67 protein-coding genes (1 of these 67 only partly in view) are annotated in these 54,204 nt (G+C 51.2%); 13 read left to right on the top strand and 54 right to left on the bottom strand.

Annotated features, from left to right (window positions below):
• The first annotated feature begins 19 nt into the window (after positions 1-19).
• On the top strand, positions 20-214 hold the full coding sequence (gene mciZ, locus ABE504_RS07400) for a Z-ring formation inhibitor MciZ (RefSeq protein ID WP_430086508.1): 195 nt from the start codon (positions 20-22) through the stop codon (positions 212-214).
• 69 nt (positions 215-283) lie between these two features.
• On the opposite strand, the gene ABE504_RS07405 is transcribed toward mciZ, so the two are convergent.
• On the bottom strand, positions 284-1,414 hold the full coding sequence (locus ABE504_RS07405) for a M20/M25/M40 family metallo-hydrolase (RefSeq protein WP_430086510.1): 1,131 nt from the start codon (positions 1,412-1,414) through the stop codon (positions 284-286).
• A 70-nt stretch (positions 1,415-1,484) separates the two neighbouring features.
• Here ABE504_RS07405 and prli42 point away from each other — a divergent pair, with 70 nt between their 5' ends.
• On the top strand, positions 1,485-1,589 hold the full coding sequence (gene prli42 / locus ABE504_RS07410; RefSeq protein WP_430086513.1) for a stressosome-associated protein Prli42: 105 nt from the start codon (positions 1,485-1,487) through the stop codon (positions 1,587-1,589).
• Positions 1,590-1,591: 2 nt separating this feature from the next.
• Here prli42 and ABE504_RS07415 read toward each other — a convergent pair whose 3' ends face one another.
• The 4 genes from ABE504_RS07415 to lpdA form a co-directional block, all read right to left on the bottom strand.
• Positions 1,592-2,962 carry a dihydrolipoamide acetyltransferase family protein gene (locus tag ABE504_RS07415; protein ID WP_430086516.1) on the bottom strand — a complete coding sequence of 457 codons (1,371 nt, stop codon included), beginning with the start codon at positions 2,960-2,962 and terminating at the stop codon, positions 1,592-1,594.
• A 51-nt stretch (positions 2,963-3,013) separates the two neighbouring features.
• Entirely contained in the window at positions 3,014-3,994 is a 981-nt protein-coding gene (locus ABE504_RS07420; RefSeq protein ID WP_430086519.1) for an alpha-ketoacid dehydrogenase subunit beta, read from the bottom strand.
• Positions 3,994-5,004, bottom strand: coding sequence for a thiamine pyrophosphate-dependent dehydrogenase E1 component subunit alpha (locus ABE504_RS07425; RefSeq protein ID WP_430086522.1), 1,011 nt, complete (start codon positions 5,002-5,004; stop codon positions 3,994-3,996). The genes ABE504_RS07420 and ABE504_RS07425 overlap by 1 nt, the downstream gene beginning before the upstream one ends.
• Before the next feature lie 110 nt (positions 5,005-5,114).
• The gene (gene lpdA, locus ABE504_RS07430) at positions 5,115-6,539 is read right to left on the bottom strand and encodes a dihydrolipoyl dehydrogenase (RefSeq protein ID WP_430086525.1); all 1,425 of its coding nucleotides are present in this window, start codon (positions 6,537-6,539) and stop codon (positions 5,115-5,117) included.
• Between the two features lie 182 nt (positions 6,540-6,721).
• Between lpdA and ABE504_RS07435 the strand changes: the two genes are divergently transcribed.
• Positions 6,722-6,979 (top strand): DUF2627 domain-containing protein, encoded by a 258-nt coding sequence (locus tag ABE504_RS07435; RefSeq protein WP_430086528.1) that lies wholly within the window; start codon positions 6,722-6,724, stop codon positions 6,977-6,979.
• A 28-nt stretch (positions 6,980-7,007) separates the two neighbouring features.
• Here ABE504_RS07435 and steA read toward each other — a convergent pair whose 3' ends face one another.
• Positions 7,008-8,162, bottom strand: a complete 1,155-nt coding sequence (steA, locus tag ABE504_RS07440; protein ID WP_430086531.1) for a putative cytokinetic ring protein SteA — start codon at positions 8,160-8,162, stop codon at positions 7,008-7,010.
• 129 nt (positions 8,163-8,291) lie between these two features.
• Between steA and ABE504_RS07445 the strand changes: the two genes are divergently transcribed.
• Entirely contained in the window at positions 8,292-8,474 is a 183-nt protein-coding gene (locus ABE504_RS07445) for a hypothetical protein (RefSeq protein WP_430086534.1), read from the top strand.
• A 54-nt stretch (positions 8,475-8,528) separates the two neighbouring features.
• Here ABE504_RS07445 and ABE504_RS07450 read toward each other — a convergent pair whose 3' ends face one another.
• Positions 8,529-8,705, bottom strand: coding sequence for a hypothetical protein (locus tag ABE504_RS07450; protein ID WP_164716453.1), 177 nt, complete (start codon positions 8,703-8,705; stop codon positions 8,529-8,531).
• A gap of 314 nt (positions 8,706-9,019) precedes the next feature.
• Positions 9,020-9,259, bottom strand: a complete 240-nt coding sequence (locus tag ABE504_RS07455) for a hypothetical protein (RefSeq protein WP_430086537.1) — start codon at positions 9,257-9,259, stop codon at positions 9,020-9,022.
• Between the two features lie 87 nt (positions 9,260-9,346).
• On the opposite strand from ABE504_RS07455, the gene ABE504_RS07460 reads away from it, so the two are divergent.
• A complete protein-coding gene (locus tag ABE504_RS07460) occupies positions 9,347-9,613 on the top strand; it encodes a hypothetical protein (RefSeq protein WP_430086540.1) in 267 nt (88 codons plus the stop codon).
• Between the two features lie 69 nt (positions 9,614-9,682).
• Here the strand turns inward: ABE504_RS07460 and ABE504_RS07465 are convergent, their stop codons facing one another.
• The 3 genes from ABE504_RS07465 to ABE504_RS07475 all read right to left on the bottom strand — a co-directional run bounded on the left by ABE504_RS07465 (position 9,683) and on the right by ABE504_RS07475 (position 11,557).
• Positions 9,683-9,913 carry a hypothetical protein gene (locus ABE504_RS07465; protein ID WP_430086543.1) on the bottom strand — a complete coding sequence of 77 codons (231 nt, stop codon included), beginning with the start codon at positions 9,911-9,913 and terminating at the stop codon, positions 9,683-9,685.
• Positions 9,914-9,950: 37 nt separating this feature from the next.
• Entirely contained in the window at positions 9,951-10,382 is a 432-nt protein-coding gene (locus ABE504_RS07470; RefSeq protein ID WP_430086546.1) for a hypothetical protein, read from the bottom strand.
• Positions 10,383-10,459: 77 nt separating this feature from the next.
• Positions 10,460-11,557, bottom strand: coding sequence for an MBL fold metallo-hydrolase (locus ABE504_RS07475; RefSeq protein WP_430086549.1), 1,098 nt, complete (start codon positions 11,555-11,557; stop codon positions 10,460-10,462).
• Positions 11,558-11,788: 231 nt separating this feature from the next.
• On the opposite strand from ABE504_RS07475, the gene ABE504_RS07480 reads away from it, so the two are divergent.
• Positions 11,789-11,881, top strand: coding sequence for a YjcZ family sporulation protein (locus ABE504_RS07480; protein WP_082595420.1), 93 nt, complete (start codon positions 11,789-11,791; stop codon positions 11,879-11,881).
• Positions 11,882-11,961: 80 nt separating this feature from the next.
• On the opposite strand, the gene ABE504_RS07485 is transcribed toward ABE504_RS07480, so the two are convergent.
• The 28 genes from ABE504_RS07485 to ABE504_RS07620 form a co-directional block, all read right to left on the bottom strand.
• Positions 11,962-12,459 carry a hypothetical protein gene (locus ABE504_RS07485; protein ID WP_430086552.1) on the bottom strand — a complete coding sequence of 166 codons (498 nt, stop codon included), beginning with the start codon at positions 12,457-12,459 and terminating at the stop codon, positions 11,962-11,964.
• 5 nt (positions 12,460-12,464) lie between these two features.
• On the bottom strand, positions 12,465-13,256 hold the full coding sequence (locus tag ABE504_RS07490) for a hypothetical protein (RefSeq protein WP_430086554.1): 792 nt from the start codon (positions 13,254-13,256) through the stop codon (positions 12,465-12,467).
• Positions 13,257-13,450: 194 nt separating this feature from the next.
• Positions 13,451-14,257, bottom strand: coding sequence for a sporulation transcription factor Spo0A (gene spo0A, locus ABE504_RS07495; protein WP_430086557.1), 807 nt, complete (start codon positions 14,255-14,257; stop codon positions 13,451-13,453).
• A gap of 232 nt (positions 14,258-14,489) precedes the next feature.
• Positions 14,490-15,830 carry a SpoIVB peptidase gene (gene spoIVB / locus ABE504_RS07500; RefSeq protein ID WP_430086560.1) on the bottom strand — a complete coding sequence of 447 codons (1,341 nt, stop codon included), beginning with the start codon at positions 15,828-15,830 and terminating at the stop codon, positions 14,490-14,492.
• Positions 15,831-15,948: 118 nt separating this feature from the next.
• Positions 15,949-17,676: a DNA repair protein RecN gene (recN, locus tag ABE504_RS07505; RefSeq protein WP_430086563.1), complete on the bottom strand. Its 1,728-nt coding sequence runs from the start codon at positions 17,674-17,676 to the stop codon at positions 15,949-15,951.
• 250 nt (positions 17,677-17,926) lie between these two features.
• A complete protein-coding gene (gene ahrC / locus ABE504_RS07510; RefSeq protein WP_430086566.1) occupies positions 17,927-18,376 on the bottom strand; it encodes a transcriptional regulator AhrC/ArgR in 450 nt (149 codons plus the stop codon).
• A 1-nt stretch (position 18,377) separates the two neighbouring features.
• Positions 18,378-18,830: a hypothetical protein gene (locus tag ABE504_RS07515; RefSeq protein WP_430086569.1), complete on the bottom strand. Its 453-nt coding sequence runs from the start codon at positions 18,828-18,830 to the stop codon at positions 18,378-18,380.
• A gap of 104 nt (positions 18,831-18,934) precedes the next feature.
• Positions 18,935-19,765 carry a TlyA family RNA methyltransferase gene (locus ABE504_RS07520; RefSeq protein WP_430086573.1) on the bottom strand — a complete coding sequence of 277 codons (831 nt, stop codon included), beginning with the start codon at positions 19,763-19,765 and terminating at the stop codon, positions 18,935-18,937.
• A gap of 37 nt (positions 19,766-19,802) precedes the next feature.
• Positions 19,803-21,689: a 1-deoxy-D-xylulose-5-phosphate synthase gene (gene dxs / locus ABE504_RS07525; protein WP_430086576.1), complete on the bottom strand. Its 1,887-nt coding sequence runs from the start codon at positions 21,687-21,689 to the stop codon at positions 19,803-19,805.
• A 117-nt stretch (positions 21,690-21,806) separates the two neighbouring features.
• Complete coding sequence (locus ABE504_RS07530) at positions 21,807-22,715, bottom strand: polyprenyl synthetase family protein (protein ID WP_430086579.1); 909 nt, start codon at positions 22,713-22,715, stop codon at positions 21,807-21,809.
• A gap of 2 nt (positions 22,716-22,717) precedes the next feature.
• A complete protein-coding gene (xseB, locus tag ABE504_RS07535; RefSeq protein WP_430086582.1) occupies positions 22,718-22,969 on the bottom strand; it encodes an exodeoxyribonuclease VII small subunit in 252 nt (83 codons plus the stop codon).
• Positions 22,959-24,326 (bottom strand): exodeoxyribonuclease VII large subunit, encoded by a 1,368-nt coding sequence (xseA, locus tag ABE504_RS07540; protein ID WP_430086585.1) that lies wholly within the window; start codon positions 24,324-24,326, stop codon positions 22,959-22,961. Before xseA ends, xseB begins: the two co-directional genes overlap by 11 nt.
• A 7-nt stretch (positions 24,327-24,333) precedes the next feature.
• Positions 24,334-25,200 (bottom strand): bifunctional methylenetetrahydrofolate dehydrogenase/methenyltetrahydrofolate cyclohydrolase FolD, encoded by an 867-nt coding sequence (folD, locus tag ABE504_RS07545; protein ID WP_430086587.1) that lies wholly within the window; start codon positions 25,198-25,200, stop codon positions 24,334-24,336.
• A 68-nt stretch (positions 25,201-25,268) separates the two neighbouring features.
• A complete protein-coding gene (gene nusB / locus ABE504_RS07550) occupies positions 25,269-25,730 on the bottom strand; it encodes a transcription antitermination factor NusB (protein WP_430086590.1) in 462 nt (153 codons plus the stop codon).
• 87 nt (positions 25,731-25,817) lie between these two features.
• Complete coding sequence (locus ABE504_RS07555) at positions 25,818-26,045, bottom strand: DUF2273 domain-containing protein (RefSeq protein ID WP_430086593.1); 228 nt, start codon at positions 26,043-26,045, stop codon at positions 25,818-25,820.
• Between the two features lie 15 nt (positions 26,046-26,060).
• On the bottom strand, positions 26,061-26,621 hold the full coding sequence (gene amaP, locus ABE504_RS07560; protein ID WP_430086596.1) for an alkaline shock response membrane anchor protein AmaP: 561 nt from the start codon (positions 26,619-26,621) through the stop codon (positions 26,061-26,063).
• Positions 26,622-26,702: 81 nt separating this feature from the next.
• Entirely contained in the window at positions 26,703-27,116 is a 414-nt protein-coding gene (locus ABE504_RS07565) for an Asp23/Gls24 family envelope stress response protein (protein ID WP_430086599.1), read from the bottom strand.
• Between the two features lie 105 nt (positions 27,117-27,221).
• Entirely contained in the window at positions 27,222-28,577 is a 1,356-nt protein-coding gene (gene accC / locus ABE504_RS07570) for an acetyl-CoA carboxylase biotin carboxylase subunit (protein ID WP_126141206.1), read from the bottom strand.
• An 11-nt stretch (positions 28,578-28,588) separates the two neighbouring features.
• The gene (gene accB, locus ABE504_RS07575) at positions 28,589-29,089 is read right to left on the bottom strand and encodes an acetyl-CoA carboxylase biotin carboxyl carrier protein (RefSeq protein WP_430086602.1); all 501 of its coding nucleotides are present in this window, start codon (positions 29,087-29,089) and stop codon (positions 28,589-28,591) included.
• A gap of 156 nt (positions 29,090-29,245) precedes the next feature.
• The gene (locus ABE504_RS07580) at positions 29,246-29,992 is read right to left on the bottom strand and encodes a SpoIIIAH-like family protein (protein ID WP_430086605.1); all 747 of its coding nucleotides are present in this window, start codon (positions 29,990-29,992) and stop codon (positions 29,246-29,248) included.
• 41 nt (positions 29,993-30,033) lie between these two features.
• A complete protein-coding gene (spoIIIAG, locus tag ABE504_RS07585) occupies positions 30,034-30,669 on the bottom strand; it encodes a stage III sporulation protein AG (protein WP_430086608.1) in 636 nt (211 codons plus the stop codon).
• Positions 30,670-30,673: 4 nt separating this feature from the next.
• The gene (gene spoIIIAF, locus ABE504_RS07590) at positions 30,674-31,405 is read right to left on the bottom strand and encodes a stage III sporulation protein AF (RefSeq protein WP_430086610.1); all 732 of its coding nucleotides are present in this window, start codon (positions 31,403-31,405) and stop codon (positions 30,674-30,676) included.
• Between the two features lie 13 nt (positions 31,406-31,418).
• Positions 31,419-32,618: a stage III sporulation protein AE gene (gene spoIIIAE / locus ABE504_RS07595; RefSeq protein ID WP_430086613.1), complete on the bottom strand. Its 1,200-nt coding sequence runs from the start codon at positions 32,616-32,618 to the stop codon at positions 31,419-31,421.
• Between the two features lie 24 nt (positions 32,619-32,642).
• Complete coding sequence (gene spoIIIAD, locus ABE504_RS07600) at positions 32,643-33,032, bottom strand: stage III sporulation protein AD (RefSeq protein ID WP_126141212.1); 390 nt, start codon at positions 33,030-33,032, stop codon at positions 32,643-32,645.
• A 9-nt stretch (positions 33,033-33,041) separates the two neighbouring features.
• Positions 33,042-33,245, bottom strand: a complete 204-nt coding sequence (gene spoIIIAC / locus ABE504_RS07605; protein WP_126141299.1) for a stage III sporulation protein AC — start codon at positions 33,243-33,245, stop codon at positions 33,042-33,044.
• A gap of 21 nt (positions 33,246-33,266) precedes the next feature.
• A complete protein-coding gene (gene spoIIIAB / locus ABE504_RS07610) occupies positions 33,267-33,785 on the bottom strand; it encodes a stage III sporulation protein SpoIIIAB (RefSeq protein WP_430086616.1) in 519 nt (172 codons plus the stop codon).
• 4 nt (positions 33,786-33,789) lie between these two features.
• Complete coding sequence (gene spoIIIAA, locus ABE504_RS07615) at positions 33,790-34,773, bottom strand: stage III sporulation protein AA (RefSeq protein WP_430086619.1); 984 nt, start codon at positions 34,771-34,773, stop codon at positions 33,790-33,792.
• Positions 34,774-34,846: 73 nt separating this feature from the next.
• A complete protein-coding gene (locus ABE504_RS07620) occupies positions 34,847-35,095 on the bottom strand; it encodes a YqhV family protein (RefSeq protein WP_430087423.1) in 249 nt (82 codons plus the stop codon).
• A 215-nt stretch (positions 35,096-35,310) separates the two neighbouring features.
• Between ABE504_RS07620 and ABE504_RS07625 the strand changes: the two genes are divergently transcribed.
• The 3 genes from ABE504_RS07625 (at position 35,311) to ABE504_RS07635 (ending at position 37,389) form a co-directional block, all read left to right on the top strand.
• Positions 35,311-36,114 carry a phosphosulfolactate synthase gene (locus ABE504_RS07625; protein WP_430086622.1) on the top strand — a complete coding sequence of 268 codons (804 nt, stop codon included), beginning with the start codon at positions 35,311-35,313 and terminating at the stop codon, positions 36,112-36,114.
• 3 nt (positions 36,115-36,117) lie between these two features.
• Complete coding sequence (locus ABE504_RS07630) at positions 36,118-36,837, top strand: 2-phosphosulfolactate phosphatase (RefSeq protein WP_430086624.1); 720 nt, start codon at positions 36,118-36,120, stop codon at positions 36,835-36,837.
• A gap of 87 nt (positions 36,838-36,924) precedes the next feature.
• The gene (locus tag ABE504_RS07635) at positions 36,925-37,389 is read left to right on the top strand and encodes a DUF441 domain-containing protein (RefSeq protein WP_430086627.1); all 465 of its coding nucleotides are present in this window, start codon (positions 36,925-36,927) and stop codon (positions 37,387-37,389) included.
• Here the strand turns inward: ABE504_RS07635 and ABE504_RS07640 are convergent, their stop codons facing one another.
• From ABE504_RS07640 to ABE504_RS07660, 5 genes are all read right to left on the bottom strand, one after another.
• Complete coding sequence (locus ABE504_RS07640) at positions 37,390-38,649, bottom strand: aspartate kinase (RefSeq protein WP_430086630.1); 1,260 nt, start codon at positions 38,647-38,649, stop codon at positions 37,390-37,392.
• Between the two features lie 150 nt (positions 38,650-38,799).
• Positions 38,800-39,357 carry an elongation factor P gene (efp, locus tag ABE504_RS07645; RefSeq protein ID WP_430077314.1) on the bottom strand — a complete coding sequence of 186 codons (558 nt, stop codon included), beginning with the start codon at positions 39,355-39,357 and terminating at the stop codon, positions 38,800-38,802.
• Between the two features lie 15 nt (positions 39,358-39,372).
• Positions 39,373-40,446, bottom strand: coding sequence for a M24 family metallopeptidase (locus ABE504_RS07650; protein ID WP_430086634.1), 1,074 nt, complete (start codon positions 40,444-40,446; stop codon positions 39,373-39,375).
• 41 nt (positions 40,447-40,487) lie between these two features.
• Positions 40,488-40,919, bottom strand: a complete 432-nt coding sequence (gene aroQ / locus ABE504_RS07655) for a type II 3-dehydroquinate dehydratase (protein WP_430086637.1) — start codon at positions 40,917-40,919, stop codon at positions 40,488-40,490.
• 77 nt (positions 40,920-40,996) lie between these two features.
• The gene (locus ABE504_RS07660) at positions 40,997-41,491 is read right to left on the bottom strand and encodes a YqhR family membrane protein (RefSeq protein WP_430086639.1); all 495 of its coding nucleotides are present in this window, start codon (positions 41,489-41,491) and stop codon (positions 40,997-40,999) included.
• Positions 41,492-41,690: 199 nt separating this feature from the next.
• On the opposite strand from ABE504_RS07660, the gene ABE504_RS07665 reads away from it, so the two are divergent.
• Both ABE504_RS07665 and ABE504_RS07670 read left to right on the top strand, forming a co-directional pair.
• Entirely contained in the window at positions 41,691-42,581 is an 891-nt protein-coding gene (locus ABE504_RS07665; RefSeq protein ID WP_430087425.1) for a DUF1385 domain-containing protein, read from the top strand.
• Positions 42,578-42,841, top strand: a complete 264-nt coding sequence (locus tag ABE504_RS07670; RefSeq protein ID WP_430086642.1) for a hypothetical protein — start codon at positions 42,578-42,580, stop codon at positions 42,839-42,841. Before ABE504_RS07665 ends, ABE504_RS07670 begins: the two co-directional genes overlap by 4 nt.
• Before the next feature lie 11 nt (positions 42,842-42,852).
• Here ABE504_RS07670 and ABE504_RS07675 read toward each other — a convergent pair whose 3' ends face one another.
• Positions 42,853-43,824 (bottom strand): patatin-like phospholipase family protein, encoded by a 972-nt coding sequence (locus ABE504_RS07675; protein WP_430086644.1) that lies wholly within the window; start codon positions 43,822-43,824, stop codon positions 42,853-42,855.
• Positions 43,825-43,930: 106 nt separating this feature from the next.
• Positions 43,931-44,356, bottom strand: coding sequence for a transcriptional regulator MntR (gene mntR / locus ABE504_RS07680; protein ID WP_430086647.1), 426 nt, complete (start codon positions 44,354-44,356; stop codon positions 43,931-43,933).
• Positions 44,357-44,530: 174 nt separating this feature from the next.
• On the opposite strand from mntR, the gene splB reads away from it, so the two are divergent.
• Positions 44,531-45,601, top strand: coding sequence for a spore photoproduct lyase (splB, locus tag ABE504_RS07685; protein WP_430086649.1), 1,071 nt, complete (start codon positions 44,531-44,533; stop codon positions 45,599-45,601).
• Positions 45,602-45,611: 10 nt separating this feature from the next.
• On the opposite strand, the gene ABE504_RS07690 is transcribed toward splB, so the two are convergent.
• The 8 genes from ABE504_RS07690 to ABE504_RS07725 form a co-directional block, all read right to left on the bottom strand.
• Positions 45,612-46,325: a cytochrome c biogenesis CcdA family protein gene (locus tag ABE504_RS07690; protein ID WP_430086652.1), complete on the bottom strand. Its 714-nt coding sequence runs from the start codon at positions 46,323-46,325 to the stop codon at positions 45,612-45,614.
• Position 46,326: 1 nt separating this feature from the next.
• Complete coding sequence (locus ABE504_RS07695) at positions 46,327-47,127, bottom strand: metal ABC transporter permease (protein ID WP_430086655.1); 801 nt, start codon at positions 47,125-47,127, stop codon at positions 46,327-46,329.
• 12 nt (positions 47,128-47,139) lie between these two features.
• Positions 47,140-47,919, bottom strand: a complete 780-nt coding sequence (locus tag ABE504_RS07700; protein WP_430086658.1) for a metal ABC transporter ATP-binding protein — start codon at positions 47,917-47,919, stop codon at positions 47,140-47,142.
• A 14-nt stretch (positions 47,920-47,933) separates the two neighbouring features.
• A complete protein-coding gene (locus ABE504_RS07705) occupies positions 47,934-48,851 on the bottom strand; it encodes a metal ABC transporter substrate-binding protein (protein ID WP_430086661.1) in 918 nt (305 codons plus the stop codon).
• Between the two features lie 144 nt (positions 48,852-48,995).
• Positions 48,996-49,397 carry a hypothetical protein gene (locus ABE504_RS07710; protein WP_430086664.1) on the bottom strand — a complete coding sequence of 134 codons (402 nt, stop codon included), beginning with the start codon at positions 49,395-49,397 and terminating at the stop codon, positions 48,996-48,998.
• 84 nt (positions 49,398-49,481) lie between these two features.
• Positions 49,482-51,485 carry a methionine--tRNA ligase gene (metG, locus tag ABE504_RS07715; RefSeq protein ID WP_430086667.1) on the bottom strand — a complete coding sequence of 668 codons (2,004 nt, stop codon included), beginning with the start codon at positions 51,483-51,485 and terminating at the stop codon, positions 49,482-49,484.
• A 449-nt stretch (positions 51,486-51,934) separates the two neighbouring features.
• On the bottom strand, positions 51,935-52,159 hold the full coding sequence (gene yidD, locus ABE504_RS07720) for a membrane protein insertion efficiency factor YidD (protein WP_206438400.1): 225 nt from the start codon (positions 52,157-52,159) through the stop codon (positions 51,935-51,937).
• 86 nt (positions 52,160-52,245) lie between these two features.
• Positions 52,246-53,085, bottom strand: a complete 840-nt coding sequence (locus tag ABE504_RS07725; protein WP_430086670.1) for a transposase — start codon at positions 53,083-53,085, stop codon at positions 52,246-52,248.
• A gap of 960 nt (positions 53,086-54,045) precedes the next feature.
• On the opposite strand from ABE504_RS07725, the gene ABE504_RS07730 reads away from it, so the two are divergent.
• A protein-coding gene (locus tag ABE504_RS07730) for a DsbA family oxidoreductase (protein WP_430086673.1) crosses the window boundary here: on the top strand, positions 54,046-54,204 show its 5' end (the start). 477 nt of this gene lie beyond the right edge of the window; the window shows 159 of its 636 coding nt (coding positions 1-159); its start codon is at positions 54,046-54,048; the stop codon falls past the right edge of the window.

Consider the following 54,204-nt stretch of genomic DNA (forward strand, 5'->3'; position numbering starts at 1 on the left):
CCTGAAATGAGGGGCTCGCATGAAAAGCTATGTCGGCGACGGTCAAATTCGAATTGTAGGCAAAGCATGGGAAGTCAAGCATCTCCTCCATAAAATGATGCGGCAAGCCGGCGAAGGCGCAACCGTCGCCGAGTATATCGGCGCTCTTCATCGCGGTTCTTCCGGCGGGCGATCCGGATCGGCTGGCCTGACGCTTCCGTTCCCAGGACGGTAACGGGTCACAAAATAAGCGTACAAAAACAAGCGATGCCATCAAGGCCATCGCTTGTTTTATTATGTCCATTTATACCTTTGCCGCTTCCTTCACCAGCGCCACGACAAGCTCCGCTGTTTTCACGAGGTCGGAGACCAGAATACGCTCCTTCGTCGTATGAATATCCTCGTAGCCGACAGCTAAATTCACGGTCGGGATCCCCATCCCGTTGAAAATGTTCGCGTCACTGCCGCCGCCGGAATGGAACGTCCGGGACGTAAGGCCCAGCGTCTTCATCGCGCGGGACGTCAGCTGCACAACCGGCGTTTCGTCGTTATGCATGAAGGACGCATACACGATCTCCGCGTTGAACTCGCAAGTCGTGCCCGCATCCGCCGCCGCAGCTTCACACGCTTCCTTCATGGACGCGATTTGCGCCTCAAGCTTATGCTGCACGATGCTGCGCGCTTCCGCTTCCATCCGCACGCGGTCGCAGACGACGTTCAGCGGCCCCACGCCGGAGAAACTGCCAATGTTTGCCGTCGTCTCTTTATCGATGCGGCCGAGCGACATGCGCGAAACCGCTTTGCTCGCCACTTGGATCGCGGAAATCCCGTCTTCCGGATTCACACCCGCATGAGCGGACTTCCCGTTGAAAATTATTTCAATTTCCGCACGGCCCGGCGCCGCGACGGCGATATCGCCGATCTTGCCGTTGGAATCAAGCGCAAAACCGAACTGCGCTTCCAGTAAGGCGCGCTCCATCGCACGCGCCCCCTTGAGGCCGCTCTCTTCGCCGACCGTAATGACGAACTGAATGCGGCCGTGCGGAATGTTCTGCTCTTTCAACACTTTAATGCCTTCAAACATTGCGGCGATGCCTGCTTTATCATCAGATCCGAGAATCGTCGTGCCGTCGCTGCGTATGTAGCCGTCGTTGCCGATTTGCGGCTTAATGCCTTTGCCTGGCGCCACGGTGTCCATATGGGACGTAAAGAAAATCGTCGGAATCGCAGCGTTCGCGTCCGTCGCTTCCAGGGTGCAGATCAGATTGCCTGCCCCGTGCCCGCTTCGGCCCATCGAATCGTCTTCGAACACATTCAACCCGAGTGCGCTGAATTTTTCTTTCAGCACTTTGCAGATTTCCGCCTCATATCGCGTTTCGCTGTCCACCTGAACAAGCGAAATAAACTCTTCCACTAACCGCTCTTGCTTAATCATAGCTTTCCTCCGATACTCACTTTGGGTTACAATAATAGCGTACAAGCCTTCTTGAAAAGGAGTGAAACTCTTGCTGCAAAATAAAAAGATATTCAAAGTCGTTATCTTCATTATGCTCATTGTCATGCTATTATCCAGCGTATTATTTACCGCAGGGCTGTTTCTTGATTCGTAACCCTAATAAATTTTCGTATCGGCGTTGTAGCTTTCGAGGTTTTCTTTGACGCGCTGCAAGAAGCGGCCGCAGATAACCCCGTCCAGAATCCGGTGATCCAGGGACAAGCACAAGTTCACCATGGAACGCACTGCGATCATATCGTTAATCACGACAGGCTTCTTCACAATCGATTCAAAGGTCACAATCGCCGCTTGCGGATAGTTGATGATCGGGTACGACAGAATCGAACCGAAGGAGCCTGTATTGTTGACCGTAAACGTACCGCCAACCATGTCGCTCAGCGCAAGTTTCCCCGCCCGCGTCTTCTTCGTCAGCTCATCGATTTCCCGCGCAAGGCCCGCGATATTTTTCTGATCCGCTTTCTTGATGACCGGCGTCATGACGGAATCTTCCGTACCGACGGAAAGCGAGATGTTGATGTCGCGCTTCACGATAATTTTATCGACCGCCCATACCGAGTTGATGATCGGATAGTCTTTGATCGCATTCACGACCGCCTTTAGCATAAAAGCCAGATAAGTCAAATTAATGCCCTCGCGGCGCATAAATTCGTCCTTCACTTTGTTCCGCAGCACGACCAGATTGGTTACGTCCACTTCGATCATCGTCCAAGCGTGCGGAATTTCCGTCACGCTCTGGCGCATGCGCGTGGCGATGGCGTTGCGGATCGGCGTCACGTCGATCAGATGCTCGTTGCGCGTATCGGACGCGAGATCCTCCGCTTCGATCAGCGGCGTCTGTGGGTTCGCCGACAGGTGAATGCCCGTGCTGCGCACCGGCAAATTCACCGGCTGCTCGGCGCCGATCGCGCCGGACGGGATCGCCGCAGCAGCCGGCTTCGCAACCGGCGCAGGCGTGTTGACCGGCGCCTGCGGAACCGCCGCTTTCACCGCGTTCGCTCCGCCTGTGGCGACGAACTGCTCAATATCCTTGCGGGTAATCCGCCCGCCAAGACCTGTACCGGCAACGCGCGCCAAGTCGACGCCGTTCTCCTGCGCCAGCCGCTGCACGGCCGGCGAGTAGCGGCCGCGCATGCTTTGGTCGCCTTCGAGCTCCACTGCAGACGCAGGGGCTGCAGGCTCCGCTGAAGGCGCTGCTGCGTCGCCGGCCGAGCTGCCCGGCTCCTCGATCACGCAGATCGCTTCGCCGACCGCGGCCGTTTCACCGTCGCCGACGATAATTTTCACGAGCGTGCCTTCGATGGGCGAAGGCATCTCCGTATTTACTTTTTCCGTAAATAGCTCACACAGAACGTCATATTGCTCCACATAATCGCCGGGCTTCTTCAGCCACTTGCCGATCGTAGCCGAAACGAGGCTTTCCGCCAAATGCGGAACCGTCACCTCGGTGAGGCGGCTGGTTTGGGTCATGTCAGGGTCCTCCTAATATCGAAAAATGAATCGTCTTCGCGCTCATTCGCTCTAGAACAAAGCAAGCTGACGCATCGCTTCCTTCACTTTGTCCGTGTTGAGAAGGAAGAACTTCTCCATCGGCGGGTTGCTGCCTACCGCAGGCACGTCAGGTCCGCAAAGCCGCGCAATCGGCGCATCGAGTTCAAACAGCAGCTCTTCCGCAATGATAGCGGACACTTCCGCGCCTACGCCGCCGGTTTTGTTGTCTTCATGCGTGACGAGCACTTTGCCTGTTTTACGAACAGCTTCGAGAATCGCTTCTTTGTCCAGCGGTTGAATGGTGCGCAAGTCGAGTACATGTGCGGAAATGCCCTCTTTGGCCAACTCTTCGGCCGCTTGCAGCGCAAAATTAACGATCATCCCATACGTGATCACGGTGATGTCCGTTCCCTCACGCTTCACGTCAGCTTTGCCGATCGGCACGATGTAATCCTCATCCGGCACTTCGCCAGAAACGCCGAGATAAGCTTTTTTATGCTCAAAATAAAGCACCGGATCCGCATCGCGAATCGCCGCTTTCATCAGCCCCTTCGCGTCGTACGGGTTGGAAGGCGCTACGATTTTGAGGCCCGGTGTTCCGAAGAACACTGATTCCGGACACTGCGAGTGGTACAGCGCGCCGCCGCCTGTCGCCCCATAAGGCGCACGGATGACGATCGGACAGTGCCAATCGTTATTGGAGCGATAGCGGATTTTGGCCGCTTCGCTGAGGATTTGGTTCGTTGCCGGAAAAATAAAGTCTGCAAATTGAATCTCGGCAATCGGCTTCATACCGTACATCGCCGAACCGATGGCGACGCCGACGATCGCGGATTCCGCAAGCGGCGTATCCATCACGCGCTCTTCGCCGTACAGATCGCGAAGCCCTTTCGTCGTGTTCAGCACGCCGCCTTTGCCAACGTCCTCTCCAAGCACAAATACGTTGTCGTCCTGACCCATTTCCTCCTGCATCGCGGAGCGAATGGCTTCGATATAGGTGATAACCGCCATTAGTTGTTCTCCCCTTCCGCGTATACATGAAGCAGCGTGTCTTCCGGCTTCGGATATGGCGCCTGATCGGCATACTTCGTCGCTTCATTGATGAGCAGTTTTTGCTGGGCATCAAGCTCGGCTTCCTGCTTTTCGCTCCACAAGTCGCAAGCGATCAAATACTCTTTAAACTTCTGAACGCCGTCTTTCTTACGGTTTTCTTCGACTTCTTCCTTCGTTCTATACAGCATATCGTCATCCGACGTAGAATGCGGGTTAATGCGATAGCACATCATTTCAATCAAAGTCGGGCCTTCGCCGCGCAGTGCTCTCTCCCGCGCTTCTTTGGTCACGCGGTACATTTCCAGAGCGTCGGTGCCGTCGACTTGTATGCCAGGAAAACCGTAGCCTAGCGCACGGTCCGCGATTTTGCCCGCCACCTGCTTGTGAATCGGTACGGAAATCGCGTATTGGTTATTTTCACACACGAAAATAACAGGAAGCTTATGCACGCCCGCAAAGTTGCAGCCTTCATGGAAGTCCCCTTGATTGCTGGAGCCTTCACCGAATGTAGCCAGCGTCACGAAGTCCTGCTTTTTCATTTTCGCGGCAAGCGCGATGCCTGCAGCATGCGGAACCTGCGTCGTCACGGGGGAAGAGCCGGTTACGATATGATTTTTGCGATCGCTGAAATGACCGGCCATTTGGCGACCGCCGCTATTGACGTCCTCGGCTTTGCAGAAAATGGACAGCATCAAATCGCGAAGTGACATGCCAACCGCCAGAACAAACGCATAGTCCCGGTAATACGGCAGAAAATAATCTTTATTCGGCTGCATCGCAAACGCCATGCCGACTTGTCCGGCAAACTGGCCCGCGCCGGAGACGTGAAACGGAATTTTTCCTGAGCGCTGCAGCATCATCGCACGCTCGTCATATTTGTTTGCAAGGCACATCACCGCATACATTTTCACGGCATCGTCATCCGATAAACCCAAGCTTCTATGCTTATAAAGTTGACCAATGGACATGGAGGCTGCCTCCTTCTCAATATTAGAATGTCTGGGATAAATTTATTACCTGGTCCTAGTACTTGACTCTATAAGCATATTATAAACGGAAACGATTATGATTACAATTTTTATCCGTTTATGGATATGCCGTCGACGGCCAGCATCGCTTCCCCGAGCGCTTCTGATAGCGTTGGGTGCGGATGAATCGTCTGTCCAACTTCCCAAGGCGTTGCGTTCAACAATTGAGCAAGAGCCGCTTCGGTGATGCTGTTCGTCACTTGCGGTCCGATCATATGAACGCCCAGAATATCGTTCGTCTGCTGGTCTGCCACCACTTTGACAAAACCGTCCGAGTCCCCATATACGAGAGCCTTCCCTATCCCTTTGAAGCTGAATCTGCCTATTTTTACTTGATAGCCCTTCTCTTCGGCTTGCTTCTGCGTGTACCCGACGCTTGCAATCTCAGGCCGCGTGTAGGTACACTTGGCAACGAGGTGGGCATGCAGCTCGTGCGGCGTTTCTCCAGCGATATGCTCGGCAGCAGCGATGCCCTCATGTCCGGCCATATGCGCCAGCATGAGGCCGCCGATGACATCTCCCACCGCGTAAATATGGGATTCGCTCGTTTGCATGAAGCGGTTGACGCGAATGATGCCTTTGTCAACAACGACATCGGTGTTCTCCAGCCCCAAGCCTTCCACGTTCGCGATGCGGCCCACGGAGACAAGCACTCTCTCGGCTTCCAACGCTTGCACCTCACCATTTTTCTCCACATTCAATTTGACGCCGGTCTCGCCTACTTCCACTTCATTTGCCAGCACTTTGGCTCCAGTAACAATCTCAATGCCGCGTTTCTTGAACAGCCGCTCCAGTTCCTTCGACACATCCCCGTCCTCTTGCGCCACAAGATGCTTGTCCAGCTCGACGATCGTCACTTTTACGCCAAAATCGTTCAGCATCGACGCCCACTCCACGCCGATCACACCGCCGCCGACAATAATAATCGACGCCGGCAGATTTTCCATGCGCAGCGCATCCTCGCTCGTCATAATCATCTGTCCATCCGCTTCCAGCCCTGGAAGGCTGCGCGGTCTGGAACCCGTTGCGATAATCAGATTGCTATTCAGCAGCATTTCGATTTCGCCGTCTTCCCGCTCCACGGAAACCGCTCCGCTGCGCGGGGAGAAAATCGAAGGTCCAATAATGCGGCCCTGCCCGTGATGTACCGTAATTTTATTTTTCTTCATCAAAAATTGCAGCCCTTGGTGGAGCTGATCCACGATCCGCTGCTTACGGCTCTGCACGAGGTCAAATTTCAAAGAGACGTTCTCCGCGGCAATGCCGTACTCTTCGCTTTTATTCATAGAAGCGAACATCTCTGCGCTGCGCAGCAGCGCTTTGCTCGGAATGCATCCTTGATGCAGGCAAGTGCCGCCCATTTTTTCTTTTTCCACTATCGCTACGTTCTTCCCAAGCTGCGCCGCCCGGATGGCCGCTGTATATCCGCCGATTCCGCCGCCAAGCACGACAACGTCATATTTATATTCACTCATGGTATGTAAGCCTCCTGTCCGTCTTTTTACAACTTATTCACATATGTACATCTCTATTATATTACCCTTTTTTAGTTTCGAAGTCATAGTCTTATTTGTGAACCTCTTGTTTACGAAATAGACAGTGCCGCGGTTTCAAGGTATGATAAGAACAGACTATTTCCGCGAGGTTAGGAGCAGCTATGAAAGCACCTTTTTACCGCTTTATTGCCATCATGATGCTAGTTATTCCAGGATTAACCGCGACCTATGGATTCCTTACGATGAAAGACGCCTTCTTCGCGCAGTTCGGTCCGGACAACCATATGCTTTGGGGCAAATTTATCGTTGGACTCATCCTTTTTCTGCTCGGCGTCGCTTTCATCGGGGGTTGGACGTTCTTCCGGGACCGCAAACGCAATTATGTGGCACCGCGTTTCAAAGGCAAACGCAAAAAATAGACCAGGACCTCTGTCCCGGTCTATTTTTTTACCCGCCGAACCCAATCCGCCAGACGGCGTGGGCCGCACGATTCACAATCCAGTGCAGTTGAAGCATCGCGAAGCCGATAAAAAGGCCGCTCACCAGCGCCGTCGTCAATGCTTCCTTTGTCCACCGACTGCCGCCCGGCAACGGCACGCTGCGCACATCGATCAGCCGCGCGCCGATTTGCAGCCGCACGAGCAGAGCGCTGCCCATGTCTTCACTGCCCTGCTGTACCCAATCGGCAAGATCAAGCGGCAGGCCTGCCGTGATCAGGCTTGCCGCCCGGTGATGGTACGCGAGCAGCAGCGCCGCATCGCTTGTACTCGCTGCGCACGGCAGCTTATGAACGCGTCCCGCTCGGGCAAGCTCGCCAGCTTGAGCCGTATCCCCGTGTTCGTCTATATGCACAACGATCTCAGCTCCGCTGGTCAGCAGGCCGGTCGTAAGCTGCGCAGCTGCAGCCACGATGACATCCGGCACGATGCCCTCCCGAAGCATCTGATCTGCGCCTTGGCCGATGCCGATCACAACCGGCTGATGCTCAGCGATCAATCGCTTTATGCTGCGCAGGATACGAACGCGCTCTTGCCCTTCTTCTACGAGCCCCGCTACGAGGAGGACCGGCTTGTCCGCCATCTCCGTTTGCAAAAGCAACTGCGGGAACGGCTGCACCACGGCAGCCTTCTCCAGCGAAGCGCGGGCCAACGTTCGGTCGATGAACGTTTCCCACCGTTGCGCAAGCGGCTCGTTCATTTGCTGCTGCGCCTGCAGCCAATCCGTTTGGGTAAACGCTTTGCAGGGAAGCGTCTGCTCGCCTACGAGCATCAAGTCCGGATATATGCTCAGCTCCTCTTGCGAAGCAAGCAACGTATAGTTGGCAGCATCGGTTTCCCAAATCGGGATGCCATGCTGAAGTAGCACAAGCGGACCTTGCGTAGGTCGTTCGCCGCTCATGAGCATGCCGCAGTGAACCACAGCAAGCACGTTTCTTTTTACCCATTCAAGCGCCAACGCTTCTTCCAGATCCCCGCCCTCCAGGACGACGATCGCGTTTGTCAGCGGAAGATCAGACGCTTCAAGCTTCGTTCTTTCTCTCACAGCGCCTCTCACAACCTGCACAGGTTTCATCGCAAACCAAGACAATGCAGACCAATTCATGTGGCAATACTCGACTCCCCTTCTGTTCGCTAGTCTACCTAATTTACCCAAGCACCAAATTTGTATGTATAAATTCGGGTCAGGATGGCAAGATTTGGTTTATACTTGCAGAGAGGAGTGAAAACTACGATGGAGCTAAACATGAGCGCAGAAGACGTACTCGGCCACATTGTACAGCTTCATAGCAGCGGAGAGTCACTGGCCAAAAAAAATGTAAAAAAACAACATCCCGATCTGATGAAAAACGCGCTGTATTATTACCCTAGTTGGGAACATGCGATTCAAAAAACAGGCGTCGATCTCGCCCACTAACCCGTATAATTACAGCCTTCAGCCCTGGAAGATTGGCTTCCGGGGCTTTTTTCGCTAGTCCAGCACTTCCCACTCCACGCGTACGATGCGGTCGATCCACGTCCGGACCTTGATTTCAATGGCCTGTTCGATCTCTTCCTCCGTCATCTCACCGAGTTTGTGCTCCGGAATTTCAAGCATGTCCTGCTTCGTTACTTGCCCATCTACGTCCAATTGAACCTTAATCCGCATAGGAATCCCGCCTTTTTTAATTATGAATAAACCTTTCCATTGCGCCGCGGCCTGTTCTTATCTACAATAGAATTACTATGAAAATGAAAAGAGGTCATGCACATGTCTCGTTCCCATGCCCAGAAAATGCGTCAGCGCCTGCTGCGCGAAGGCAAGACAGACCCCGGCCAGCAGCGGCTTACCTGGCACAGCATCAATCCTGTTACCAAATCAACGCCAAGCTTGGCGGAATCGAAAACCAAACAACGGAATAAACACAAGCTAAGGAATCTGATCCACGACAGCGGAGCGGATTCCTTTTCTATTTGCAGCGTCTACCGACATGCAACGCCTTGCTCCTTCATATAAGCCAGTAGCTCAGCCTTCTCAGCTTCACTAAAGCTGTATTTGCAATCGAAGCCGTTGTAATACAGCTCCCACAGCCGCGCCGCCCCTTCGGGGCCGATTTCAACCCTTGCCACGTACAGCGAATCCGGTTCGTCTTCGAACTGGAGCCCAACATGGGCAATGACCACCTCGTCCTGCTGCTCCTGCTCGCAGTAGTCCAATTTCATCTGAGGGCGCCTCCTATTGAATTAATTGTTTTTTATTTATATAATATACTAATGCTTGTCAGAGTAAAACTCTAGGAGGAAGTACATATGGCCTACGATCCGCAAGTCGTTGATGCAACAATAGTAAGTGACAATCCGAAGAATGGTCTGTTTGAAGTTGTCGTCTCCTTGAAGGACCGCAGCAAATGCCGTCTATTTTTTGAACGCGACGCCGAAACAGGCGTAGGACGCGTAACCAACCTGAACCGCTTAATGAAAGAACCGTGCCCGATTTGCCGCAAAGACTACTTGTGCAACTGCCTGGATCGTTACAAAAACACCATTGCAGATCAAGCGATGTCTCTTATTAAATAGCGCAACGTAAAAACCCCTTTCGCCGCGAAATCTCGCAGCCGAAGGGGTTCTTCTTTTGTATACGATCGTTCACTCGTAAATAGCCTTATATAAGCCTTGCAGCAAGCTGCTGTAGCTTGACTTGTCATGGGTGATTTCAGCAAATGAAACATGAATCACCTTATTACTTGTTTTGACAATAAAAAAGCTTTCATCCGTATACATAGGATCGATATACGTATAGCATTCCAATTGTGTACTTCCGGTTTGCTGCCGCAAAAATGCGGTCGCTTCCTCACTTGCTTGCGCAAATTTCGGCATGGACTTGCCCCTCCCCTATTGTCAGCCGGGATTCGTCTTATTTCAAACGCGCCCGCTTCTTCTTTAAGGCCATGTAACCGCCCAGCATCGATACGGGTACGATCGCAATAAAGCCAAGCAGTTCATACCAGAGCGGGACGGTATGATCCGAAAGCATGCTGTCAAATCCAATCCCTGCACCGATAACCCCGACAATCGCCGCATTGAAAATCTCTGCACGCCGCGCAATGCGAGCCGTCATATAGCTGCCAAACAGCGTCCAGGACAACCCCATAACGAGCAGAAGCAGCATTAGTCCCACATTATCATAAAGCTTCTGCAGTTCACTGTTGTTCAGCGTGCTGTCTGCAAAAAACAGTGAACCGATCAACCCCGACGTCAACAGCGTGCCGAAATTGTCGATGCAAAGTCCGATTAATACCCCTATGAAATGGAATTTGCGCTCTCTCTTTTGTTCACCTTCACTCATAGACTAACCTTCTCTCCTGATCCCATCGATCTCACAATCTTTCCCATCATACCACGTGAAAAGAGGCATCGCCAATTTTAGGTAGCGTCTTTCCACCACACTGGCTTTAACTCGCGCAAAGCTTGCAGCGACAACGTTTGGCCGATGCGCGGCGTCACAATTCGTATTTCTTTGCGTGCAGCCGCTGCAAACGCTCGCTCCACTGGCTCAGTCCAGCTATGCACGGATAAGGTAAAAGCCCCCCAATGGATCGGCACCAGCACATCTCCACGCACCTCCTCATGCGCCTGCACCGTCTCCTCCGGCAACATGTGAATGTCCGCCCATCTTCTGTCATATTGCCCGCATTCCATTAGCGTAAGATCAAACGGCCCGTACTTTTCGCCAATTTGCGTAAAATGAGGCCCATACCCGCTGTCGCCGCTGAAAAAGACGGCATGCGACGCGCCTTTGATCACCCACGAACACCACAGCGTCGAACCGCGGTCCGTCAAGCTCCGGCCGGAGAAATGGTTAGCCGGCGTACACACCAGTTCCAGCCCTGCGTAAGTCGTCTCTTCCCACCAGTCGTGCTCCTCAATCCGATCAACGGATACACCCCAACGCTGCAAATGCGAACCAACGCCAAGCGGGACGATGAACTTGCCAACTTTATGCTGAATGCGCTTGATCGTGCCATAATCGAGATGATCATAATGATCGTGCGATAAAATGACAGCATCCACGCGCGGCAGCTCATTGATGTCAAAAGGCAGCGCACCGCTATACCGCGGCTTCCCAAACCACGGAAACGGCGATGGGGTGCGGCCGAACATTGGATCAAGCAGCAGCGTCTTGCCTTCGATGTGAAGCAACGCCGCTGAATGACCAAACCATGTCAGCTTCAGTTCTGAAGCTCCTGCCGACTCGAGTGCTGGCCGATCCATCTCTAACGGCCGAGATGGCCTAATACTCGGGGATGCCATTTCCCGCATCACCTTCACCATTTCCCCTACATTCATGTTCATATTCGGCGGCACCGGATTTTCGAATTTTTTGCCGGTAAATTGCTGCGAGCGCGCAATCGCAGCGCTCTCCTGTCCGGCAGGTTTGCGCCCGAATGGCGGATATAGCCGCATAAAGCACATGACCGCCAAAATGACGATTAGTATTGCGATTAACCAAACTCCTATCATTTTCTGTGCCTCCATACTGCATCGTCATTCGTCCCGCTAATCCATTCCTTCTTCCCTGGATAGCATAGACTAGAAGTAATAACGTACAAAAGTCGGGCTTGGTTCCAAATATAATTTTCCTTCTGAATCGGGACACCAGCACAATCCGTCGTTTCGCCCAAACATTCCGCGAAAATGGTCATAAGCTATCATCGAAACACAAATCAAATAACACTTTGGAGGTTGATTTGAATGAGTTGTGGAACTGGCTATGGTACTTCTGCGGCAGCTGTATTGGTACTTTTCATCTTACTTGTTATCATCACTAGTGCGTTTGTTTGGTAATCTAACCCCAATACAGAGGGACTACCTGGGCTTCCAGGTAGTCCCTCTGACTCTTTATAAACCATTAGCGATAATAACTACTAAAAGGAAAGGTTGTTCTCCACGTTATCTTCCACTGCTTCAATCCTTGCTAATCCAAAAGCAAAGTGGTGCCATAAAATATTTTCCACCATGTCACTTTGTTTTTTATTGCACTCCACAATAAGTATGACTTCCGAATTTTTCCCTTTCAATAAGCGCTGATTTTTCTTGATAACCTTGTAGTAAAACAAATCAATGAGGAATCCTAAAGCGAATCCTCCTGTAGTTCCAATAAGTCCCCAATAGATGGGTCCCCATTGTAATTTAAAGCCAAAGCTGGCTCCTATAACAGCAAATGCAGTTCCTAAAGCAGCCCCCGTACTGAAAAGTGAAATTCCGTCTGCATGATGTATACTATCGAATAATCTTCTTTCTGTTTTACGATTCGTTAAAGGAACCGCAAAAATACTCTCCTTGCCCACTCCATTTTTCTCCAATGAACTAATAGCCAATTCCAAACTTGCTGAATGCCCAAAGGTAGAGAATATCTGTACCATTTGATCTAATTCACCACTTTTCCTTTTATAATCTTAAATTTCGGAGATTGGAATTTTTTAATGAGGAACGTTTTTTGCTCCGAATCAAATAATTTATTGTTTTCCACTGTATTTAGATAGGAATCAAATACAGAAAATCCCCACATAGAGGGCATATATAGAAGCCATTGAATATCAAGCACTGATGTAGATTTTTGTACATCTCCAAGGAAAAGTAAATGTACAGCAACAAGTGCATTTGAGTAGTATAAAAAAATAATGCTCCAAACCAGAGAAAAAAAGGCAGTTAACAAGCGGTGAATATGCAATTGCCCAAGCCCTGGCATAAACATAGACCACAGAACTGACATGAAAGGTTTACGCTTGTCTAAATAATTAATTTCAAGTGCTCCAATACTATAGGTATTGAATGGCGCATCCTCTCTTTCAGCCAATATAGAAACTTTGTTCATATCCACACACGTTCGATAACTATCCCATATAGCAAATAAATAAACAGGAATATACATCAACATCCATCTGATATCTAATGTTTGTTTGGCTAACTCGATGTCTCCGCAAAACGATTGAACCATGGCTAGGTTGATTTTTGAATGATAGTTAACAAATACTTCCCACATGAACAGTACCAGGCCACGTAAATATTTGCTTAATATAAGATGACCGAAGCCAGGAAAAGCCGCTGACCACCAAGCAATAATGTAAGGATTTCGCAGATGAATTTGAGTCGTCCCAGCAATGCTGACATGTGCTTTGTATCGACGAAATTTGTTTTCTATATTCTGAAAATTATCCATAAGTTTTTATATTCCTTCGTGAGGGAGATGATGGCAAAACTATAATTCCATTTTCTTAGGAAAATTATTCAAAAAACCTCAACTTTGTATGCTGCATGCGGGGCTTAGAGTTAAAACACAAAAACCCGATAAATCATATAGATTTATCGGGTGTGATAGGAAACTCCCTTGCTATTCCTTTAGTCTTCTCGCTTTCAAGAAACCTTATGCTCAATCCGCAATTTATCCGCTACCATGGCGATAAACTCCGAATTTGTCGGCTTCGACTTCGAGATATTGATCGTGTAACCGAAAATAAACGAGATGCTGTCGATGTTGCCGCGCGTCCAAGCGACTTCAATCGCGTGGCGTATCGCGCGTTCGACGCGGCTAGGCGTCGTTTTGTATTTTTCGGCGATGGCCGGATAGAGCGTCTTCGTGATTGCCCCCAAAATTTCGATGTTGTTATACACCATCGTAATCGCTTCGCGCAAGTATTGGTATCCTTTAATGTGCGCAGGCACACCGATTTCGTGAATAATTGTCGTAATGTTGGCGTCAAGGTTTTTGCCTTTCGGCATTTGCACGACGTTTGCCCGCGGTGCGGAAGAAGATGAAGGCGCAGACATCGCCATCGAAGCGTTACCCGCCAATTGACGAATGCGGTTCGTGAGCGTTTCCATATCAAAAGGCTTCAGTATGTAATAAGATGCGCCAAGCTGTACAGCTTTTTGCGTAATATTTTCTTGGCCAAATGCGGTTAGCATAATGATTTTCGGCTGAAATGGCAGGTTCAGCTCGCGCATTTTCTCCAGTACACCGAGTCCATCCAGATGCGGCATAATAATATCTAAAATGAGAACATCCGGCAACTCCCGCTGTTCTTCGAGAAAACGAAGCACTTCGTTGCCATTGTAGGCAACGCCGACAATTTCCATGTCCTCCTGTTCACCGATGAACTCTGATAATAAATGGATGAATTCGCGATTATCATCCGCAAGCAGCACTTGAATTTTCCGCAAAATAATATCCTCCTTTAGCATTCTAACCTGTTGGATTATTTTTCTCTCTTATGTAACGTATTCGACACTTCGTTTTAAAATCCTTCTGTCGAATATTATTTTTCTTTTCTTTTCTTAAATATTCTTATATAATAATATATTTGTAGTTCATTCAACATTATTCGACAAATTCACTGCAATCTCGCTTGACGAATGTAGAATCCGCTAAAGAAAGTATAAAAGAATCAAAGGCTTAACTCGCCTTTGATTCTTTGAAGGAACCCTCTGCCGAAGGACGAAGGATAATGCCGGAATCCTGAAGCATCCACTCGATGAAGCAGCCATATCCGCTTGTTGGATCGTTAACGAAGACATGCGTCACTGCTCCGATCAGCTTGCCGTTCTGAATAATCGGGCTTCCGCTCATGCCCTGTACGATTCCGCCCGTTTTCTCAAGCAGCCGCGGGTCAGTAATTTTGATAACCATACCTTTCGTACCGGGAACATCCTGTTTCGAAACATGCACGATTTGAATATCGAATTTCTCCACTTTTTGCCCTTCCAATACGGTATAGATTTGCGCAGGACCTTCTTTGACTTCCTCTGCAAAAGCGACGGGAATCGCTTCCTTATCCAGACTATGGTCGGGAGCGCCGTACATTTTGCCGAAAATGCCGAATGCCGTATTGCGCTCTATATTGCCAATTACCTTGCTGTCTTTATAAAGCGTGGCATGTTTTTCACCGGGATCGCCGTTATGGCTCTTGGAGATCGACGTCACATTCGAATAGACAATGTCACCATCTCCCACAATAATAGGTGTCTGCGTATCCATATCCGTAATCACATGCCCGAGTGCACCATAGACACCTTGATCGGGTGCATAGAAAGTCAGGGTGCCAACGCCGGCCGCGGAATCCCGGATATAGAGGCCAAGCCGATAGGACTTGTCCACAACATCGTAGACAGGCTGCAGCTTAACTTTCATTTCTTGATTATTGCGCAAAATTAACAACTCAAGCGGTGTCTTGCTTTCGCCGGATTTGGCGACCAGATCAGCGACCTTGCTGACGTCCTTGGAATCCTTGCCGTTGATTTTCATAATCATATCGCCGACTTGAATTTTCGCTTCTTCCCCCGGTGAAACTTTTTGGTCCGGGGCAACAGTGACCAAGTGATGGCCCACGACCAGAATGCCGGCGGACTTAATCTTGACGCCGATGGTCTGACCGCCGGGAATCACTTTCAAGTCCGGCACGACGTTGACTTTTACCGTTTTGATCGGAATAGCTCCGAATAACTTGAGTTTCATTTCGGTTTGACCGGAACGGTCGGATTGCAGCGAAATCGGCTCGTTCAAATTAACTTGAAATGAGTGCTCGGCACTGCCGTTAACCTTTACGATATCCGTATCTTTCACCGTGACTTGGGCGCTGACCGGCATCGCTAGCTGAAGCTGCTTACCTTGACCGCTGAATAAGCGAAGTTCCTGGGGGAAGGAGGCAAAACTTTGAAAAGGTGGGGACAAACTGACCAAACATACGAGAAAGACGAGCAAGAGTCCGAACAATCTTTTTCTTTGGCCTGACTGCACTATGATCACGCTCCCTCACAATTCCTTGAGCCCTGACGAACATCCTCGTCAAATGCGTACCTATAAGTTAACCCCAGTCCCCCTGTTTTATAACTGAAAATGATACCTAACTATACTTTCATGTCCTTGCTTTCTTGTTTTTTGCCATGGTGAGCATTTCACCCGCATGATGAAGCGTAGTTTCCGTCACTTCCACCCCACCGAGCATTCTGGCCAGTTCTTCGATCCGCCCGCTCTCCGGCAAATCCTGAACCCGCGTATACGTGCGCTCCTGGTCGATCTCCTTGCGAATATAAAAGTGAACGTCAGCAAAGCTCGCCACCTGAGGCAAATGCGTGATGGAGAACACTTGGCAGGCTGCTGAAAGCACAGCCATTTTCTCCGCAATGGCTTGCGCCGCGCGGCCGCTAACTCCTGTATCTACTTCGTCAAACACCAAGACAGGAATCTGATCGATTCGGGCAAAAATGGCTTTCATCGCGAGCATAATCCGAGACAACTCCCCGCCCGAGGCGATTTTGCTTAAGCCGCGAAGCGGCTCTCCAGGGTTCGGCGCCATCATGAACTCGACTTGATCGATGCCCTGACGGTTGAAGCGTACCTTAACGCCTTCAACTTCAATGCCTCGCTCGTCCGGGGTTTGATCGATTTGCACGCGGAACTGCGTCCGTTCCATCTGCAAATCCCGAAGCTCATGCTCGATCTGCCGAGCCAGATCCTCCGCAATTCGTCTGCGCAGCTTGGACAAATCAAGCGCATGAACGGCAAGCTCCGCTCCCGCAGCGGCCAGTTTCTGCTCCAGCTTTTGCACATATTCGTCTTTATTCTCAATCGTATCGACTTCCGCCTTAATCTTCTCTAAATACGCCAAAATCTCCGGAATATTCTCCCCGTACTTTCGTCTCAGCGTCGTGATCGAATCGAGTCGCTGCTCGATAAAATCAAGCCTAGAGGGATTAAACTCAATCTCATCGCGATAATCCCTTAATTGAAAAGCTGCATCCTCCAATTGATAGTAGGCGGTCTGCGCCTGCTCCAAAAGCGGGGACAACTTCGCTGGATCGAGCTGTACGATGTCTTGGAGGCGGGAAACGGTTTTCCCGGCGGAATCCAAGGCCCGATTCGTCGCATATAAAAAATCGTAAGCCTCCGACGAGCTTTGATACAGCTTTTCGGCGTTCGCCAGCTTGCGTTTCTCCTCGGCCAGCGCTTCGTCTTCGCCAACTTTCAGCTTGGCGCTCGAGATTTCATCGATTTGAAAACGGTATAAGTCCAGCATCTGCAAAGCCTGCTTGCTCGTTTCCTGCAGATCGCGGAGTTCCTTCTCAATCCTTATATAAGCATTATAGCTTGCCTCATAAGCGGCTTTGACCGCTTCGACTTCCTCATCTCCGAAAGCATCCAGCGAATGAATGTGCTCTTCGACTTGCAGCAAAGACTGATGCTCATGCTGGCCGTGGATGTTGACCAACCACTCCCCCGTTTTGCGCAGCATCGTCATATTGACCAGCTGCCCGTTGATGCGGGAAGAACTTTTGCCTGTCGCTGTAATCTCTCGCCGAATAACGAGATGCTCTCCCGGATCGCCTTCGATGCCAAGCTCTTTAAGCGTCGCCCATACCGGATGATCCGAAGGCAGCTCGAACATCGCTTCAATCTCCGCCTTATCCGCACCGTAACGTACCAATTCCGAAGAGCCTCTCCCTCCGGCTACGAGCGTCAAAGCATCAATGATAATTGACTTTCCCGCGCCAGTCTCCCCGGTTAGCACATGAAAGCCGGATTTAAACCGAATATGTACATGTTCAATGACCGCTAAATTCCGAATGGATAACTCTGTTAGCATGCCCGCCTCCTGGAACAATTATGTATGGTTGTATCAAAAGTTACTTCAAATTATGACCGAACACAGGTTCGGTGTCAAGCGAACAATTCCGATAAAATGGGGCTACATGTGGGCTGAGAGAGAAAAGAACAGGTTAGAAGTGAAAGAAATCGAGGGCGCTCCAAGTACGACCATGAGGGGCATCGCGAAGTTGACGATGTGGGACATTCGAGAGGGCCTAAGCCCTCCCGATTTGAGGAATATATTTCGGCTACGCTAATAAAGACATGATCTCTTGCATAAAGGTTGTGCTGTTCTCTTTGCCGCGGCAGATTACAAGGATCGTGTCGTCCCCGCAAATCGTTCCCATCACACCGCTCCACTCCAAGCTGTCAAGCAGGGCGCAAATCGTGTTCGCAGTGCCCGGCAAGCATTTCATCACGACCAGATTATCCGTATAATCAATCGAGACAAAATGGTCGCTAAGCGCCCGGCGCAGCCTCTGCATCGGATTGAACCGGGAATCGGCCGGCATCGAGTACTTGTATCTGCCGTCATCGAGCGGCACCTTGATGAGATGAAGCTCTTTTATGTCGCGCGATACCGTCGCTTGCGTCACATGAAAGCCAGCGTCGCGCAGCGCTTCGACCAGCTCGTCCTGCGTCTCGATTTCATGATTCGTAATGATTTCTCTGATTTTGACATGCCTCTGACCTTTCATCCTACACCTCTATGTGAAAAGTGATTTTTTTGATTTTTTGCACAGCCAGATCCACGTAAAGGATGCCTTCGGCTTCCGGATACATCAGGCTGTACGGCAGCAGCATCTCGCGCACACCGCTTCCTGTCATTTCCAGCGGTTTGCGCTCTCTCGCCACTTTGACGAGCAGGAGCTGCCCATCCTTTTCTGCGAAGTAGTCGATAAACAACCGGCTTTCCAGCACGTCACGGTCATTAATCGTCATGGTGATTGGAATTTTCGTTTTCCCGGCAAGCACATCGAACCCTGCACCTTCCAGCAGCTCAACCACGTCATCCTGCGGCACATCGGCATCGCTTCGCACACGAACTCGCTTAGGCATCGGACCCTTAAGCCACTTATTGAACCGCCAGAATAGAAAGCCAACGAAAATGATAAGGATTAACAAAATGACTTTGACATCGCCTTGTTCCACGTCCCTCACCTCGCTTAACTATTCGAGGATGCGGATGGAAAATCCTTTTTATGCGGAAAAAACTCATCTCCGGGCGCTCCAAACAAGCAGTCCCCTTGATGAGTTTATTTGCCGTGCAATTTCTGCGATTCCTTCACAGTCTCAGCAATGATGACGTTCAGGTTGGTTGTTGCGGCGAGCGACTCCTCTTCGGAATTGCCAGACCAATATGCAAGAAATTCAATATTGCCTTCTCCGCCGGTAATGGGCGAGTACGTAAGGTCTTTCAGACGGAAGCCAAGCTCCTCCGCGAACGACAGCACCGTCGTCAACACGTCGATGTGAACGTCCGTATCGCGCACGACGCCCGATTTGCCTACCTTTTCACGACCTGCCTCAAATTGCGGCTTAATCAGAGCCACAACCTGTCCCTGCTGCTGTAAAATCTCCTTCAGCGGCGGCAAAATAATGCGCAGCGAGATGAAAGAGACGTCGATGCTTGCAAAATTCGGCCGCGGACCCCCGAGATCTTCCGCTGTCGTGTACCGGAAATTCGTCCGTTCCATGACGCGAACGCGCTCGTCGTTCCGTAAGGACCAGTCGAGCTGATTGTAGCCGACATCGACAGCGTAGACGAACGACGCGCCATGCTGCAGCGCACAATCTGTAAAGCCGCCTGTCGACGCCCCAATGTCAAGCATGACCGCCCCAGTGACGTCAATTTCGAACTGCTTGAGCGCTTTCTCCAGCTTCAGTCCGCCTCGGCTGACGTAAGGGTGGATCGCGCCTTTGACTTTCAATGCCGCTTTGCGGCTTATTTTCATCCCGGGCTTATCCGCAGGCTCTTCGTCTGCAAAAACAAGGCCAGCCATAATGGCGGCCTTGGCTTTCTCTCTGCTTTCGAAATAGCCTTGCTCCAGGAGCAATACGTCCAACCGTTCTTTATCAGATGACATACCTGCTACGAGACTCCTATTCGAATGCCCGCAAACGTCAAACGCGCTGACGCTTGCGCGGCGTTAATGACTTGACTTCAGCGACAAGGTGCTCTACCGTCAGGCCGACTTCCTCGCGTTGTTCTTTCACACTGCCATGCTCGACAAAGTAATCCGGAATTCCCATGACGGTCACATGCATGTTGAAGTTCCGCTGCAAGGCATAGTATTCCATCACCGCGCTGCCGAAGCCGCCTTGAATCGAACCTTCCTCCATCGTGATGACCGGCAATTCCTCCGCAGCAAGCTGCTGCAAGAACGACTCGTCAAGCGGCTTGATGAAACGGGCATTGACCACGCGAAGCTGGATGCCTTCTTCGGCCAACAGCTCAGCCGCTTCAAGCGCGATTTGCACCATCGGGCCTACAGCCAACACGGCGGCATGACCGCCTTCGCGCAGCGTTTCCCAGGTGCCGATAGGAATCGCCTTCGGCGGCGCCTCGATGGAAACGCCGGTTCCACTAATGCGCGGATAACGGTAAGCGATCGGCCCATCGTTGTATTCGAGCGCCGTTTGCATCATATCGCGAAGCTCTTTCTCGTCCTTCGGCATCATGAGCACCATGTTCGGCAGCGATCGCAAGAAAGCGATGTCGTACACCCCTTGATGCGTCTCCCCGTCAGGACCGACAAAGCCGGCACGGTCGATGGCGAACGCTACGTTCAGCTTCGGACGACAGATGTCGTGCACGACTTGATCGTATGCGCGCTGCAAGAACGTCGAGTAAACGGCGAATACCGGTTTGAGCCCCTCGCTCGCCATACCCGCGCACAGCGTTGCCGCATGCTGCTCCGCAATGCCGACATCAATCATCCGGTTCGGGAAATGCTTCGCGAACTTGATCAGGCCGGAACCGCCCGGCATTGCTGGCGTCACCGCGATTATGCGAGAATCTTTTTCACCAAGCTCGATCAGCGTGTTGCCGAACACTTCGGTGTACATCGGCGGCCCTGCGCTCTTGAGCACTTGGCCGGATTCGATTTTATACGGTCCGAGGCCATGCCAGGTGTGAGAGTCCTGCTCCGCAGGCGAGTAGCCTTTGCCTTTGGTCGTTACCACATGCACAAGTACTGGGCCGTTAATTTTCTCCGCTTGCTTCAAAGTGTCCATCAGCACCGGCAAATTATGTCCGTCAACCGGGCCGATGTACGTAAAGCCGAGCTCTTCAAACCATACGCCGTTCAATACAAAATATTTGAGACTGTCCTTCAGCTTCTCCGCGGTTTTGGCCAGCGTGTCGCCGATGGCAGGTATTTTCTTCAGTAAATGTTCGACTTCTTCTTTCGCTTTCAAATAGTGACGATCCGAGCGGATTTTGCTCAAATAATTATGAATCGCCCCGACGTTGGGCGCAATCGACATCTCGTTGTCATTCAGAATGACAATAATATTTTTCTTCTCATGGCCGATATGGTTCATCGCTTCCAGCGCCATACCGCCGGTAATCGCGCCGTCGCCAATGATGGCTACGACTTTGTTGTGCTCGCCTTTCAGATCCCGGGCCATTGCCATCCCCATCGCTGCGGACAGCGAAGTCGAGCTGTGTCCGGCTTCCCATACGTCATGCTCGCTCTCGGAGCGTTTGACGAACCCGCAAAGTCCCTTGTACTTCCGCAAGGTGTCGAATTTGTCTCTGCGGCCGGTTAAAATTTTATGCACGTACGCCTGATGGCCCACGTCAAAAATCAGTTTATCATACGGGCTGTGGAACAGAGTGTGTAAAGCGATCGTAAGCTCAACCACGCCTAAGTTAGGAGCCAGATGGCCACCTGTGACGGAAAGCTTTTCAATTAGAAATTGACGTATTTCACCTGCCAACGTCTCCAGCTCCGACATCGATAACCGCTTCAAGTCCTCAGGCCGATTGATTTGTTCGAGCAGCACGCTTGTTTCCTCACTTTCTCCTCGTGAAAATGCTAAGATTTCACCATTATATCATAAAATTGCTATTACGTATAAAATCGTGCTGTAACCAGGACAATTTGTGATTCTCCCCTAGCTTTAATGGTCGCGTTTCATGAGATAATCCGCGAGTTGAAGCAAGCGTTCCGCATTCGGCAGCTTCGCTTCCTGCAGTGCGTTCTTCGCTTGCGCGGTCAAGCTGCGGACCATATTCTCCGAAGCTTCCATACCGATAAAGAACGGGTACGTCACTTTCTGCTGTTTCTCGTCACTCTTCACCGGCTTGCCGAGCTTCGACTCGTCACCGATAATATCCAGGATATCGTCCTGAATTTGAAAAGCGAGACCTAACGCGTCGCCGAATGCCGTTAACGCGGCAAGCTGCTCCGGCGTCGCGCCCGCAATATGACCACCAGCGCGAAGCGAAAACACCATCAGATCGCTCGTTTTGTGCCGATGAATAAACGTTAGTTCCTCCAGGCTCGTGATGCCTTGCTCACCCAGCATATCCGCCGCCTGGCCGCCGACCATTCCTCTCGCTCCCGCATAACTCGCCAGCTCCTCGGTAATCGCCAGTACCCGCTCGGCCGGTGCGCCATGCACCTTGTGCGCTTGCGCGACGCTGTGGAACGCATGTGTCAGCAGCGCATCTCCCGCAAGAATCGCCATCGCCTCACCGTACACCTTGTGATTCGTCAGCTTCCCTCGGCGATAGTCGTCATTGTCCATCGCCGGTAGATCGTCATGCACCAACGAATACGTGTGCACCATCTCAATCGCCAAGGCGACCGGCAGCGCCGCAGCCTGGGAGCCGCCGAGCGCTTCAGCGGCAGCCAGCACGAGAATCGGTCTCAGCCGCTTCCCGCCGGCCATCAAGGAATAGTTCATGGCTTCCCGTAAAGAGACAGGCACCTGCCACTCCGCCGGCAAGGCGAGCAGCAGCTCCGCTTCAATCTGTTCAGCATGGGATGAGATATATGTATGAATGTCGGACGTCGTTTTATTCAAGCTTAATTCCCCTTATCTTCCAAGACCGCTTGGAAAGGCTTGCGCGTTACGCCAGCTTCCCCTTCCACCAGCATCTCAATTTTCTTCTCGACTTGCTCCAGCTTCACACCGCATAGGTGGGACAGCCGAACACCTTCCTGATACAGCTCAATCGCTTTCTCCAGCGGCACGTCGCCGCTCTCGAGCTGGGCAACGATGCGCTCCAGCTGCTCGATGGCCGTTTCAAAGCTTTCTTCGGTTTCTTTATTCGACATCCTTGTTCTCCTCCATCCCCGCTACTTGAACATGCACGCGTCCATCCTTCAACCGAAGGGTGAGACGATCCCCGATCTTCACCTGTTTGACCGATCTGACGAGTTCCGTCTCTCCCTCGTCATAGGCCAAACTGTAGCCCCGCTGCATAATCTTCAGCGGGCTCAGCGCGTCCAGATGACGGACGCGGCTGTGCCACTCCTGCTTCTTCGCGCGCAGGAGCGTCTGCATGGCCGTGTGCATCTGGCGGCTGGCGGTGCCCAGCCGCTGGCGCGCATGCACGGCCTGCTCGGCCGGGCTTCGGCTTTCGAGTCTGCGCTCCAGCCTAAGCCGCCGCTGCGCCAGCTCCGCGAGGCGCTGCCGCATCCGGTAACCGAGCTGCTCCGCCAGCCGGTCCAGGCGCTCCGCAGGCTGCTGCAGCAGCTGCCTGCGCGGGTTCGTCAGGAACGGTGAGCGCTGTGCGCGCGCGAGCCGTTCCTGCTTACGGCGCAGCTGCTGGAGCAGCCCGTAGTGCGAGCGTTGCGCGAGCTGCGACAGCTGCTGCTTCAGCTCGAGGTGGTGCGGCACCGCGAGCTCCGCCGCCGCCGTCGGCGTCGGCGCCCGCAGATCGGCGACGAAGTCCGCGATCGTGAAGTCCGTCTCGTGGCCGACGGCCGAGATGACGGGGATCGCGGAAGCGCCGATCGCCCGGGCCACGGCTTCCTCGTTGAACGCCCAGAGCTCCTCAAGGGAGCCGCCGCCGCGGCCCACGATGAGCACGTCGGCTTCACCGAGGCGGTTCATCGCTTCGATCGCCTTGACGATCGAAGGCGCCGCTCCTGTGCCCTGTACGAGGACAGGGTACAGCAGAATCGGCACCGCAGGGAAGCGCCGCTGCAGCGTGATGATAATATCCCGCACAGCTGCGCCCGTCGGAGACGTAATGACGCCGATCGCCCGCGGAAAACGCGGGATCGGCTTCTTGCTCTCGGCAGCGAAGAGACCTTCGCCTTCCAGTTTCTTTTTCAATTGCTCATAGGCTAAATAAAGGCTGCCGATGCCGTCAGGCTGCATCGACGTCACGTAGAACTGGTACGCGCCATCTCGTTCGTAGACGGAAATATTGCCACGCGCCAGCACCTTCGTGCCTTCCTTCGGGATAAAGCCGAGGCGTTGATTGTGAGACGCGAACATGATGCTCTTGAGCCGTCCATCCGCGTCTTTCAGCGTAAAATACATATGCCCGCTGGAGTGATGCGTGAAATTGGATATTTCACCGCGCACCCAGACGTCCTGCAGGCGAAAGTCGCCTTCCAAGAGCAGCTTAATATAGCGGTTGACCTCCTTGACGGAGAAAACCTTCGCTTCGTTCCTCGCCATGGGCCGATTATACGTTCACGCTGACGCCGGCTTTGCGCGCAGCCGCATCAACCGTGTTGCGCAGCAGCATCGTGATCGTCATCGGACCGACGCAGCCCGGTACAGGTGTAATGGCACTTGCGACTTCTTTCACCGCTTCAAAGTCAACATCACCGGTCAACTTGCCGTTCTCCGGACGGTTCATGCCGACGTCAATGACGACAGCCCCCGGCTTCACATGGTTCGCGCCGATCAGGTGCGCTTTGCCGACTGCGACAACGAGAATATCCGCTTGCTTCGTAATCTCTTCCATATTCGGCGTGCGGGAGTGCACAACGGTCACCGTTGCGTGCTCGCGCAGCAGCAGCATTGCCATCGGCTTGCCGACGATATTGCTGCGGCCTACGACAACAGCGTGTTTGCCGGCAATTTGCACGCCTGTCCGCTTCAAAATCTCGATGACACCATGAGGTGTGCAAGGCTTCATGCCGTCTTTGCCAATCATCAGGTTCCCCACGTTAACCGGGTGGAAGCAATCCACATCTTTGGCCGGGTCGATTTCATCGACGACCGCTTCTTCATCGATGTGCTTCGGCAGTGGAGACTGCACGAGGATGCCATGAATTTTATCGTTGCGGTTAAAACCATGAATCAACTGGATCAGCTCATCCTGCGTTGTCGATGCCGGCAGCGCGTGAACTTCCGAATAGATGCCTACTTCATCGCAGGATTTGGCTTTGTTGCGCACGTACACTTGCGAAGCGGGATCTTCTCCAACAATAATCACGACGAGCCCAGGCTGATTGCCCTTCGCCGCTAAGGCAGCGGCATCCGCTTTGATTTCTTCACGAATGGAACCTACTAATTCTTTCCCGTTGATCACTTGCGCTGACATGTGTTTCTCCCCCTAGACCGGATTAATTTATAATAATTACAGGATGAATGACAGCATAAACGCTTGGATTACTGCGTGCGAAGCACTTTGCCTTTCAGCGTCTCGACTTCTTTAATCATTTTACCCAGCACACCGTTAACGAACTTGCCCGAATCGTCAATGCCGTAATGCTTGGCGATCTCGATGGCTTCATTGACGACAACTTTAGGAGGAACATCGTCGCGATACAGCATTTCATACGCAGCAAGACGCAGCACTTCCCGATCAATGCGGGACAGCCTGTCCATCGCCCAACCTTTTAAATATTCTTCCAAAATTTCATCAATAATCACTTTATTACGGAAGGTGCCTTCCACCAGTTCCATCACATACACGGGTTCTATCTTCGTCCCGGCTAGATCCAGCCCAGCCTCATTATCGTGCTCAGCCTCGTAAATCGAGATGCGTACCGCATCTTCGGCCGAAGCTTCATTCATTTGAATTTGGTATAAGCTCTGTACTGCCAGTTCACGTGCCACTCTGCGCTTCATTCTGTTCCTCCTAAAAGACTCTTTCTCCTAGTATACGTCAAATTGAAACCAATCCAAACAAAAAAATCCATGGATGAACCAGGGATTTTAGCGAAACATTCTCCATTTTTGGGTGAGATAGCGCCAAATGTCTTCCAACATGAAAAAACTTTCTTTCCGATCCAATTTGTAGCCGATATAAAAACCGATGCCCACAATAAAACCGAAAATCAACATATCCCAGAAGCCAAAAAATAAATAGATGAATCCGAAGAAAATACCTGCTGCGACGCCGATCACTTTACCCCTATGGAATTCCCACAGCTCATTCCACATCTTGTGGATTCACCTCTATTCGACTCGGCTTTTAAACGTAGGTGCGGACTGCACGATGTTGGCTACGAATACGGTTACGGCAGATACAGGAATGCCCGTGATCTCTTCGATGTAGCTTTTCACTGTCCCCTGCATTTCTTCCGTCAACTCCGGAATCGAGCTTTCGCCGTCGACGATGGTTCTGATCGTAATTTCCAGACCGGCTTGGTTCACCCGTACGCGCGCGCGCAAATCTCTGGTCCCTTTGGTGCGTCCCGCCGCTTTAAGCGACAAATTCTCGACCGTTTCAATCGAGATGCGAATATCCCCGAAGTCAGTTCTTTGGTCGATGGAAGGCACTTGCGCGCGTCCAGGACGAAGGGTCAAAATAATGAAACGCACCGCAATCAGCAGCACGATCACGCTGACGATAATCGCCGCATACGCATAACTTTTGTCATAGTAAAAGTTGTGAAGCGTCTGACTTGCCTGTTCAAGAGGGATCCAGCTGGACGCTGTCACCAATACGAAGATCGCTGCAACGAAAATAATGAGGCTGAAAATTAACAGCAAGAGCCTGTCCACAATTTTACCCACGAACGTTGTCCCCTTCCAAGTTAGGAAACCCCCTGCAACCTGTAGGGGGTTTCCATGGTCCTTATGGCTTGCGGCTTCTGCCTACTTCACACGGCCGGCAGGAGTCACTTCTTCTTCCATCGGCTTATCCGCCTGTTTGAAATGTACATCGTGAATATGAACGTTGACTTCAACAACACTCAAACCTGTCATCGATTCAATCGCTGTCTTCACGTTATTTTGAATATCGCTTGCAACCTCAGGAATCCGATTTCCATACTCAACAATGATGGAAACGTCGATGGCAGCCTCACGTTGACCAACATCTACCTTTACGCCTTTGGACAAATTCTTGCGCCCAAGCAACTCAGCAATGCCTCCAGCCAATCCACCGCTCATTCCCGCAACGCCCGGCACTTCCACTGTTGCCAAGCCGGCAATGATTTCGATAACCTCGGGGGCAATCTGGATGCTGCCCATATCTGTTCTGACGTAATCCGGAGCGATTGTGCTCATTGTGGCACCTCCTAAGATTTATTCAAGCTTATGATTAAGTATTTGGAAAAGCTACCTTAATTCATTAGTATAGCATTTTGGCAAAATTATGACAAATGGTTGTCACTATTCCGAAACGTTCACATTGTGTTCTTCAAGGAACTTAATATCGTGGTCCCCTTTAATGAACTTCGGATGTTCGAGCAGCTTCAAGTGGAACGGGATCGTCGTATTGACGCCGTCAACCGCAAACTCGGTCAGCGCGCGCTTCATGCGCTGAATCGCCTCGTCCCGCGTGCTGCCCCACACGATCAGCTTGGCCACCATGGAATCATAGTGCGGCGGAATCGTGTAGCCCGGGTATACGCCGCTGTCGACGCGAACGCCGAAGCCGCCCGGCGGCAAATAAAATTTCACTTGTCCTGCAGACGGCATGAAATTGCGGCTCGGATCTTCCGCATTGACGCGGCATTCGATCGCCCAGCCGTTAATTTTCACGTCCTCTTGTGTAAAGGAAAGCGGATGCCCTTCGGCGACGCGAATCATCTCCTGAATGATGTCGATGCCGGTGATCATTTCCGTTACCGGATGCTCGACCTGGATGCGCGTGTTCATTTCCATGAAGTAGAACTTGCCGTCCGGCCCGAGCAGGAACTCCAACGTACCGGCGCCGGAATAATTCACGGCTTTCGCCGCGCGTACCGCAGCTTCGCCCATCGCCTTGCGCGTCTCTTCCGTCAGAATCGGACAAGGCGCTTCCTCAACCAGCTTCTGTCTGCGGCGTTGCACCGAGCAATCACGCTCGCCGAGATGCACGACATTGCCGTGCTTATCGGCCAAAATTTGAATTTCGACGTGCTTCATGCCCGTCAAATATTTTTCCAGGTAAATGCCGGCGTTGCCGAATGCGTTCTGCGCCTCTTGCTGGGCAGCTGTAATCTGCTGAACGAGCGTTTCCTCGTTCTCCGCGATCCGGATTCCTTTGCCGCCGCCGCCAGCCGTCGCTTTGATAATGATCGGGTAGCCAATATCGCGGGCGATCGTAACCGCATCCTCGACATTCTCCACCAAGCCGTCGGAGCCAGGGATAATCGGCACGCGCGCGTCTTTCATCGTCTGCTTCGCGACCGCTTTGTCACCCATACGGGAAATCGCGTCGGGCGACGGTCCGATGAACGTAATGTTGCAGCTCTCGCAAATTTCCGCGAAATCCGCGTTTTCCGCCAGGAAGCCGTAGCCGGGATGAATCGCGTCGCATTCCGTCAAGGTCGCAACGCTCATCAGATTCGTAAAGTTCAAGTAGCTATCCTTGGACGCCGTTGGCCCGATGCAGTAAGCTTCATCCGCCAGACGCACATGCAATGCTTCACGATCCGCTTCCGAGTAGACCGCAACGGATTCAATGCCCAACTCGCGGCAAGCGCGTATAATCCGAACAGCGATTTCACCGCGGTTCGCGATAAGAATTTTATGAAATGTCATGGATTTGCCCTCTATTCTGGCCGAACCAGGAATAATGGTTGTCCGTATTCTACAAGCTGTCCGTTCTCGACGAGCACTTCGACGATTTCGCCGCGCACTTCCGCTTCGATTTCATTCATGAGCTTCATCGCTTCCACGATGCACACGATTTGCTTGTCATTCACTTTGGAGCCGACATTCACGAATGGCGCCGCTCCCGGAGAAGCCGACGCGTAGAATGTGCCGACCATTGGGGAAACAATCTTATGTAAAGACGGGTCTTCTTGCTTAGCTTGTCCTACAGCAGGCGCAGCTGTGCCCGCTTCCAGAGCAGCTGGAGCCGCGCTGGCGATGCTCGCTTGCGGAATCGGCGCGAAGCCTTGATGCGCAGCCGGAGCGGTTACATAAATAGGCTCGGATTTATTCGGTTTACGAATGGAAAGGCGTGCACCTTCATTTTCAATTTCAAGTTCTTGTAAAGAGGATTGATCGACGAGTTTGATTAACTCTTTGATTTCACTCAGTTTAAACATTCATGTCACTCCTTTAGACGTTGGTGAACCATTAAAAAATGCGTTTTCATAGCCGCAACGTATGTATTATACCTATAAACGCAAGAAATGGAAAGAGTCCAGTTTGTCCGGACCCTTTCCACTGCGTTTCCAAGCGGCTTGGGTTTCGCTATTGGCTTATGGACGCACGTATTGAATTTTGACGTTGTCCGGTGTTGTGCCAAGCTCTTTCACAACCAGATCGACGATCGTCACGCCTTGGCTTTTTTCCAGTTTATCCGCTTGCACGGTGACTTTCCATTTACTGCCGTCTTGGCTGATCACCGCTTGCGGATAGTCTTGAATCAGTACGTCTTGCAGGTTTTCAATTTTATCTTGCAAATCGCTCAGGGCGGTCAAGTCGTTGGTTGCTTTCGCTACGTCTTGCGGCGATTTTTTGGCGTCGACGATGATGTTCATAAGATCTGTGGAGGCTTTTGTAAAGTAGTCGTTTTGCTTCATTTGCTCGTTTGTAAAGTAGTCGCTGGCGGACGTCGTTTTCGCTTGCTCTTCCATTTGCTTCAGCACTTGATCATCCGTTTTGGTCGTATTCGAGGATGTTGTTTTTCCGTCCGTCTTTGTCGAAGTTTGCGTAGAGGATTGCGTTGTTGTTGCCTTCGTATCCGTTTTTGTCGAAGTTTGTGGAGCTGTTGCTTTTGTATCAGTTTTCGCATCTGTGCCAGTTGCTGCTTTTACATCTGTTGTTGCGCCTGTCACCGGATCGACTTGACTCATATCAATCGTAACCGCCTGGGAACCGCTTGTTTGCTCCGTCGTTGCCAAATCGAGTTTGTTGACGTCTTCGGTGAACAAGTAGTATGCCGAGAGCACTACCATCAAGCTGAGCATCGATACGAGCCAAATCGTTTGTCTTTTTGCGTTCATTTTCAATTCCTCCTTAGAATGGTTGCTTGTTTTTCGTTTCTTTATTCCCCTGTTTTGCGAGGTAAAATCGATATCCGGCTGGCCTGCACGTCAAGTCCGCGCTCGACCGCTTCGGTAATCATTTTTTTCACGGTTAAGTTTTCTGCACCCTTGGCGACGACGATGACACCGCGAATTTTCGGTTTGATGTATTTGAGCACTAGCGGTTTCTGATCCCCAGACACCTGGTAGATCACCACTTCGCCGCTTCGTGTAACTTGGGAAATATTGCGGGTCGCCCCGGCATTGTCTTTTTCCGTCGTCATTTGCTGGCTGTCGTTGTAGTTTTTGTCGACGGTCATCTCCTCGGTAGATTCAATGGTGACGAGCACTTCCACTTCACCGACGCCCACGATTTTTTGCAAAATATTTTTGAGCTGATTCTCGTAAGCTTGTTCGTACTCGTGAAAGTTCGAATTTTCTTTACTCCCGCTGCCGGCAAACGTTTCCTGGCTGGAAGGAGAAGCGCGCCCCGTATTGATGGGATCAACATCTTTGACGGTCATAAACGTATTTAGAATCATCAGCGCAGCGCCTGTCAGACCAATCAGCACCACCCAAAGCAGCGTGTTTTTGCGTTTCGGTCCACCCGGTCCTCCGCCGAATTTTTGCTCCATCCATTGCAGCAATGTTCCCATCGATTCACCTCGCGATCCATCCTTTCGGCACTTCGAGTTGAAAGTCCATTTGCTCTTTATTCACGAGCCAGTTCCGCGCCAGTACGCCCTGAAGCTTCGCCAGTTCATCCTCTGACAACTGCGGAGTTCCCTCGTCCGGAGCCGCCGCTGGCTTGACGCCAGTCGGGGAATCACGGTCGATGCGAATCGGCTCTACCGGCTTGACCGGCTCAACTGAGGCAATGCTCCGGTCTCCCGGTGCCGTATTCTTCCCAGCTTCTATATCATCAAGGGTTACCTTCACCATCTGAATGGCGGGCTTCCCGTTATTGTCGATCTGAACTTGCACGGCGACATCCTTGATATGGCGCGTCGTCTCTTTCTGTAACTGCTCCTTCATTGCGCTTGCGAGCTGAGTCTGGACAAGGAGCTGCGTTTGCTTCTGCTCCGCACTTTGCAGCTTCTGCGCATCTTGCTGAATCACGTTCAGTGCCGGCATAGAAGCCGAACCGCCGATCCCTTGCGCAAGCGCTGCGCGTGCATTTTGCTCGTTCTCCGCCTGCCCAATCAGACGATCCAGGCTCCAATCCTTCTGGAACAACTGGAGTACGGGCGACAGCAGCGTCAGCAGAATGAACAGGCTGAGCACGGTTTTGACGTAGCGCTGCATCGTATTGCTCGGCAGCAGCAAGTCGACGAACGTGGCGAGCATAATGACCATGATGACCGTTTTCAGCCATCCGGCTAACCAATCCATACGAGGCCTCCTTTCACCGCATCATGACGGATACGTTGCTGATCGTAATCATGATCGTCAGTGCGAGAAAGAACATCAGACTGACGGCGGCGAGTGCGGCGAATACGTAAATCAAGCTTCGGCCAATCGTTTGCAAGCAGGAGATGATCGGGCTGTCGCCGAGCGGCTGCATCAAGGCAGCCGATAAGTTGTAGATAAAGGCGAGCGTTAAAATTTTGATCGCCGGGAATGCACACAAGATGACAAGAATGACGACGCCGACGAGGCCTATCGCATTTTTCACCAATAAGGAAGCGCCGATAACGGTCTCCGTCGCATCCGAGAACAATCGCCCGACTACGGGAACAAAGTTGCCGGTGATATATTTTGCCGTCCGAATCGCCACCCCGTCCCTAACCGCGCCTGCCGTGCCTTGAATGGAGATGACACCGAGAAAGACGGTGACGAACACCCCCAGCAAGCCGAGACTTACCGTTCGCAGGAGATTCGCCAGCTGTGTCACCTTGTACTTGTCGCTGAGCGAGCTGACAATGTGCAAGACGGCGGAGAAGAACAGCAGCGGGAAGACGAATGCGTAGATTGCCGTGCCTACTGTGTGAATCATGAACACAATGAGCGGATGCAGGATCGCGAGTGAAGTCACATTCCCCATAGAGGCCAGCAAGGTCAGCATCAGCGGCATAATCGCGATCATGAATTGGATCATGGAGGAGATGGCTGTTTTCGCATACCCAATGGCGACACTGAAGGAGTTGATGGCGATGATGATAAGTACCATATAGGTAATCGCGTAACCGAGCTTGCTCACCGAATTGCGTTCAAAGGAGCTTTGCAGCGTCTCCAGAATCATGCTGAACACCGTCAGGATCACGATGGTTGCGAGCAGCTTGCCATTGATCAGAATTTCGTGAAATACATAGCTGAGCAGCCCTTTAAAAATGCTTTTCATGTTGATGCCCTTCGTGCCAAGGAGGATCTCCATGAAGCTCGGCGTCTTGCTCTCGGGAAAATAACCCCCGTATTCCTGCATGAGCTTGTTCCAATACTGCTCGACAGGTTCCGTATTCAAATGATTGACCTGCTCCTTGATCATCGCATCGGTCGGCGTTTCGGCGGATGAGCCGGTTGCAAGGCCCAGCCATGCGCCGATCATCAGGATGAGGATCAAGACCCAACGGTTGTTCAGCTGCTGGTGCGAATAGGATGGATGCATGCTTGTCACTCCTCAGGTCCTTCTTTAGGCGGGTAGCAGTTTGACCACCGTCTCGATAATGACGGTAATAATCGGAATCGCCATCACCATAATGAGCACCTTGCCGGACAGCTCAATTTTGGAAGCGATCGATTCCTGCCCTGCGTCCCGGACGATTTGGGCGCCGAATTCGGCAATATAGGCGACACCGATAATTTTCAGAATTGTTTTAAGAAACACCATGTTGACGTTGGACTTGACAGCTAAATCCTCCAGCACGCCGATGACGGCGGAGATTTTGCCGATCAGGAACAAGAAGATGGCGATTCCCGTAAAAGCCGCGAGCAGAAAGGCGAACATCGGCTTTTGTTCTTTGATGATCAGGGTTAGAATCGTAACGAGAAGTCCTAGTCCTACGATTTGGATGATTTCCATCAGGCTACCTCATTGGAATAGGAAAATGGTTTTGATTTCCTTAAATAAATTATCCAGCATGCTGACGACCATGAAGAGGACGACAACGAAGCCGATGACCGTGACCCAATGGGCCATATCCTCTTTGCCCATCTGCTTCAGCACCGTGTGGATCATCGCGATGATGATGCCGATGCCGGCAATCTGAAAGATGGCGTTCACGTCAATGTTCATTCCTGGCACCTCAACCCTCCGTCAATACATTAAAATCACAATCAGAGCACCGACCAGGACACCGAGGCTTTTCCACATTTTCTCGTAGCGGCGCTGCTCTTCCCGCGATTCCGCCTCTTCGGCCTGAAGCTGGGAGATGGCCAGTCGCAAATGCTTCATCTGATCGCTGCGGTCGGATTGTCCAAGAATCGTCCCTAGGCTGAGGACCACTTCCTGTTCGGGGCGTTTCATCGAGGTTCGCGCCCAGACTTCCTTCACCGCGGCCCTCCACACTTCGTTCATCGACAGCTCATAGTTCGCCAGCAAGCGCTCCGAGGACAAGCGGAACAGCGTTGCCAGCGGCTCGGCCACTTGCTTCCCCAGCGAAGCGAACGCTTCAGGCAGCGGTGTAAGTCCGTATGAAATTTCGGTCTCCATGCGCCCCAATGCGCCGATCAAGCCTCGAATTTGCTGCGGCCTCTTCGCATAGTGGGAAGCTTGCAGAAATCCGAGCAGCGTTCCCGCACCGATGATGAGCACGCCGCCAAGCATTTTAAACATCACATTATCGCCCTCTTTCAGGATGCCATTCGAACGGCTTGCCGGTATGGTCCAGGATGCGAAAGTTCGCGGGAGCGCCTTTTCTGCGCGAAAGGATCACATACTTCATGAAGACGCCGTCCTCGATCAGCTCGCGCAGCACCGGTCTTCGGCGAACGTCTTCGTAGGAGGCGCCGTGCGCAGTTGCCAGTACACGGATGCCGGAGTGCACCGCCTCGTGAATGGCGACGGCGTCTTCGGCTCGCCCGATCTCATCGACGACAAGCACCTCGGGCGACAGCGAGCGGATCATCATCATCATGCCCTCCGCCTTCGGGCAGCCGTCCATCACATCGGTTCGCGGGCCCAGATCGAAGCGGGGGACGCCCTTATAACTGGCGGCAAGCTCCGAGCGCTCATCGACGATGCCGACCTTTTTACCGGTCAAATGCGCGTAACGGCTTCCCCATTCTCCCCGGGAGATGAGTCTCGCGAGATCGCGGATTAGCGTTGTTTTACCCTGCTGCGGGGGAGAAATAATGAGCGTGTGGTGCAGGCTTCCGATCACTGGATCCACTAGGCAGGGGAGGATGTCCCGCCCAACACCGTGAATTTCCTTGGCGATCCGAATGTTGAAGGAGCCGACATCGCGAATTTGCTTCACATGCCCGTTCTCCAGAATCGTCCGCCCCGCAAGCCCAACCCGATGACCGCCGGTCACGGTGATATACCCTCGTCTCAGCTCTTCTTCGAAGGTGTACAGCGAATGATTCGTCAGCATCTCCAGCAGCGCCATACAGTCCTGCCTCGTCGGCCTGTACGCGGCCGAATCGTCGTTCACCGGATTGCCGGTTGGACTGACAAAGGCGTAGCGGTCCTCCCAGCTGATTTCCAGCGGGCGCGACTCTCTCACTCTTATTTCTTCCATGCTAGCTTGTACGTTTCCAGGCAGTTCGCTAAGAAGCGATCGCAAGGAATGTGGCAACAAGTAGAGCACATTGGCAAGCATCAGCAGACAGCCTCCCCAAGTTGTCCAGTCTTCTATATTTATTACTATGCTTACTAGAAAGAAATATGACCGATTACTTTTTCAGAATGCCGATAAATAAACAACACACGCCTGCGATAATCCAAAGCATCTTGCCAAGTGATAGTTTCTCGGCGATGCCTACCAATCCAACCGTCGTTGTTGTTAATAGAACTAGAGGACCTACTAGAGCCAGACCGGCGTTCACCAGCAGTGCCTTTTCCACGGTTGCGAGCCGCAGCATCAGTATGGCAGCAATTAATTCGAGCGATCCCGACAGCACGCGCAGCGAAGCCATCGTCATGACGATTTTGTTCAACGCATTCCACCTCCTTGAGCCAAAGATGACAGCTTATCCTTTTTACCTAACGTATGCGGGCCCGTCTCATTTTAGGCATGCTGGGCACCACCAAAAGTGCGGATGCATATGCTGAACACATAACTTGGCGCGATCAAAAAATAGTAGATCCATTTTTGATTGCGCATTGATCCTTCGAAGGAAGATGAGGAGATTTACCGATGGAAGTGACTTCTCAGTTGCAATGGAACCCCGTTCTTGCCGACCCTACAGGGGCCAGAGAGGCAAAACCGAGAACGCTGGGGAAAACAATGGTAATGGACAAAGGGCTTGGCCTGATCGCCTTCCAGGATTTGCTTCATACCTCGGGTGAGCATATCGACATGATTAAGCTTGGTTTCGGTACCTCTCCGCTGTATCCGCAAGCTGTGCTGAAAAGCAAAATCAATCTGGCCAAGGAGCATGGTATCTGCATTTATCCCGGCGGCACCTTCTTGGAAGTCGCAGTTCGTCAGGAGGCGGTAGATTCTTATTTTGATACGATCATGGCACTCGGGTTTAACGGCGTGGAAGTGTCGGACGGCACCATTCAGATGGAGCGTCGTCTGCGTAATGAACTCATCGGCAAAGGGATTGCGGAAGGATTAACCGTTGTGACGGAATATGGCAAAAAAGGATGGGGGTCGACCATCGAGCTGAATGAGCTCATCGAGACCGTTCTCATCGATCGTGAGCTCGGTGCCTCGCTGGTGACGATTGAAGCGCGGGAGTCTGGCAGAGGCGTCGGCATTTTTGACGAGGAAGGAAACTGCAAAGACGAGGAACTGCAGCAAGTGTTGGACGCGATCCCGAACCGGATTCTGCTCTGGGAAGCTCCGATGAAGAACCAGCAGGTGCACCTCATTTCCATGCTCGGTCCCGGAATCCATCTTGGAAATATTGCGCCTGAGGAAGTGATTGCCCTGGAAGCGCTGCGGAGAGGACTGCGTTCCGACACGCTTGCTTTAGGTGCGAGGAAGGAATAAATCATGCATATCGAAGTTGTTGCCAATATCGGCGAAGCCAGAAGCGAAGAGTTTCTTCATAAAACGGTCGTTGTAGTCGACGTTCTCCGCGCAACCAGCACCATCATCACGGCACTCTCGAACGGCAGCAGCGGAATTGTTCCCGTCGAAACCGTCGTGAAAGCCAAGGAACTGTGTCGGGAAGGGGATTTGCTGGGAGGTGAGCGCTACTGCAAAAAGATTCCCGGGTTCGATTTCGGCAACTCTCCCTTGGAGTACACCCGCGAGGTTGTGCGGGATCGGCGCATTATCTTGACGACGACCAACGGAACGCGCGGCATTCAGAAGGCGCTCAAAGCCTCGCATGTGCTCGCGGGCGCCTTGATGAACGGCCGCGCCTGCGCCGATGCCGCGATTCAGCTCGGGCGAGACACCGTCATCGTGTGCGCAGGCACCCAGGATGTGTTCTCCCTGGAGGACGGCTTGTGCGCCGGTCTTATCATGCACGAAATCATTCAGAGGCTCGGAGCCGAGCACGTGCAAGCCAACGATTTCGGTATGGCGATGCACAGCGCTTACTTGACGTGCAAGCATCGCCTGCTGGACCATCTGCTCTCCTGCAGCAATGGGAGGAAGATGAAAAAATCCGGCTTCCTAGCGGATATTATTCTATGCGCGCAAGCAAATATTTCCGAAGGCGTGCCGATTCTCGAGAACGATCACATGGTGCTGCTGTCGCGATAATCAGCCGCCACAACACCAGCTTCCGTTCTAAATACAAGCCCCCCTCATACAATAAAATGAACAACCTGAGGACAAGGGGTTATGGGGATGAATGGAGATTTGCTTTTAGTGCTTCTGATCATTATTGGATTGATTGGCCGGTCTCCCATCATCACGACGGCAGCTTGTATTTTGCTTGCCGTGAAGCTGATTGGGCTTGACCGGTTTTTTCCTTCCATGGAACGCAAAGGCCTGGAACTTGGCCTGCTCTTCTTGACCATCGGCGTTTTGGTCCCTTTCGCCAGCGATCGGATCTCGATGAAGGACATTTTATCCGTCTTCACGACATGGCCGGGCCTCATTGCCTTAGTGGGCGGCGCGGTCGCCACCTATATGAATGGCAAAGGCCTCGAACTACTGAAAATAGACCCACAATTAATTGTGGGTCTTGTCATTGGTTCGATCTTCGGCATTTTGTTTATGCGCGGTATCCCGGTCGGCCCTTTGATGGCCGCCGGCATTACCGCATTTCTATTAAAAGTCGCTTATTTTATCGCGGACAAATGGCACTGATTAGCGGCGATCTTGCGGGCCGCCGACAAACGCTTGCTCCGTTGTATCAAGACCATAAGCCGAGTGCAGCGCGCGAATCACGTCTTGCAGCGGAGCCGCGTCGATGACGCAGGACATTTTGATTTCGGACGTGGAGACGAGGGAAATCGAGATGCCCAGATCGGAAATGACTTTGAACATGGTAGCCGCAACCCCTGGCGTGCTGACCATGCCGGCGCCGACGATGGACACTTTCACCAGGTTCACTTCGGACGTCACTTCGCGGAAGCCGATTTCGCCGCGGATTCGTTCCAGAACGTCAAGTGCTTTTTCACGGTCATTCAAGTTTGTTGTGAACGAGAAATCCGCGGAACCGTTGATCACACCACTTTGAACAATGATGTCCACGTCGATTTGCACGTCTGCGAGCGCAAGGAACACCTTGGCAAGCTGACCCGGCTTCTCAGGGACACCCAAAATACTGACTCTTGCTACGTTTTTGTCATAAGCGATGCCGCGGACAACGATTCCTTGCTCCATCACTGCTTCCTCCTTCACATTCGTTCCTTCATTGTAAGTAAAGCTCGAACGCACCACGAGGGTCACGTTGTAATTCTTGGCATATTCCACCGCACGCGGATGCAGAACGGCTGCGCCCAAGTTGGCCAGCTCCAGCATTTCGTCGTAGGAGATTTCGTTCAGTTTTCTTGCGACTTTCACAATGCGCGGATCGGTCGAATATACGCCGTCTACGTCCGTATAAATTTCGCACAGGTCCGCTTTGATCGCTGCCGCCAGCGCAACAGCCGTCGTATCCGAACCGCCGCGGCCCAGCGTCGTAATCTCGCCTTCCTGCGTCATTCCTTGGAAGCCCGCAACAATGACGACATTCCCCTGCTCAATCGCGTTCAGGACACGCTCAGGCTGAATGTCGGTAATTCTTGCTTTGCCATGCACAGCTTCTGTATAAATCCCGCTCTGCCAGCCTGTGAACGAAACGGCTTGCTCGCCAAGATTATGTATCGCCATGGACAACAGCGCAACGGAAACTTGCTCGCCTGTCGTCAGCAGCATATCCATTTCACGAGCCGCTGGAAGCGCCCCGTCATTAATTTGATTAGACAGATCGATTAACTCATCCGTTGTATCTCCCATCGCAGACACGACAATTACACAAGAATGTCCTTCACGCTTGCGTTCTACGATTCTTTTTGCAACACGCTTCATTCGCTCCGCATCACCGACAGAGCTTCCGCCAAATTTCATCACTATAAGAGACAAAGCCGACCCACTCCTAACGCATCATACTATTGCATAACAATTCAATATTATAACATAATTCGCGCAGCCTGTGGCAACAAATTATACGTGCGCCAAAAAGCCCCGAAGCGCTCTCTACCGAGCGTTCATCGGGGCTTGGCTGATTAAAGCTTAAGCACGGGAGATGTATTTGCCGTCATCTGTGTCGATCAGCAGAACATCGCCTTCGTTAATGAAAAGCGGCACCATCACGTTAAGGCCTGTTTCAACCTTCGCGTTTTTCAGTGCGCCTTGCGAGGTGTTGCCTTTTACGCCTGGCTCAGTTTCAACGACTTTGAGCTCAACGCTTTTCGGCAGGTTGATCCCCAGGATTTCACCTTGGTAGCTCATGATCTTGATGTTCATGTTCTCTTTGAGGAAGTTCAGTTCCCACTTCAATTGCTCATAGGAGAGAGTGGATTGGTCGAACGTTTCGTTGTCCATGAACGTGTACTCGTCGCCTGCAGCGTAGAGGTACTGCATTTCACGGTTCTCGATGTGCGCGCGGCCCACGCCTTCGCCTGCACGGAACGTGCGCTCAACGGTGTTGCCGTTGCGCAGGTTTTTCAGCTTGGAGCGAACGAATGCCGCACCTTTACCCGGTTTTACGTGTTGGAAGTCAAGCACGGTGAAGATGTCGCCTTCCACTTCGATCGTCAAGCCTGTTTTGAAATCATTTACAGAAATCACTTGTTATTCCCTCCGCTAATCAATGATAAGAAAATCTTTGGTAGAATGCGTAAGTATTTTAATGCCGGTGTCAGTAATTACAACGTCATCCTCGATTCGAACTCCGCCGAAGCCGGGGAGATAAATGCCAGGCTCAACCGTAACCACCATACCAGGTGTTAAAATCGTGTCTTCGGTTTTCGACAAGCGCGGCGACTCGTGAATCTCCATCCCCAGCCCGTGTCCGGTCCCGTGACCGAAATAATCCCCGTAACCGTGCTTCACGATCACGTCTCTTGCGTACGCGTCGCCTTCGCGGCCCGGAATGCCCGGTTTCAGGTTCGCCAGGCAGTTCAACTGCGCCTCAAGCACAATGTCATAAATCTCTTTATGCTTGTCCGTCGGCTTTCCTAGCATAACCGTTCTGGTGATGTCCGAGCAATACCCTTTATAATACGCGCCAAAATCCAATTTGACAAATTCGTTCCCCTGGAGAACGCGGTCGCTTGCTTTCCCGTGCGGGAGCGCGGAGCGTTCGCCCGACGCCACGATCGTCTCAAAGGAAGTCGACGTGCCGCCATTCTTACGGATGAACATCTCGATCTCAAGGGCGATGTCCAGTTCTTTCACGCCTGGCTTGATGAAATTCAAAATATGGCTGAACGTCTGATCCGCCAAGTCCGCCGCTTCCTGCATCACCTGCAGTTCGGCGTCATCCTTCACCATGCGGATTTGCTCCACAAGGCGCGAGGTCGGAACGAACTCCACGCCCGGCAAGCCTTGCTGGTAACCCAGGAAGTCGCCGTACGTCACGTCCGCCTGTTCAAAGCCAAGCTTGGTAATTCCTTGCTTTTGCAGCAGTTCCAGGACGCTTTCGATCACTTTCGGTTTATGTTCCACCACTTCAAACAGCTTCGCTTGCTGAGGAGCTTGCGTCATATAACGGAAATCGGTTAGCAGGATGGCACGTTCTCCCGTAATCAGAACATAGCCGGAGGAACCCGTAAAGCCAGTCACGTATGTACGGTTGTATGCGTTCGTGATGAGCAAAGCCGGCAGTTCTTGTTGTTGCATAACCTGACGAAGACGTTCAATTCGTTTCTCCTGCATCCAAATCACCATTCCTTCTTACAATGTGTGTTCAACTTCCTCTACAAATGAGGTAGTAATGCACGTAATCCGAGCTCATAGCTCGCAGCGCCAAAGCCGCAAATCTGTCCGATTACAACCGGTGCGGTAACCGAATGATGCCGGAATTCTTCGCGCTTATGAATATTGGAAAGATGCACTTCCACAGTTGGAAGCTGAACCGTCGCGAGGGCGTCCCGGATCGCATAGCTGTAATGCGTAAAAGCGCCCGGATTAATGACAATTCCGTCTTTGGTGCCGTAAGCTTCGTGAATTTTGTCAATCAGGCCGCCTTCGTGATTCGACTGAAAGCATTCCAGCTCGATCTCAAGCTGCGCAGCGAGCGCCTCCAGATTTTGGATAATAACTGGCAACGATACGGTACCGTATACGCCAGGCTCACGCATGCCGAGCATATTCAAATTCGGGCCATTCAGGACTAGCACTTTTTTCAAAACCGATCACTCCCGATACGTGCAGCATCATCAAATAGCTGTTTAAGCTATTTAACCCGTATATTTTACCATAACTTTCATGTCTTGTGTATAGGATGTGTGAACCGCCGATCGGTATATTCAATCGCAATGGAGTACCCGATAAACATGCCCCACACCAGGAACAAGCAAAAGTCCGTAATGTTCGTATACAGCCCAAGCTCCCAGCTCCAGTACGTCATTCCCGTAAATGGACCTACGGCCAAATAAATGATCGCCCACCAGACAGCTCCATAGCCGACGCCCCACCAAGGGCTGCGAAGCTTCCACATTGTCATCATATAGAGGAAAGCCGCGATAATGGACAATCCGATAAAGAACACCCAGCCGACGAACAACCCTGCCCATGTGTCAAAAAAGCTATGCTTGAAAAAAGGCTCTGCGATAAAGCCGATCGACACCGTCGTAAATTTGAAATAATGCTCCACGATTTTGACCGCGCCCCAAATGCACCCCGCGAAAAAACCGATATAAAGCGCGAATTTCCAGCGATTCGTTAAAATTCCTCCCGTATGGGTTGCCTGCTTTTCCACCTAGTATCTTCCTTTCTCTACAGGAGCTGCTTCATTTTCCTATGTCATTCCTAGTATGTTCTGTCGCAATCGGTAGCATTCAATCTGTGAATCCGTTACAATGAGAAAGAATCAATCCGAATTCGATAAGGATAAGAAGGTGAATCTTGTGGCAGAACAAAACAGTATCTACGGCGGACAGGCCGTCATTGAAGGCGTCATGTTCGCAGGAAAAAACGTGCATGTGACCGCCGTGCGCAAAAAAGACGGTTCACTTGATTTTTTGGAAGTGCCTCGCAAAGACATTCCATGGGTGCAAACGCTCAAAAAAATTCCGCTCATCCGCGGGATCGTCGGGATTATTGAATCCAGCGCCAAGGGGGCGCAGCATTTGAATTTCTCAGCGGAATCGTTTGCCGAACAAGAGAATGAGGACGGTACGGTGCAGAAAGAAGAAAAACAGGGCGTCTTCTCGAACATTTCGATGATTCTCGGCGTGGCCGTGGTCGGGGTGCTTTCCTTTTTATTCGGGAAATTCGTCTTTACACTCGTGCCGGCGGTGATCGAACAGTTTTTGTTCCAGCATGCATTCAGCAATCAATTTCTTCATAACCTCTTAGAAGGTGTTATCAAAATTATTTTGCTGATCGGATATATTTATTTCATCTCGCTTACGCCGATGATCCGCAGACTGTTCCAATACCACGGCGCCGAGCACAAAGTGATTTCCGCCTACGAAGCCGGCGTCGAACTGACTGTCAGCAACGTGCAAAAGTTCAACACGCTGCACTACCGCTGCGGCAGCTCGTTTATCGTATTTACCGTTTTGATCGGCGTCGTGATCTACTCATTCCTGCACTACGACGGCTATGTAGAGCGAATTGTACAGCGGCTGATTCTGCTGCCTGTGGTCATCGGTGTTTCCTATGAAGTATTGCGTTTTACAAACTCGCTGCGCGAAGTGCCAGTTCTGCGCTACCTAGGCTATCCCGGCCTATGGCTGCAGCTTCTGACTACGAAGGAACCGGAGGACAGCCAGGTCGAAGTTTCGATCGCCTCATTCAACCGCATGCGCGAAGCGGAACAACGAATTATGGAGGGACGGGTATGAGACGAAGATTTACACCTGTTGAGATTGCCATCGGCGTGCTCCTTGCGATCGGACTGCTGGTCAGCCTGCGCACCTTGTTCATTCCGATCATCGTGCTCGGCATCATTTTCCTGCTCTACAAGTTTCCACCTTCCAGTTGGAAGAAGGTTCAGGTCCGCCCTGGCCCAGGCAAGGGGAAAAATACGAAAAACGCGAAGTTTCGCGTAATTAATGGGACAAAGGATAACAACAATTCGGACGATTTCCCGAAATACCACTAAGCCGCAAGGCTTTATGGCTTTTTCGGGCGCATGACGAATTTCTCGTAATTTTGTTCGTACATCTCGGCACTCCAGTGGGCAAAATAAGCCTCTGAGGCTTTGTAACCGGACTCGTAAAGCGACATGCTCAGTTCCTTCGACAGGTTGAACTGGGTGTTGCTAATGCCGAGCGTCGGGATCTTGACGGTCCGGAACCGGTTCTTCTGCTCGATATATCGCTCGTCATGCGCACTCAGCATCGTGCTGAACAACGCTTCGAGCATCGTTACAGGCCCCCGTATCGTATGCACGGGGGTCTCGTTTTTACCCACGAGCTGGAAGCCGATGACAGGGAGCGCTTTGTCCCGGGATGTGGCTTCGCTGTCGAAAATCCAGAGCGGAAAGTTACTGAGAAGCCCCCCATCCACGATGTAGTTGAACTGCTCCGCGAACGGCGCTGCCTTCGCGGAGCTTTTGATATGTCGACGAATCCGCACAGGGTCGAAAAAATAAGGGATGCTCGTGCTCATGCGCACGGCCTTTGCAACCGGCAGCTTGCCCGGTTCGATGCCGTACTGTGCAATGTCGTTCGGGAGCACGAGAAGCCTGCCCTGCGTAATATCGGACGCGATAATACGCAGTTGGTTCGGCTTCAAGTCGCCGAAGGTACGGACACCCTTGGCCGCCAATAGCTGCGCGGCCCAGCTTTCCAGCGCCTCCCCGGCGTACAAGCCTTTCTTAAGCAACAGCCGCGCAGCCGGTCCGATAAGCTTCGTATTAAAAATCGGGGAACGCTGCATAAACGACTTGAACGGCGTTCGCAGGATGATTTCCCGCATTTCTTCCCCCGTGTAGCCAGCGGCAAGCAAAGCCGCTACAATCGAGCCAGAGCTTGTACCGGCCACTTGATGAAACGTATAGCCCTGGCTCTGCGCGGCGCTGACCGCTCCGGCGAGCGCGATGCCTTTGACCCCGCCGCCTTCGAACACCCCATTGATTCGCATAACCCGCTCCCTCCCCATCGCCCACTTTGCGCTTCATAGGTATGTATGCGGAGGCAGGTTGTTTGCATGACAAAAAAAGACAGAGATCCGCTCCGCGGTCTCTGCCTTAGCTTTCAGCTTCCAGTTCTTTACGTACTTCCATGAGGTCGTCCATCCGCTGAGGGTTCTGTTTAAAGTACTCCACCAACGTCTCGATACACGTGATGGAATCCCAGCTCAGATGGTGCTCAATGCCTTCTACGTCCTTATATATATTGTCCTCGTGAACACCGATCAGCGTTAAGAAATTTTCAAGCAGCTCATGCCGGTCCATCAGCCGTTTGCCCATTTTCTTCCCTTTTGGCGTTAGAATAAGGCCGCGATATTTCTCATAAATCAAATAATTGTCTTTGTCGAGCTTTTGAATCATTTTCGTAACGGAAGATGGGTGCACCTCTAGCCCCTCAGCAATGTCAGAAACACGAGCGTAGCCTTTCTCATCGATAAGCTTGTATATTCTCTCCAAATAGTCTTCCATACTCGGTGTAGCCATTGCTTGATTTCCCCCTGCTTGCGAATTTCCTTCGAACGTACGGTTGGCTTGTTGCTTTCCTATCATAATGCATCGACCCTTACGCGGTCAAATCTCCCATGGTTCAAGCATTGCAAGAAATCACACACTACTTAGCATATTTAATTAATTTCGGCTTGAAAAAAGGAGACAATTATGGCCATCGATCTGCTGTCCCGTCCTGTCGCACCTGCCCCCAATACGGCCGTATTTGTGCCTGAGCTCGTCTATTTCGAGCCGGATGCGCTCCATTACCCCAAGGGTGAGCAAATTCTTGCTTGGGCCAAAAAGCAAGGTCTCGACATTCATATGACGACATCGCATAATCAAATTCGCGATTTGCCCGGCGAATCCGAACTGGAAAAATACCGGATCGCCAAGCGCACGCTCGTCGTCGGCATTCGTAAGACGTTAAAATTCGAAACGTCCAAGCCATCCGCAGAATATGCTATTCCCATTGCTACGGGCTGTATGGGGCATTGCCATTACTGCTATTTGCAAACGACCATGGGAGCAAAACCTTACATTCGAGTCTATGTGAACATGGACGACATCTTAAATGCCGCACAAGGCTATATCGACGAACGGGCACCGGAAATTACCCGTTTTGAAGCGGCCTGTACGTCCGATCCGGTAGGTTTGGAGCATATTTCAGGCTCCTTGAAGCAGGTCATTGAATTTATGGGCCAGCAGGAGTATGGGCGGCTGCGGTTTGTGACCAAGTACCACCACGTCGAGCCTCTTCTTGACGCCAAACATAACAAGCGTACGAGGTTCCGTTTCAGCGTGAATGCCGACTATGTGATTCGAAATTTTGAACCCGGCACATCCAAGTTTCATGAACGTATTGAAGCCGCAGGCAAAGTGGCCAAAGCGGGCTATCCGCTCGGTTTTATCATTGCACCGATTATTTGGCACGAAGGCTGGGAAGACGGCTACGCGGCGCTTATGGAGAAGCTGTATCATTCTCTCCCTCCTGAGGCGACGGAAGATTTAACGTTCGAAATGATTCAGCACCGTTTTACGAAAACGGCAAAAAACATTATTGCGCAACGATATCCGAAAACGAAATTGGAAATGGATGAAGAAAAGCGAAAATACAAGTGGGGGAAGTACGGAAGAGGCAAATATGTATATCCGGACGATCAGGCCACGGCGTTAAGGGAATTTATCACAGAGCTTATCTTCGATAAATTCCCTCAAGCGAAAATTGAATATTTTACGTAGCCTCGTGCCATTAAAACTTCAAAAAGTCGGGGGTAATCGTGTTCAACCACAAGGTGATTTGCGTCATTTTGCCGGTATACAGCAGGACGGCGATAACAATCATGAGGCCCCCGCCGATTTTCATAATCAAGCTTGAATAACGCAAAATCCATTTTGTAGAACCGATGAAAAAGGAGAGCACGAAGAACGGAATCGCGAAGCCAAGCGAATACGCGGTCGTGAGCTGCGCCCAAGTGCCCGGCTCTGTTGCCGCAAGCGCGAGAATGGCCGATAGAATCGGTCCTACGCACGGCGACCAGCCTGCAGCAAAGCCCATACCGACGAAGACGGAGCCCACGTAGCCGGCAGGACGGAATTTAATGCTAAGCTTACGCTCTTTCATCAGCCATTGCGGTTGAAAGATGCCGAGCAGGAACAGCCCCATGACAAAAATCAAGAGCGCTGCAACTTGTCTTAACAGATCGCGATAATCGATAAAAAAATTGCCGATAAAGCCTGCGGTTAAACCCAGCGCGAAGAAAATAATCGAAAAACCTACAATAAAGCTGAGCGTATGGAGCATCGTTTGCGTTCGGGCCTGTCTGGATGTTTTACCCGATTTCAGCTCACTGACCGAAATGCCCGTTATGTAAGAAAGAAATGAAGGGTACAGCGGCAAACAGCAAGGCGAGATGAACGAAGCGATTCCCGCCCATAAAGCAATCCACATATTTACGGAATCCATGTTATCTACTCAATCCCCGTTTTAGTATAATGCCGAACAAAATCACGATGAGGCTGAGTACAACCGTCCCTCCCGGTGCCAAATCCCAAATACCCGCAATCACTAATCCTGCAATAACAGCAACCTCTGAGAACAGAATCGCCAGAAATACAGAATGTTTGAAACTGCGCGCAATGAGCAAGCTGCATGCGACGGGAATCGTCAGCAACGAAGAGACAAGCAGTGCTCCCACAATCTTGATCGCGACGGAAATCACGAGCGCCGTCAGCATTGTAATCATCATATTATAAAATTTAAGCGGAAGTCCACTTACGCTCGCTGCGTCCTCATCGAAGAACATGAGGAAAAACTCTTTGAAATGAAGCACAATGACGCCGACCACGAGCAGACAGACGATCAGAACAACCCATAGATCACCGTAATCGAGCGTATAAATGCTCCCGAACAGATAGCTCATGACGTTCATATTGAAGCCTTTGCCGAGCGTAAACAGCAGCGTGGCGAGCGCAACGCCGCCTGACATAATAATCGCAATAGACAGCTCTGCGTACGTCTTATAGGCTTTGCGCAGACGTTCAATCGCAAACGACGCAAGCAGGGCGAATACGAGCCCTACACCCACCGGGTACACGTTGATCAGAAAGCCTAACGCGACCCCGGCAATGGAAACATGCGCAAGCGTATCCCCGATCATGGACAAACGTCGCAGGACAAGGAATACACCCATCAGTGGCGCTGTTAAGCCGATTAAAATGCCGCCTAACAAGGCGCGCTGAAAAAAATATTCTGTAAAAATATCCAAAACGCCCGCTCCTTATTGAACCCCGATCATTTCGCGAATTTGATCCAGCGAGTGCGTTAAATTCGTCTCGCGGCAATCCTCGGGATCGTGAGTATGCTTGACATAGAACTTGATGCCTCCGCTGACCTGCTTCGGTTCCGTGCCCAAATACGATTGCATCATATCCATGTCGTGGGAAACCATAATAAAGGTAATATGGTGATGTTGATGCATATGGCGAATCATACGGAAGAAACCGGCTTGCGTCTCGGCGTCGATGCCGACTGTCGGCTCATCCAGAATGAGCAGCTCAGGGTTGTTCACAATCGCCCTGGCGAGAAACGCCCGCTGCTGCTGGCCGCCGGACAGCTGCCCGATGCGACGCTCCGCCAGATCCTCGATGCGCATCGCCAGCATCGCGTCTTCCGCTTTTTGCTGCTCCGCTTTCGTAAGCCTGCGGTAGATGCGCTTTTTGGAGTACATGCCGGAAAGTACGACTTCTCTTACCGTTGCTGGAAACAGCGGATTAAATGCATTTTTTTGCGGGACGTAGCCGATCCGCTCCCAGTCCTTGAAAGCAGAGAGCGGCTTATCGAAAAGCCGGATCTCCCCACTCGTCGGCTTCAGCAGGCCGACCAGCATTTTCAGCAGCGTCGTCTTGCCCGCGCCGTTCGAGCCGATCACGCCGACAAAATCGCGCTCCAGCACATTAAACGCAAGGCGATCAATAACCTTTTTATGATCATAGGCAAAAGATACTTGATCCAGCGTCACAATACTTTGATGGCAAAATAAATTACCGCCTGTTTCCATCGTCTCAATCTCCTTTATTGCAATGCCGTCACGAGATTTTTCAAATTTTTATCCATGATGGAAATATATGTTTCACCGGCTTTTAACTGCTCATCAGTTAAGCCCTCAAGCGGATTCAGGACAAGCGTTTGCGCCCCTGCATCCTTCGCGAGCGTTTTGGCCAGTTTATCGGAGACAAGCTCCTCAAAGAAAATATATTTCAGTCCATGCTCTTTAATGAATGCATTCATTTGCTTTAAATCTTGCGCAGTTGGTTCCGCATCCGGTGAAAGTCCCATCAGCGACATTTGCGTCAACCCGTAATCCCTGCACAGATAAGCAAAGGCATGGTGAGAAACGGCAATTTCTTTTTTGCTTGTTTTGGCCAGTTCTGTTTTATAGCGCGTATCTAGGGCCGTTAACGCTTCTGCATATTTTTGATAGTTTTGCTCATAGACATCTTTGTGGGTCGGATCGGCCGCAATTAAAGCCGTCTTAATATTATTAGCCATTTGTTTCGCATTTAACGGGCTTAGCCATGCGTGCGGATCAAATTGTTCTTTATTTTCATCTATTTTCAGCAAATTTGCCCCTTGGCTGGCTTCAACCACCTTTACCTTCGAGCTCGCAGACAAACTATCAAGAAAATCGCCTACCCATCCCTCAAATCCGGCACCTTGATAGACGAATACTTCCGCATCCGTCATATTTTTAATATCACGGCTTTTGGGTGACCAGTCGTGCGGCTCAACACCTGCCGGAACGAGATTAATGACATTCACATAATCGCCGCCAATTTGCTTCGTAAAATCATAGAGTGGATAAAATGAGGTTACCACATTCACCTTTCCTTCCACTAGCTTTGCTTTGGAAGAGCTTCCGCAAGCCGCAAGGCTGACAAGTAGAAAGACTGCAAAACATATATATAACAGTCGTTTTCCGATCATTTTCATTCGTTTGGTACCCACCGATCTTATTCGTAATTTTTTTTATTAACGAATTTGATTATACGAATACCCTTTGGGTAAGTCAATACATGAAACTCGTAAAATAAAAGGCCCGCTGCGAAAGTTCACAGCATGGCCATTAAATAACAATCAATCATCGGAAGAGCTATCGTCATCCGAGTCTTTTTTGGAAGTGTCGTCCGATGAACCGGATGAATTGTCGCTGGATTTATTGCTGGATTTATCGTTGGATTTATCACTGGTCTTACTGCTTTGCTCTTTCAACTTTTTATACCGCTCTTCCGTCTGCTTGGCCATATTGGCCTCTTGATCCAGCCTATGTTTTAATATTTCATGGTAAATGTCATATTGCTTCTTTAGCTCCTGATCGATGACACTCTGATCTCCAGTGCTCTGCGCTTTCGTTTGCTGCTCCTTCTGCTTCGCAGCTTCTTCCTCTTGTTTGGCTTTGCCCCCAAACAAGGAACAAGCGGATAAAACCATGACCAATAACCCTACCACCGCAAATTTGCCTGCACGATATATTAGCATTGTTCTCACTCCGTGTTCCGTTTTCCTTAGCATGTCCGGGAACGCAAAAGCCCTCTCCCTGTAAATCATGGGAGAGGGCTGCTTTTATTTCACGATGGCGCCGTTCGGCATGCTGTCCGGCACGGTCGCCAACGTCAATTGGTCGCCGTGCGAAGCGGCGAGAATCATGCCTTGGCTCAGCTCGCCGCGCAACTTGGCGGGCTTCAAATTCGTGACGCAAATCACTTTGCGTCCAACCAAGCTTTCGGGCGAGTAGAACTTCGCGATGCCCGAAACGACCTGGCGCAGCTCGTACCCGAGGTCGAGCTGGAGCTTGAGCAGTTTGTCGGCGCCCTTCACAGGCTCCGCCGACACGACTTGCGCAACGCGCAGCTCCACCTTGGCGAAATCGTCAATGCCGATTTCGTCCTTCGGCTCCGGCGCGGCGACAGCCTGACCGGCAGCTGGCGCAGCCGCTGCCGACTTCGTTTCCTCGGCGCTTGGCGCAGCTGCGCCGCCGCCCATAGCCTGGACGATGTAGGCAACTTCGGCCTCCACGTCCAGACGCGGGAACATCGGTTCTCCCTTGAGCACTTTCGTGCCCACAGGGAGATGCCCAAACGTCTGCACGCTTTCCCACGCCGTCAAGCGCGGCAGATCTTCGGCAGCGAGCCCCAGCTGCTGCCAGATTTTCTCCGGCGTCCGCGTCAGGAACGGACGCAGCAGCACCGACGAAATGCGCTGGGATTCCGCCAGCACATACATTACCGAGCCCAGCGTGTCGCGCTTGGCTTCGTCTTTCACCATCGACCACGGCTGCGTCTCGTCGATATACTTGTTCGTGCGGCTGATCAGCTGCCACACGGCAGACAACGCGATGGAAAATTCCATCTTATCCATCGCTTCTTCATACTTGGCAACGGTACTGCTCACCGTTTCCAAAAGCCCAGCGTCAAATTCCGTCGCCCCCGGGATATACGCCGGAATTTGTCCCGCAAAATACTTATCGATCATAACGATCGTCCGATTCAGCAAATTCCCCAGGTCATTCGCCAAGTCATGATTGACCCGCTCCACAAAGCTCTCAGGCGTAAATGTACCGTCCGCCCCGAACGGAACTTCGCGCATCAAATAGTAGCGCAGCGAATCCAAACCATAACGGTCAATGAGCGTCACAGGGTCCACGACATTGCCCTTGGACTTGGACATTTTGCCGTCTTTCATCAGCAGCCAACCATGCGCAAAAACCTTCTTCGGCAACGGCAGATCAAGCGCCATCAGCATAATCGGCCAATAAATCGTATGGAAGCGAACAATTTCCTTGCTCATCAAATGCACGTCAGCCGGCCAATACTTGTTGAAAACCGACTCGTCGTCAGATCCATAGCCAAGCGCTGTAATATAGTTGGAAAGCGCATCGATCCATACATAAATGACATGTTTCGGATCGCCTGGCACCTTAATGCCCCAATCAAACGTCGTCCGCGAAACCGCCAAATCTTCCAGACCCGGCTTAATAAAATTGTTCAACATCTCATTCTTCCGAGATTCAGGCTGAATAAACTCCGGATTTTCTTCATAGTACTGCACCAAACGATCCGCATACTTGCTCATCCGGAAGAAATACGTCTGCTCCTTCATCTTCTCGACAGGGCGTCCGCAATCCGGACATTTGCCGTCAACCAGCTTGCTTTCCAAAAAGAAAGACTCATCGGGAATACAATACCAACCTTCGTACTCTCCGAGATAAATATCACCTTGATCCAACAGCTTCTGAAAAATCTTCGAAACGGCCTGCTTATGCCGATCTTCCGTCGTACGAATGAAATCATCATACGAAATATCCAGCTTCGCCCACAGTTCTTTGATGCCGGCAACAATGTCATCAACAAACTTCTGCGGCGTTGTGCCCTTCTCTTGCGCTTTCCGCTCAATCTTCTGCCCATGCTCATCCGTGCCAGTCAAATAGCGAACATCGTAGCCGCGCAGCCTTTTATAACGGGCCATCGCATCGCCCGCAACCGTAGAGTACGCATGGCCGATATGCAGCTTATCGCTCGGGTAATAGATTGGCGTAGTGATATAAAACGTTTTTTGTTTGTCAGACATCCGAGTAGCCCTCCAGCAACGAATTTTAAAAACACAAAAAGCCCTCATCCTTTTGGGACGAGAGCTTGGCTCACGCGGTACCACCCAGATTCCCCTGTCTTTCGCAAGAGCAGGGCTCAGCAAGTCTTTCGACTTCCCCAATAACGCTGGGACGCGAGACCAGCTCACCCTTCCGAATGGGAAGCGGCTTGAAGGCCTGTTCTCCGGGACCATATTCCACACTTCAACCTATACCGGCTTTCACCTGACCCGGCTCTCTGATCATAGGCACTCCGCATGTACTTATCCGTTCATCGAAGCAAAATATCGTATTAAGCACAATATATCGAAAAGCATCCCCGCATGTCAAGCGGGCGAGTGCCTCAGCTAGCGCAATGCTTTAGTGACCGTAATACTTTAGCGAACGTAATACGCTAGCGAACGCGATGCTTCTGCCCTTGGCGCTTCGTCTAGCTGGAATGGCGCGGCGGAACATGGTCCACGCCGCCAGGGTGAAAAGGATGGCATTTACAGATGCGTTTTACCGCTAGATACGTCCCCTTTGCAGCGCCATGCACCTCAATGGCTTCCAAAGCATATTGCGAACAGGTCGGATAAAACCGGCAAGTCGGCGGCTTGAGCGGCGAAATAAACTTCCGATAAAAATGAATCGGAACCTGGAGCACCTTCTTCATGGTGCAGTCCCTCCCGGTAATCAAAGTAAACCTTGATTCCCTCATCATGCCTCAAAACCCAAACCCGCGTCAAATCATGCCCTAGTTCAGCCCACTTGATGGCACTTAAAAAAGGTCGTATACAAATAAACCGATACCATCTTCCTCACGATGTCCCACATAATTGACGTATTTGTCGTAGTTGCCGCAAATGAAACAGTCCGCCGGGAATTTTGAGGATCCAGCTTCTCCGTAATTTGCGACGCTCTACTTCCCTTAACTTTTGTTCCTCTTTCCCCCTGAACTTCACGATAAAATCGTTGATAGACCGATCTTGAAATCGCATAGATCGTAGAAACCGATTTGCTTTTCACAACAACACTCGGAACTGTTTTCTGCGAATCGCAAACTGCCTTTTGTAAATCAAGGGTGTTGGATACTGTAATTTCCGTCGTCCCTGAAGGCACTATTGAGCCTTCCAGGGCCCCCACCCTTTCAGCACTTTCAATTGTTTCGCTGCTTTCGGTTGTAAGAGACATTTTTTTATTTTTAAGCTTCTTGAAAGCTTCAAGTCTATTGGTTTCCATTTGAAATGCATAGCAAATTTTTTGCATTAACAGCTTCGCACTTCTGTAATTGATTCGAAGTAAGATGGCAAGTGAGTACGCGGAGGCATCGTTGCCGTTTTGAAACAAAGATTGAATGGCACGAAACCAGATGAGCAGCGGCAGCTTTGATTTGTGCATAACTGTACCGGCAGTGATCGAAACTTGCATCCGGCACGCTTTGCACTCCAGAAGTCTTCGAGAACGGATTTGAAATGCTTCATCATGATCGCAGCGCGGACAATGATATCCGTTCGTCCACCGGATTTGAAATAAATAATCTTCACAATCCTTTTCCGTCTGCCAAGACGCCATGTCCTGCGCAATTGCTTGAAGAAGCATGTGCTCACCTCGCCCCTCTTCTCTTGTGTTTCTCTTAAAATGATTGTACCAAACATACGTTCTGTTGTAAATAGGTATTTAGCAATAAATGTTAAAATTCTCCCTTGGCAAGGGGTACTACACTTGCTTTTCCCGAATTCTGAGATAACTACAAGTCAGCAAATTGGCTGGAATCAGCATCAATTCCTGATCCTTCACGGAAAAGAGCAAGCAAAGATGAACTGATGGCAAAGCGGCGTTGGAGAAGTGTGCAGCTAAAAGCTGACCGACGCGACTTGCAGATACCACAGGAGCTAGATAATTAAGAACACTGCTCTCGTAAAGCTGTAAATGTTGTACTCTACCTACTAACCTATTAGCGAAGAACGTTACAAGCCGTCTCTACTTGCTGTGAATACCGTTCTGGAAATACAACATGCTTGGCAGTCTAACTAATACGGCTTGTAGATTCTACAGAATTCGCTAAGCGCAGACATACTTCTCTTAAAAAGCTGTGGGGTTTTACCTGCTATCCTATCAGCGGAAAACGGTGCAGGGTGCTTATACTAGCTATAAATGCTGATTCGGAATTACACACACCTGACATTCCAACTAATACGGTTTGTAGATATCACAGAATTCACTGAAAGGAAAGATGCTACTCTCGAAAATATGCAATAATCTACCTACTAACCTAATTGCAATGAATGTTACAAGCTGCCAATGCTTGCTGTGAATACCGCTCTGAAACACACATGCCTGGTTGCCCGACTAATACGGCTTGCAGATACTACAGAATTTGCTTTTTTGCACAATACAGCCCGGCGAAGTCCCCCATCTTCCTGTGGGAATCGTCAAAATAGCTAGCGTGACAATTAGTTCTAATGGGTTATAATTAGGGATGGCGGGTTTGTTAGCCAGGGCAAGTCGGAATGGTTCAGCCAAGCGGGCTGCACATGATAAATAGGAGATGTGATCGGCATGTTGATTGAGATTTTTCAAGATGTGGTGTGTCCGTGGTGCCGGATCGGCAAGAAGCATTTGATGGATGCGCTTGAACAATTTACGGAAGAGCCTGTTGAGGTGCGATACCGGGCGTTTCAGCTTGATCCGAGTACGCCGCCTGAGGGGGAGCCTTTT

This window comes from Paenibacillus oryzisoli, assembly GCF_050467285.1.
GTDB classification, from domain to species: domain Bacteria; phylum Bacillota; class Bacilli; order Paenibacillales; family NBRC-103111; genus Paenibacillus_E; species Paenibacillus_E oryzisoli_A.

Excerpts from the sequence above, each read along its gene's own strand:
- ABE504_RS07405 (WP_430086510.1), bottom strand. The coding sequence starts at position 1,414 with ATGATTAAGCAAGAGCGGTTAGTGGAAGAGTTTATTTCGCTTGTTCAG.
- ABE504_RS07485 (WP_430086552.1), bottom strand. The coding sequence starts at position 12,459 with ATGGTACAGATATTCTCTACCTTTGGGCATTCAGCAAGTTTGGAATTG.
- ABE504_RS07725 (WP_430086670.1), bottom strand. The coding sequence starts at position 53,085 with ATGCTTCTTCAAGCAATTGCGCAGGACATGGCGTCTTGGCAGACGGAA.
- ABE504_RS07565 (WP_430086599.1), bottom strand. The coding sequence starts at position 27,116 with ATGAGCACAATCGCTCCGGATTACGTCAGAACAGATATGGGCAGCATC.
- ABE504_RS07445 (WP_430086534.1), top strand. The coding sequence starts at position 8,292 with ATGGAGCTAAACATGAGCGCAGAAGACGTACTCGGCCACATTGTACAG.
- ABE504_RS07420 (WP_430086519.1), bottom strand. The coding sequence starts at position 3,994 with ATGGCGGTTATCACCTATATCGAAGCCATTCGCTCCGCGATGCAGGAG.
- spoIIIAD (WP_126141212.1), bottom strand. The coding sequence starts at position 33,032 with ATGGAAATCATCCAAATCGTAGGACTAGGACTTCTCGTTACGATTCTA.
- ABE504_RS07665 (WP_430087425.1), top strand. The coding sequence starts at position 41,691 with ATGTTCGCAGGAAAAAACGTGCATGTGACCGCCGTGCGCAAAAAAGAC.
- accB (WP_430086602.1), bottom strand. The coding sequence starts at position 29,089 with ATGTTTAAACTGAGTGAAATCAAAGAGTTAATCAAACTCGTCGATCAA.
- ABE504_RS07465 (WP_430086543.1), bottom strand. The coding sequence starts at position 9,913 with ATGCCGAAATTTGCGCAAGCAAGTGAGGAAGCGACCGCATTTTTGCGG.
- lpdA (WP_430086525.1), bottom strand. The coding sequence starts at position 6,539 with ATGAGTGAATATAAATATGACGTTGTCGTGCTTGGCGGCGGAATCGGC.
- spoIIIAE (WP_430086613.1), bottom strand. The coding sequence starts at position 32,618 with ATGCATCCATCCTATTCGCACCAGCAGCTGAACAACCGTTGGGTCTTG.
- nusB (WP_430086590.1), bottom strand. The coding sequence starts at position 25,730 with ATGAAGCGCAGAGTGGCACGTGAACTGGCAGTACAGAGCTTATACCAA.
- ABE504_RS07555 (WP_430086593.1), bottom strand. The coding sequence starts at position 26,045 with ATGTGGAATGAGCTGTGGGAATTCCATAGGGGTAAAGTGATCGGCGTC.
- ABE504_RS07670 (WP_430086642.1), top strand. The coding sequence starts at position 42,578 with ATGAGACGAAGATTTACACCTGTTGAGATTGCCATCGGCGTGCTCCTT.
- ABE504_RS07630 (WP_430086624.1), top strand. The coding sequence starts at position 36,118 with ATGCATATCGAAGTTGTTGCCAATATCGGCGAAGCCAGAAGCGAAGAG.
- xseA (WP_430086585.1), bottom strand. The coding sequence starts at position 24,326 with ATGGCGAGGAACGAAGCGAAGGTTTTCTCCGTCAAGGAGGTCAACCGC.
- ABE504_RS07450 (WP_164716453.1), bottom strand. The coding sequence starts at position 8,705 with ATGCGGATTAAGGTTCAATTGGACGTAGATGGGCAAGTAACGAAGCAG.
- splB (WP_430086649.1), top strand. The coding sequence starts at position 44,531 with ATGGCCATCGATCTGCTGTCCCGTCCTGTCGCACCTGCCCCCAATACG.
- spoIIIAF (WP_430086610.1), bottom strand. The coding sequence starts at position 31,405 with ATGGATTGGTTAGCCGGATGGCTGAAAACGGTCATCATGGTCATTATG.
- ABE504_RS07480 (WP_082595420.1), top strand. The coding sequence starts at position 11,789 with ATGAGTTGTGGAACTGGCTATGGTACTTCTGCGGCAGCTGTATTGGTA.
- ABE504_RS07435 (WP_430086528.1), top strand. The coding sequence starts at position 6,722 with ATGAAAGCACCTTTTTACCGCTTTATTGCCATCATGATGCTAGTTATT.
- ABE504_RS07460 (WP_430086540.1), top strand. The coding sequence starts at position 9,347 with ATGGCCTACGATCCGCAAGTCGTTGATGCAACAATAGTAAGTGACAAT.
- spoIIIAC (WP_126141299.1), bottom strand. The coding sequence starts at position 33,245 with ATGAACATTGACGTGAACGCCATCTTTCAGATTGCCGGCATCGGCATC.
- ABE504_RS07470 (WP_430086546.1), bottom strand. The coding sequence starts at position 10,382 with ATGAGTGAAGGTGAACAAAAGAGAGAGCGCAAATTCCATTTCATAGGG.
- xseB (WP_430086582.1), bottom strand. The coding sequence starts at position 22,969 with ATGTCGAATAAAGAAACCGAAGAAAGCTTTGAAACGGCCATCGAGCAG.
- ABE504_RS07625 (WP_430086622.1), top strand. The coding sequence starts at position 35,311 with ATGGAAGTGACTTCTCAGTTGCAATGGAACCCCGTTCTTGCCGACCCT.
- spoIIIAA (WP_430086619.1), bottom strand. The coding sequence starts at position 34,773 with ATGCTTGCCAATGTGCTCTACTTGTTGCCACATTCCTTGCGATCGCTT.
- spoIIIAG (WP_430086608.1), bottom strand. The coding sequence starts at position 30,669 with ATGGGAACATTGCTGCAATGGATGGAGCAAAAATTCGGCGGAGGACCG.
- ABE504_RS07425 (WP_430086522.1), bottom strand. The coding sequence starts at position 5,004 with ATGTCCATTGGTCAACTTTATAAGCATAGAAGCTTGGGTTTATCGGAT.
- ABE504_RS07705 (WP_430086661.1), bottom strand. The coding sequence starts at position 48,851 with ATGAAAATGATCGGAAAACGACTGTTATATATATGTTTTGCAGTCTTT.
- ABE504_RS07620 (WP_430087423.1), bottom strand. The coding sequence starts at position 35,095 with ATGACGATGGCTTCGCTGCGCGTGCTGTCGGGATCGCTCGAATTAATT.
- mntR (WP_430086647.1), bottom strand. The coding sequence starts at position 44,356 with ATGGCTACACCGAGTATGGAAGACTATTTGGAGAGAATATACAAGCTT.
- yidD (WP_206438400.1), bottom strand. The coding sequence starts at position 52,159 with ATGAAGAAGGTGCTCCAGGTTCCGATTCATTTTTATCGGAAGTTTATT.
- ABE504_RS07455 (WP_430086537.1), bottom strand. The coding sequence starts at position 9,259 with ATGAAATTGGACTACTGCGAGCAGGAGCAGCAGGACGAGGTGGTCATT.
- steA (WP_430086531.1), bottom strand. The coding sequence starts at position 8,162 with ATGAATTGGTCTGCATTGTCTTGGTTTGCGATGAAACCTGTGCAGGTT.
- ABE504_RS07675 (WP_430086644.1), bottom strand. The coding sequence starts at position 43,824 with ATGCGAATCAATGGGGTGTTCGAAGGCGGCGGGGTCAAAGGCATCGCG.
- folD (WP_430086587.1), bottom strand. The coding sequence starts at position 25,200 with ATGTCAGCGCAAGTGATCAACGGGAAAGAATTAGTAGGTTCCATTCGT.
- ABE504_RS07635 (WP_430086627.1), top strand. The coding sequence starts at position 36,925 with ATGAATGGAGATTTGCTTTTAGTGCTTCTGATCATTATTGGATTGATT.
- ABE504_RS07520 (WP_430086573.1), bottom strand. The coding sequence starts at position 19,765 with ATGTCATCTGATAAAGAACGGTTGGACGTATTGCTCCTGGAGCAAGGC.
- ABE504_RS07580 (WP_430086605.1), bottom strand. The coding sequence starts at position 29,992 with ATGAACGCAAAAAGACAAACGATTTGGCTCGTATCGATGCTCAGCTTG.
- ABE504_RS07710 (WP_430086664.1), bottom strand. The coding sequence starts at position 49,397 with ATGCTAATATATCGTGCAGGCAAATTTGCGGTGGTAGGGTTATTGGTC.
- metG (WP_430086667.1), bottom strand. The coding sequence starts at position 51,485 with ATGTCTGACAAACAAAAAACGTTTTATATCACTACGCCAATCTATTAC.
- ahrC (WP_430086566.1), bottom strand. The coding sequence starts at position 18,376 with ATGAAAGGTCAGAGGCATGTCAAAATCAGAGAAATCATTACGAATCAT.
- ABE504_RS07650 (WP_430086634.1), bottom strand. The coding sequence starts at position 40,446 with ATGCAGGAGAAACGAATTGAACGTCTTCGTCAGGTTATGCAACAACAA.
- ABE504_RS07700 (WP_430086658.1), bottom strand. The coding sequence starts at position 47,919 with ATGGAAACAGGCGGTAATTTATTTTGCCATCAAAGTATTGTGACGCTG.
- accC (WP_126141206.1), bottom strand. The coding sequence starts at position 28,577 with ATGACATTTCATAAAATTCTTATCGCGAACCGCGGTGAAATCGCTGTT.
- ABE504_RS07475 (WP_430086549.1), bottom strand. The coding sequence starts at position 11,557 with ATGATAGGAGTTTGGTTAATCGCAATACTAATCGTCATTTTGGCGGTC.
- recN (WP_430086563.1), bottom strand. The coding sequence starts at position 17,676 with ATGCTAACAGAGTTATCCATTCGGAATTTAGCGGTCATTGAACATGTA.
- ABE504_RS07490 (WP_430086554.1), bottom strand. The coding sequence starts at position 13,256 with ATGGATAATTTTCAGAATATAGAAAACAAATTTCGTCGATACAAAGCA.
- ABE504_RS07690 (WP_430086652.1), bottom strand. The coding sequence starts at position 46,325 with ATGGATTCCGTAAATATGTGGATTGCTTTATGGGCGGGAATCGCTTCG.
- ABE504_RS07415 (WP_430086516.1), bottom strand. The coding sequence starts at position 2,962 with ATGACCCAAACCAGCCGCCTCACCGAGGTGACGGTTCCGCATTTGGCG.
- mciZ (WP_430086508.1), top strand. The coding sequence starts at position 20 with ATGAAAAGCTATGTCGGCGACGGTCAAATTCGAATTGTAGGCAAAGCA.
- spoIIIAB (WP_430086616.1), bottom strand. The coding sequence starts at position 33,785 with ATGTTTAAAATGCTTGGCGGCGTGCTCATCATCGGTGCGGGAACGCTG.